The sequence below is a fragment of the Dryocola baronae genome, assembly GCF_051297175.1.
Taxonomy (GTDB): domain Bacteria; phylum Pseudomonadota; class Gammaproteobacteria; order Enterobacterales; family Enterobacteriaceae; genus Dryocola.
Window position 1 is genome coordinate 2520865 of sequence record NZ_JBINNY010000001.1, and the last position, 55543, is coordinate 2576407.

At 58.3% G+C, this 55543-nt stretch carries 55 protein-coding genes and 2 pseudogenes (2 of these 57 running past the window's edge); 22 read left to right on the plus strand and 35 right to left on the minus strand.

Translation table 11 applies throughout. The features are described from left to right. The 3 genes from trpS to ACSPHG_RS11850 form a co-directional block, all read right to left on the minus strand. On the minus strand, positions 1 to 764 hold the 5' portion of the coding sequence (gene trpS, locus ACSPHG_RS11840) for a tryptophan--tRNA ligase (protein ID WP_435953683.1). The gene continues 256 nt to the left of window position 1, outside the view; the window shows 764 of its 1020 coding nt (coding positions 1-764); its start codon is at positions 762 to 764; its stop codon lies off the left edge, out of view. A 174-nt stretch (positions 765 to 938) separates the two neighbouring features. Continuing rightward, positions 939 to 2441 carry an alpha/beta hydrolase gene (locus tag ACSPHG_RS11845; RefSeq protein WP_435953684.1) on the minus strand — a complete coding sequence of 501 codons (1503 nt, stop codon included), beginning with the start codon at positions 2439 to 2441 and terminating at the stop codon, positions 939 to 941. Positions 2442 to 2450: 9 nt separating this feature from the next. Further along, complete coding sequence (locus tag ACSPHG_RS11850; RefSeq protein ID WP_435953685.1) at positions 2451 to 2573, minus strand: hypothetical protein; 123 nt, start codon at positions 2571 to 2573, stop codon at positions 2451 to 2453. A 202-nt stretch (positions 2574 to 2775) separates the two neighbouring features. On the opposite strand from ACSPHG_RS11850, the gene ACSPHG_RS11855 reads away from it, so the two are divergent. The 6 genes from ACSPHG_RS11855 (at position 2776) to ACSPHG_RS11880 (ending at position 9510) form a co-directional block, all read left to right on the plus strand. Continuing rightward, positions 2776 to 4242 carry a GGDEF domain-containing protein gene (locus ACSPHG_RS11855; RefSeq protein WP_435953686.1) on the plus strand — a complete coding sequence of 489 codons (1467 nt, stop codon included), beginning with the start codon at positions 2776 to 2778 and terminating at the stop codon, positions 4240 to 4242. 49 nt (positions 4243 to 4291) lie between these two features. Beyond that, entirely contained in the window at positions 4292 to 5269 is a 978-nt protein-coding gene (locus tag ACSPHG_RS11860; RefSeq protein WP_435953687.1) for a GGDEF domain-containing protein, read from the plus strand. Positions 5270 to 5414: 145 nt separating this feature from the next. Further along, entirely contained in the window at positions 5415 to 6356 is a 942-nt protein-coding gene (locus ACSPHG_RS11865; RefSeq protein WP_435953688.1) for a VirK/YbjX family protein, read from the plus strand. 90 nt (positions 6357 to 6446) lie between these two features. Then, positions 6447 to 6971: a GNAT family N-acetyltransferase gene (locus tag ACSPHG_RS11870; protein WP_435953689.1), complete on the plus strand. Its 525-nt coding sequence runs from the start codon at positions 6447 to 6449 to the stop codon at positions 6969 to 6971. Between the two features lie 115 nt (positions 6972 to 7086). Beyond that, positions 7087 to 8538 (plus strand): tagaturonate reductase, encoded by a 1452-nt coding sequence (locus ACSPHG_RS11875; RefSeq protein ID WP_435953690.1) that lies wholly within the window; start codon positions 7087 to 7089, stop codon positions 8536 to 8538. Positions 8539 to 8586: 48 nt separating this feature from the next. Beyond that, entirely contained in the window at positions 8587 to 9510 is a 924-nt protein-coding gene (locus tag ACSPHG_RS11880) for a zinc-dependent alcohol dehydrogenase family protein (RefSeq protein WP_435953691.1), read from the plus strand. A gap of 107 nt (positions 9511 to 9617) precedes the next feature. Here ACSPHG_RS11880 and dsbG read toward each other — a convergent pair whose 3' ends face one another. From dsbG to acuR, 3 genes are read right to left on the minus strand one after another with little or no spacing between them, the layout of a single operon-like run. Continuing rightward, the gene (gene dsbG / locus ACSPHG_RS11885; protein WP_435953692.1) at positions 9618 to 10382 is read right to left on the minus strand and encodes a thiol:disulfide interchange protein DsbG; all 765 of its coding nucleotides are present in this window, start codon (positions 10380 to 10382) and stop codon (positions 9618 to 9620) included. 17 nt (positions 10383 to 10399) lie between these two features. Further along, the gene (gene acuI / locus ACSPHG_RS11890; RefSeq protein ID WP_435953693.1) at positions 10400 to 11374 is read right to left on the minus strand and encodes an acrylyl-CoA reductase (NADPH); all 975 of its coding nucleotides are present in this window, start codon (positions 11372 to 11374) and stop codon (positions 10400 to 10402) included. Positions 11375 to 11406: 32 nt separating this feature from the next. After that, a complete protein-coding gene (gene acuR, locus ACSPHG_RS11895) occupies positions 11407 to 12048 on the minus strand; it encodes an acrylate utilization transcriptional regulator AcuR (protein WP_435953694.1) in 642 nt (213 codons plus the stop codon). A gap of 136 nt (positions 12049 to 12184) precedes the next feature. Here acuR and ACSPHG_RS11900 point away from each other — a divergent pair, with 136 nt between their 5' ends. From ACSPHG_RS11900 to ACSPHG_RS11910, 3 genes are all read left to right on the plus strand, one after another. Further along, a complete protein-coding gene (locus ACSPHG_RS11900; protein ID WP_435953695.1) occupies positions 12185 to 12661 on the plus strand; it encodes a GNAT family N-acetyltransferase in 477 nt (158 codons plus the stop codon). 70 nt (positions 12662 to 12731) lie between these two features. Continuing rightward, positions 12732 to 13025 carry a VF530 family protein gene (locus ACSPHG_RS11905; RefSeq protein ID WP_435953696.1) on the plus strand — a complete coding sequence of 98 codons (294 nt, stop codon included), beginning with the start codon at positions 12732 to 12734 and terminating at the stop codon, positions 13023 to 13025. Positions 13026 to 13146: 121 nt separating this feature from the next. Next, a complete protein-coding gene (locus tag ACSPHG_RS11910) occupies positions 13147 to 13764 on the plus strand; it encodes a CatB-related O-acetyltransferase (RefSeq protein WP_435953697.1) in 618 nt (205 codons plus the stop codon). 39 nt (positions 13765 to 13803) lie between these two features. Here ACSPHG_RS11910 and nikE read toward each other — a convergent pair whose 3' ends face one another. The 7 genes from nikE to ACSPHG_RS11945 form a co-directional block, all read right to left on the minus strand. Continuing rightward, complete coding sequence (gene nikE, locus ACSPHG_RS11915) at positions 13804 to 14595, minus strand: nickel import ATP-binding protein NikE (protein ID WP_435953699.1); 792 nt, start codon at positions 14593 to 14595, stop codon at positions 13804 to 13806. Then, positions 14592 to 15356 (minus strand): nickel import ATP-binding protein NikD, encoded by a 765-nt coding sequence (gene nikD, locus ACSPHG_RS11920; protein ID WP_435953700.1) that lies wholly within the window; start codon positions 15354 to 15356, stop codon positions 14592 to 14594. Before nikD ends, nikE begins: the two co-directional genes overlap by 4 nt. Beyond that, positions 15356 to 16186, minus strand: coding sequence for a nickel ABC transporter permease subunit NikC (gene nikC / locus ACSPHG_RS11925; RefSeq protein WP_435953701.1), 831 nt, complete (start codon positions 16184 to 16186; stop codon positions 15356 to 15358). The genes nikD and nikC overlap by 1 nt, the downstream gene beginning before the upstream one ends. After that, complete coding sequence (gene nikB, locus ACSPHG_RS11930; protein ID WP_435956002.1) at positions 16183 to 17127, minus strand: nickel ABC transporter permease subunit NikB; 945 nt, start codon at positions 17125 to 17127, stop codon at positions 16183 to 16185. Before nikB ends, nikC begins: the two co-directional genes overlap by 4 nt. Continuing rightward, a complete protein-coding gene (nikA, locus tag ACSPHG_RS11935) occupies positions 17127 to 18707 on the minus strand; it encodes a nickel ABC transporter substrate-binding protein (RefSeq protein WP_435953702.1) in 1581 nt (526 codons plus the stop codon). Before nikA ends, nikB begins: the two co-directional genes overlap by 1 nt. 130 nt (positions 18708 to 18837) lie before the next feature. Further along, a complete protein-coding gene (locus ACSPHG_RS11940) occupies positions 18838 to 20262 on the minus strand; it encodes a surface lipoprotein assembly modifier (RefSeq protein ID WP_435953703.1) in 1425 nt (474 codons plus the stop codon). A 66-nt stretch (positions 20263 to 20328) separates the two neighbouring features. Then, positions 20329 to 21057 (minus strand): Slam-dependent surface lipoprotein, encoded by a 729-nt coding sequence (locus tag ACSPHG_RS11945; RefSeq protein ID WP_435953704.1) that lies wholly within the window; start codon positions 21055 to 21057, stop codon positions 20329 to 20331. Positions 21058 to 21428: 371 nt separating this feature from the next. Here ACSPHG_RS11945 and ACSPHG_RS11950 point away from each other — a divergent pair, with 371 nt between their 5' ends. After that, positions 21429 to 21749 (plus strand): FlxA-like family protein, encoded by a 321-nt coding sequence (locus tag ACSPHG_RS11950; RefSeq protein WP_435953705.1) that lies wholly within the window; start codon positions 21429 to 21431, stop codon positions 21747 to 21749. 204 nt (positions 21750 to 21953) lie between these two features. Here ACSPHG_RS11950 and ACSPHG_RS11955 read toward each other — a convergent pair whose 3' ends face one another. Continuing rightward, entirely contained in the window at positions 21954 to 22433 is a 480-nt protein-coding gene (locus ACSPHG_RS11955) for an oxidoreductase (protein WP_435956003.1), read from the minus strand. 26 nt (positions 22434 to 22459) lie between these two features. Here ACSPHG_RS11955 and ACSPHG_RS11960 point away from each other — a divergent pair, with 26 nt between their 5' ends. After that, positions 22460 to 22687 (plus strand): hypothetical protein, encoded by a 228-nt coding sequence (locus ACSPHG_RS11960; protein ID WP_435953706.1) that lies wholly within the window; start codon positions 22460 to 22462, stop codon positions 22685 to 22687. Between the two features lie 29 nt (positions 22688 to 22716). After that, positions 22717 to 22878 (plus strand): hypothetical protein, encoded by a 162-nt coding sequence (locus tag ACSPHG_RS11965; RefSeq protein ID WP_435953707.1) that lies wholly within the window; start codon positions 22717 to 22719, stop codon positions 22876 to 22878. 225 nt (positions 22879 to 23103) lie between these two features. Here the strand turns inward: ACSPHG_RS11965 and ACSPHG_RS11970 are convergent. Beyond that, positions 23104 to 23466: pseudogene (locus ACSPHG_RS11970) on the minus strand (helix-turn-helix domain-containing protein); the annotation flags it as partial. A gap of 182 nt (positions 23467 to 23648) precedes the next feature. After that, positions 23649 to 24038: a nuclear transport factor 2 family protein gene (locus ACSPHG_RS11975; RefSeq protein WP_435953709.1), complete on the minus strand. Its 390-nt coding sequence runs from the start codon at positions 24036 to 24038 to the stop codon at positions 23649 to 23651. A gap of 158 nt (positions 24039 to 24196) precedes the next feature. On the opposite strand from ACSPHG_RS11975, the gene ACSPHG_RS11980 reads away from it, so the two are divergent. The 3 genes from ACSPHG_RS11980 to ACSPHG_RS11990 all read left to right on the plus strand — a co-directional run bounded on the left by ACSPHG_RS11980 (position 24197) and on the right by ACSPHG_RS11990 (position 28827). Next, on the plus strand, positions 24197 to 25474 hold the full coding sequence (locus ACSPHG_RS11980; protein ID WP_435953710.1) for a glycoside hydrolase family 10-like protein: 1278 nt from the start codon (positions 24197 to 24199) through the stop codon (positions 25472 to 25474). A 112-nt stretch (positions 25475 to 25586) separates the two neighbouring features. Further along, the gene (locus ACSPHG_RS11985) at positions 25587 to 27728 is read left to right on the plus strand and encodes a TonB-dependent siderophore receptor (RefSeq protein ID WP_435953712.1); all 2142 of its coding nucleotides are present in this window, start codon (positions 25587 to 25589) and stop codon (positions 27726 to 27728) included. 1 nt (position 27729) lies between these two features. Beyond that, the gene (locus ACSPHG_RS11990; RefSeq protein ID WP_435953713.1) at positions 27730 to 28827 is read left to right on the plus strand and encodes an ABC transporter substrate-binding protein; all 1098 of its coding nucleotides are present in this window, start codon (positions 27730 to 27732) and stop codon (positions 28825 to 28827) included. Positions 28828 to 28842: 15 nt separating this feature from the next. Here the strand turns inward: ACSPHG_RS11990 and ACSPHG_RS11995 are convergent, their stop codons facing one another. Next, entirely contained in the window at positions 28843 to 29574 is a 732-nt protein-coding gene (locus ACSPHG_RS11995) for a MerR family transcriptional regulator (protein WP_435953715.1), read from the minus strand. 66 nt (positions 29575 to 29640) lie between these two features. Next, a complete protein-coding gene (locus ACSPHG_RS12000; protein WP_435953716.1) occupies positions 29641 to 30885 on the minus strand; it encodes a diguanylate phosphodiesterase in 1245 nt (414 codons plus the stop codon). Positions 30886 to 31231: 346 nt separating this feature from the next. On the opposite strand from ACSPHG_RS12000, the gene ycgZ reads away from it, so the two are divergent. The 3 genes from ycgZ (at position 31232) to ACSPHG_RS12015 (ending at position 32258) form a co-directional block, all read left to right on the plus strand. Further along, entirely contained in the window at positions 31232 to 31471 is a 240-nt protein-coding gene (ycgZ, locus tag ACSPHG_RS12005) for a regulatory protein YcgZ (RefSeq protein WP_435953717.1), read from the plus strand. 158 nt (positions 31472 to 31629) lie between these two features. Continuing rightward, positions 31630 to 31941 carry a hypothetical protein gene (locus ACSPHG_RS12010; RefSeq protein ID WP_435953718.1) on the plus strand — a complete coding sequence of 104 codons (312 nt, stop codon included), beginning with the start codon at positions 31630 to 31632 and terminating at the stop codon, positions 31939 to 31941. 50 nt (positions 31942 to 31991) lie between these two features. Then, positions 31992 to 32258, plus strand: coding sequence for a biofilm development regulator YmgB/AriR family protein (locus tag ACSPHG_RS12015; RefSeq protein WP_435956004.1), 267 nt, complete (start codon positions 31992 to 31994; stop codon positions 32256 to 32258). Positions 32259 to 32449: 191 nt separating this feature from the next. On the opposite strand, the gene ACSPHG_RS12020 is transcribed toward ACSPHG_RS12015, so the two are convergent. From ACSPHG_RS12020 to ACSPHG_RS12060, 9 genes are all read right to left on the minus strand, one after another. After that, positions 32450 to 33754 carry a PQQ-dependent sugar dehydrogenase gene (locus tag ACSPHG_RS12020; RefSeq protein WP_435953719.1) on the minus strand — a complete coding sequence of 435 codons (1305 nt, stop codon included), beginning with the start codon at positions 33752 to 33754 and terminating at the stop codon, positions 32450 to 32452. Further along, positions 33741 to 34193 (minus strand): DUF2231 domain-containing protein, encoded by a 453-nt coding sequence (locus ACSPHG_RS12025; RefSeq protein ID WP_435953720.1) that lies wholly within the window; start codon positions 34191 to 34193, stop codon positions 33741 to 33743. Before ACSPHG_RS12025 ends, ACSPHG_RS12020 begins: the two co-directional genes overlap by 14 nt. 129 nt (positions 34194 to 34322) lie before the next feature. Beyond that, complete coding sequence (locus ACSPHG_RS12030; RefSeq protein ID WP_435953721.1) at positions 34323 to 34721, minus strand: DUF1801 domain-containing protein; 399 nt, start codon at positions 34719 to 34721, stop codon at positions 34323 to 34325. A 62-nt stretch (positions 34722 to 34783) separates the two neighbouring features. Continuing rightward, a complete protein-coding gene (gene pgaD, locus ACSPHG_RS12035) occupies positions 34784 to 35284 on the minus strand; it encodes a poly-beta-1,6-N-acetyl-D-glucosamine biosynthesis protein PgaD (RefSeq protein WP_435953722.1) in 501 nt (166 codons plus the stop codon). Then, positions 35281 to 36615: a poly-beta-1,6-N-acetyl-D-glucosamine synthase gene (gene pgaC, locus ACSPHG_RS12040; RefSeq protein WP_435953723.1), complete on the minus strand. Its 1335-nt coding sequence runs from the start codon at positions 36613 to 36615 to the stop codon at positions 35281 to 35283. The genes pgaD and pgaC overlap by 4 nt, the downstream gene beginning before the upstream one ends. Continuing rightward, positions 36612 to 38627 (minus strand): poly-beta-1,6-N-acetyl-D-glucosamine N-deacetylase PgaB, encoded by a 2016-nt coding sequence (gene pgaB, locus ACSPHG_RS12045; protein WP_435953724.1) that lies wholly within the window; start codon positions 38625 to 38627, stop codon positions 36612 to 36614. The genes pgaC and pgaB overlap by 4 nt, the downstream gene beginning before the upstream one ends. Positions 38628 to 38636: 9 nt before the next feature. Beyond that, positions 38637 to 41099: a poly-beta-1,6 N-acetyl-D-glucosamine export porin PgaA gene (gene pgaA, locus ACSPHG_RS12050; RefSeq protein ID WP_435953725.1), complete on the minus strand. Its 2463-nt coding sequence runs from the start codon at positions 41097 to 41099 to the stop codon at positions 38637 to 38639. A gap of 539 nt (positions 41100 to 41638) precedes the next feature. Next, a complete protein-coding gene (locus ACSPHG_RS12055) occupies positions 41639 to 43204 on the minus strand; it encodes a carboxylesterase/lipase family protein (RefSeq protein ID WP_435953726.1) in 1566 nt (521 codons plus the stop codon). Between the two features lie 27 nt (positions 43205 to 43231). Next, positions 43232 to 43813, minus strand: a complete 582-nt coding sequence (locus ACSPHG_RS12060; protein WP_435953727.1) for a nuclear transport factor 2 family protein — start codon at positions 43811 to 43813, stop codon at positions 43232 to 43234. Between the two features lie 107 nt (positions 43814 to 43920). Here ACSPHG_RS12060 and ACSPHG_RS12065 point away from each other — a divergent pair, with 107 nt between their 5' ends. The 3 genes from ACSPHG_RS12065 (at position 43921) to ACSPHG_RS12075 (ending at position 46786) form a co-directional block, all read left to right on the plus strand. After that, a complete protein-coding gene (locus tag ACSPHG_RS12065) occupies positions 43921 to 44805 on the plus strand; it encodes a LysR substrate-binding domain-containing protein (protein ID WP_435953728.1) in 885 nt (294 codons plus the stop codon). A gap of 115 nt (positions 44806 to 44920) precedes the next feature. Next, positions 44921 to 46132: a tyrosine transporter TyrP gene (gene tyrP / locus ACSPHG_RS12070; RefSeq protein ID WP_435953729.1), complete on the plus strand. Its 1212-nt coding sequence runs from the start codon at positions 44921 to 44923 to the stop codon at positions 46130 to 46132. 75 nt (positions 46133 to 46207) lie between these two features. Further along, entirely contained in the window at positions 46208 to 46786 is a 579-nt protein-coding gene (locus ACSPHG_RS12075; RefSeq protein WP_435953730.1) for a TetR/AcrR family transcriptional regulator, read from the plus strand. Here the strand turns inward: ACSPHG_RS12075 and ACSPHG_RS12080 are convergent. Further along, complete coding sequence (locus tag ACSPHG_RS12080; RefSeq protein WP_435953731.1) at positions 46764 to 47912, minus strand: multidrug effflux MFS transporter; 1149 nt, start codon at positions 47910 to 47912, stop codon at positions 46764 to 46766. The two genes, ACSPHG_RS12075 and ACSPHG_RS12080, sit on opposite strands and share 23 nt — an antisense overlap. A 96-nt stretch (positions 47913 to 48008) precedes the next feature. Between ACSPHG_RS12080 and ACSPHG_RS12085 the strand changes: the two genes are divergently transcribed. Next, a complete protein-coding gene (locus tag ACSPHG_RS12085) occupies positions 48009 to 48896 on the plus strand; it encodes an AraC family transcriptional regulator (protein ID WP_435953732.1) in 888 nt (295 codons plus the stop codon). 15 nt (positions 48897 to 48911) lie between these two features. Here ACSPHG_RS12085 and ACSPHG_RS12090 read toward each other — a convergent pair whose 3' ends face one another. The 7 genes and pseudogenes from ACSPHG_RS12090 to ACSPHG_RS12120 all read right to left on the minus strand — a co-directional run. Then, the gene (locus ACSPHG_RS12090; RefSeq protein WP_435953733.1) at positions 48912 to 49808 is read right to left on the minus strand and encodes an ABC transporter substrate-binding protein; all 897 of its coding nucleotides are present in this window, start codon (positions 49806 to 49808) and stop codon (positions 48912 to 48914) included. 9 nt (positions 49809 to 49817) lie between these two features. Further along, positions 49818 to 50597 carry an amino acid ABC transporter ATP-binding protein gene (locus ACSPHG_RS12095; protein WP_435953734.1) on the minus strand — a complete coding sequence of 260 codons (780 nt, stop codon included), beginning with the start codon at positions 50595 to 50597 and terminating at the stop codon, positions 49818 to 49820. Beyond that, positions 50581 to 51510, minus strand: a complete 930-nt coding sequence (locus ACSPHG_RS12100) for an amino acid ABC transporter permease (RefSeq protein WP_435953735.1) — start codon at positions 51508 to 51510, stop codon at positions 50581 to 50583. The genes ACSPHG_RS12095 and ACSPHG_RS12100 overlap by 17 nt, the downstream gene beginning before the upstream one ends. Before the next feature lie 9 nt (positions 51511 to 51519). After that, positions 51520 to 52026 carry a GNAT family N-acetyltransferase gene (locus ACSPHG_RS12105; RefSeq protein ID WP_435953736.1) on the minus strand — a complete coding sequence of 169 codons (507 nt, stop codon included), beginning with the start codon at positions 52024 to 52026 and terminating at the stop codon, positions 51520 to 51522. A gap of 10 nt (positions 52027 to 52036) precedes the next feature. Continuing rightward, positions 52037 to 54306, minus strand: a pseudogene (locus ACSPHG_RS12110) (NtaA/DmoA family FMN-dependent monooxygenase). A gap of 64 nt (positions 54307 to 54370) precedes the next feature. Next, complete coding sequence (locus ACSPHG_RS12115; protein WP_435953737.1) at positions 54371 to 55492, minus strand: amidohydrolase; 1122 nt, start codon at positions 55490 to 55492, stop codon at positions 54371 to 54373. Positions 55493 to 55502: 10 nt separating this feature from the next. Next, positions 55503 to 55543, minus strand: the 3' end of a protein-coding gene (locus ACSPHG_RS12120) for an MsnO8 family LLM class oxidoreductase (RefSeq protein WP_435953738.1). Its footprint extends 988 nt past the window's final position; only the last 41 of its 1029 coding nucleotides appear in the window; the start codon falls outside the window, past its right edge; the stop codon is at positions 55503 to 55505.

Below are 55543 nucleotides of genomic sequence, written 5' to 3' on the forward strand. Positions count from 1 at the left end.
TGAAAAGCATCGAGATAGATGAAGACCATATTGCCCTCAACCTTGCCGGGATCGCTCACGCGCAGGTGGCTGGGGTCGGTGTACATCGCCGACACGGCCTGCGCGATGGCGTCGGGCGAGGCGGACAGGGCGACGGCGTTGCCGAGCGACTTGGACATTTTTGCGTTGCCGTCCACGCCCGGCAGACGGCTGACCTCGCTAAGCAGGGCTTTACACGGCACCAGCGTTGGCGCGGGCAGCAGGCCGTTCATCTTGTGCACGATTTCATTGGTCTGCTCAATCATCGGCAGCTGGTCGTCGCCCACCGGTACCAGGCCCGCTTTAAACGCCGTAATGTCCGCCGCCTGGCTGATGGGATACACCAGAAAGCCCGCCGGAATGCTGCTGGCAAAGCCTTTCTGGGCAATTTCATTTTTTACGGTCGGGTTACGCTGTACGCGTGACACTGTCACGATATTCATGTACAGCATCGTCAGTTCGGCCAGCGCCGGCAGGGAAGACTGCAGGCAAATCGTGGTTTTGAAAGGATCGATGCCGACGCTGAGATAATCGGCCAACACTTCGAGAATGTTGTCTGCGACCTTTTGGGGATTGCTGCCGTTGTCGGTCAGCCCCTGTAAATCGGCGACCAGAATAAACTGGCGATGCTGTTCCTGAAGGGTAACGCGCTGGCGCAACGAGCCAACGTAATGACCAAGATGCAGCGCGCCGGTTGGGCGGTCGCCGGTGAGGATAGTTTGACGTTCGGGGGTAGGGATATTCATAACAACTCCTGCATAACGAAAGTTTTGCTGGAGCGGACGATGAACAACCGGGTTATCTCAAACTCGCCGCACTCCAGCGGCCAGTTCGAGCTTTTTTAAAACAAAAGTCGGCGCCGCGTCAGAGGACGCGCCACCCGCTAAAAACGTTTGAAGTATTCATCGGAGTGATTTTATTCATGGCGTAACAGTATCACCAGGCCGCGGCGCGGGCAACCGGCAGGCGCTGCGGGGGCGTTTTTCATCCACAAACTGGCGGATCTGCTGCTCCATCCACGGATAGAAAGGGTTGGAGGACTGGCGCATCAGCGTATCGAGACTTTCGTTTAATACCCCTCTTTCCCCGCGCGGGGCCAGCGTCCCCAAATTAATGCCTACCAGCGGTGAAGGTCGCGGGTCGCTGCCGTAAAGCGCGTCGTCCGCCGGGAAAGGCAGCGCCACGTGCGATAGGGAATACATATCCGCCGGCCAGGCAAGGCCCGGCAGGCTGATGTCCGTGCTGCTCTGTCCGGCGGGCGTCGTCTGAATTTCCAGTTCGTTGGTCGCCGCCGAGCGGTTGGTGAGCAGCTTCGTGCAGTAGCTCCGCGCTCCGGCGGGCAGCAGCGTGTTGTGCGCGTTGCGCAGGTTATCGCGCATAAGAAGCCGCCATTTCTCGGCCTGGTTAACGTCGAACAGCACCAGCTCGCTGCCGTTTTCCGGCAAATGGTTGTACAGCTCGGCGACGACCGAGCGGGTGCTTACCGTGGCGTCGGCCACCGACTGAAAGGTGAGAACCGGCGGCAGAAGAGCAAGCCGGTGATCGCTTTGCGCCTGGTGCAGGGCTTTCTGCACGGCGCGGGTCAGCAGCCACGACTGGCGGGCGGCCTTCACCGGGAAAGCGTTGTACTTGTACGGATTGAGTTCCGGCCCGGTGCTTAGCCAGGCGGAGCGCGCAAACGCCGGAAGCAGGGACGGCAGCCCGGCAATACCGGCGTAGCGCGCATAGCCGCTGACGCCGATCATCGGCGAGAGCAGAATGATGCGTTTCGGTACCGGCAGCGAAGCGTTCTTCTCGAGGGAGTCCAGGGCATACCGCATGGCGAGCGCGCCGCCGTTGGAGTAGCCCACCATCAGCAGCGGGGTGTTTGGGGCAAGCTTCATGCCTTCACGAACGGCGAGGTTTGCAGCGGCCTGCCACTGCTGCCAGTCCACCTTCGTGAGGCTTCCCGGCACGGTACCGTGTCCGGGCAGGCGCGGCACCACGGCCAGATAGCCACGGTCACGAAAATCGGCGGCGAGGTGCGACAGGCTATAGGGGGAGTCGGTCAGCCCGTGCAGCAGAACCACCACGCCAACGGGCTTGCCCACGGGCTTAAGAATGTGCGAGCGGTTCCAGTCGTCGGCGTAGGTTTGCGCGTTAAAAGGGCTGTTCTTCGCATAGCGGTTAAAGCCTGACGCCGGGTAATGGGCAATCACCTGCTCCTGCACGGAGGCGAAGATTTGCCGTTCGCGGTCGGTATACGCCTGCCAGTCGGCGCGGTTAAGCTCATCGACCTGCATTTCGGCGGGAACGAAGGTGTGCCAGAGCGCGAGCTCAGGGCCGCGCTGGGTTAACCAGACACGCAGGCTAAGGGCGACGATAAGCAGCACCAGCAGCCCGGCGAGCGCCCATTTCAGCCATGTAAAGGGAAGCCTGAGCAAGGCGGCGGGCTACCCTAAAACCGCTGCGCCCAGCGGGCTTAAAAACAGCATGCCGATGCAGCTAACCGTTACCAACACCAGGCCCATGATCGCGGCGATCATAACGCCTTCAGCCAACGCGGATTTCCTCATTTCTACTCCAGGTGGATACTTACCACACTAACTATAGGCCAGCGACACTAAACCACCTATAAACCGTGCTCCGGGTATATCCTATATTTGCTCGTTATAGCCGAGCATTCAGATCGGAAAAGATGAATTCGTGCTACAATATCAATTAAAATTACTCTCCCGCTGATCGCTATTCCTCCACCGGTATCGTGACTACTTATATATGAATCTTAATCGCATGGCTGGTCACAACAACTTTGCACTCTTTTCGCCCGGCAAAACGCTGAGCAATGCCGTCAGCGTATTCGTTATTACCACGCTGTTTTATTTTTTTGGCGCCTCGCTGCGCCTGGTGGATGAGCTTTCTCTCTTCTGGCCGCTTAATGCGGTGCTGGCCGCCGTTTTTGTTAGGAATCCCTTTTTAAATCAGCCGCTTTACTATTTCCTGTGCTACAGCGCGATGATCCTCTACGACGCCTTTACCACCCAGTGGGGCTGGCAGTCGGTTATTATTAATTTTTCGAACATGGTATTTATTATTACCGTTGCGCGATTATTACTGCGGTATTCACGCAGCAATAATGAAAATAATTGGGCGGTTAACGCGTTTAATATTTTCCACTTCAGCCTGATCGGGGCGATATTTTGTTCGTTATTTGGCACGCTGGGGTCAATAGGTAACGTCAGTGATTATCAGAAAATAGTCCCCCTATATGCCGACTGGGTAAGCGAACAATTTTCAACCGGCGTGCTGATGATCCCCTGCCTGCTGACGGCGAAATGGCCGGACTGGCGCAAAATACCGCCCTTTACGTTCTCAAAGCTCTATCCGCTGCTGGGCATCGTTATTTCCCTTGGCGCGTCCATCCTCATCGGCGGCGCGGGGAGCCTTGCGTTTCCGCTGCCCGCGCTCATCTGGTGCGCGATACGCTATCCGCTGGCGATAACCTCACTCTTGACGCTGCTGACCGGCGGCACGGAGATCGTGCTGGTCGCCAGCTCCATTATCGATATTCATAACGATCAGCCGCTGCTGGTGGATCAGATGTTCTCTGCAAGGCTGGGTATTGCCACCATCGCTATCTGCCCGCTGATCGTTTCGGTCAGCGTTGATGCGATAAATCAGCTCATCAAGCAGACCTCGCTGCGCGCCGATTACGACTACCTGACGGGCGTCCATTCGCGCTCCGGGCTGTTCGAAAAGCTGAAAAAGGGCTGTCCGCAGTTTTCCGGCAAAAGCAGGCCGACGCTGTGCGTGATGCTGCTGGATATCGACTACTTCAAACGCATCAACGATAACTACGGCCACGACTGCGGCGACGTGATCCTGAGCGCCTTTGCCAACAAGCTCAGGCAGGCGGTAGGCGAAAAGGGGCTGGTGGCGCGCATGGGCGGCGAAGAGTTTGTGGTGGTTTGCGCAGCCCAGGATGAACTGGAAGGCTACGAGCTGGCCGAGCGGGTGCGCAAAAGTATTGAAAACAACGCGTTCCGCTATCAGCAGCAGACCCATTTCATCACCGTTAGCATTGGGCTTGCCGCCGCAAACGCGCCGCAGCGCTCGCTTATCGATACGTTTAACGAACTGTTACAGGAAGCGGACAAAAATCTTTATTTGTCCAAGCATAATGGCCGCAACCAGACCAGCACCTCGCCGCTCGGCGATGAAAGGATGGTGGAAGCTTCCTCCTAGTGGGGCTGGCCTGACCGCGACTCAACTCACATATAAAAAAGGTTAGCCGATGAAATTTCCCGGATTTCCTCCCGATGAAGAACGACGATTACGCGCGCTGCGCGCCTCCGGCATTTTAGGCGCCGGGCAGGGCGAACGTTTCGACAGGCTGACTCGCCTGGCGAAGCGCATTTTCGACGTGCCGATTGCCTGGATTAGCCTGGTGGATGAAGACCGCCTGTGGCTTAAGTCTTGCGCGGGGACCACCTTCGACGAGGCCCTGGCCCGCAATACTTCTTTCAGTGCCCATGCGCTGCTTGAACCTGAGCCCACGATTATTCAGGATGCGCTTAACGACCCTCGATTCTTTGATAATCCCCTTGTTACCGGGCACCCGCACATATGCTTTTACGCCGGCTATCCGCTGAAATTACCTGACGGTACCGCGGCGGGTTTGTTTTGCCTGATTGACCACCGGCCGCGCGAGTTTTCGGCCTACGACATGCAGGGGCTTAAAGATCTTGCCGCCATTGCGGAAGATGAGTTTGCCGTGCTGGATGCCGCAAACGCCGATGAGCTGACCGGCCTGTTTAACCGCCGTGGCTTCCGAGCGCTGGCCCAGTATTCGCTGGTGGCAAGCCTGCGCAGGGCGGAGCCGCTGAGCCTCGCCTGTATCGATCTGGATGATTTCAAGCAGATTAACGATACGTGGGGCCAGCCGGCGGGCGATGAAGCGCTGGTCGCCTTTGCAGAACTGCTGAAGGCGTCGTTTCGCGAGACTGATTTGCTCTCCCGCCGGGGCAGCGATGAATTTGTGGTGATATTCCCGGACACGCCCGAGCAGGGGGCTTATATCGCCCTGGAGTACCTCAAAGAGCAGGTCGAGGAATATAATCGCGGATCAGATAAACCCTGGAAGCTGGGGTTCACCGTGGGCATAGCCGAATTTAACGAGCGGGTGCATGAAACCCCCGAAGCGCTGATCGAATATGCCGACAGCGAAATGTGTAAGATGAAAAAGGCGCGTAAAAAAACCGCCCATCGCTAATTTACCCCACGCTTCCCGACGCGCCGAAAACAGCCCGTTTTTACTTTTCGGCGTATCGTTGCATTTCCGTATAAGTTCCCCTTAATACACTGCTCGCTATCTACTCCACGTTTTGTGGGCTGGCGCGGTAAAGTCGAGGGGCAACATGACCGTTTTTGATCAACACGAGACGCTGCAAAGAAATAACGCAGGTCTGACGACTATCATGGCATTAATAAACGGTAACCTGACGCCAGGCGATATTTGGCGGGAAAAGTCCTACCGTGCAAAATTCTGCCTGCGCAGCCTGATTGCCCCTCGCCAGACGCTGCGTTTCTTTAACGCAATGACCCGCAGCCGTTATTTTTCCTCGCTGCTGGCGGCGCAGAAAACCTTACCGAGCAAGATCCATCGCCACTATCTGCACCTCGGCATGAGCGCCCGCAGCCGCGTTGACGCCATCCTCAACCACTATGAATTTATTGATAGCCTGGAAAGCCGGACGCTTGCCATAGCGCTGACGTCCCCGGAGCAAACGCCGCTGTTCAGGCTAGAAGGCAAGAACGAAGAATGCTTTACGGTCAGCGCCAGCACCGCGCTGGGCGCGGAGCGAGAAGGCGAGTGTACCCTTTGGCTGCACGCCGGGTCTACGCAGCTCGCAGCGCTGACTTTCTGCGTGACCGGCCACGCGGACGAACGGCAGATTGTCATCGGCGGGCTGCAGGGCGCGCACCGCAGCGTGTCGCATGAGGTCATTAAAGAGGCGACCAAGGCGTGCTATGGGCTTTTCCCTAAACGTCTGCTGATGGAAACGCTTTGGCAAATGGCGGCGCGCCAGGGAATTAATAAAATTTACGGCGTCAGCGACAGCGGACACGTATTTCGCGGCCTGCGCTATCGCCTGAGTAAAAGCAAGCACTTCCACGCCAGCTATAACGAATTCTGGACGTCAATCAGCGGAGAAAAATATGACGGGCATCTTTTCAGCCTGCCGCTTTCATTACCGCAAAAAGAATTAAGCGACATTGCCAGCAAGAAACGTTCGGAATATCGCAAACGCTATGCGCTGCTCGATTCTCTGAAAGAAAAGGTTAACGCCGTTCGTTAAAATATAAGCAATTCCTATGGCGCGCGATATTGACGCGCCAGGCCGGTTCATCCAGATTATTCAGCACACCCGTGCTATGGAATCAATAAGATGACCGATCTGCCTGTTCGCGCGCTTTCCTCCTCTGAAATAGCCTCCCGCCTCCCTGAACTTAACGAAGTGCTTATCGACTGCGTGGCGGGCGGCGCTTCCGTCAGCTTTATGCATCCTTTATCCGACGAAAAGGCGAGCCGCTTCTGGCAAAACGTTGCCCGCAGCGTGGCCGAAGGCGAACGGGTCGTGCTTGTCGCGGAAGATGAAAATCAGCAGATTCTCGGCACCGTCCAGCTCCTGACCGACCAGCCGGAAAACCAGCCCCACCGCGCGGACGTGGCAAAGCTATTAGTCCACCCGCGGGCGCGCCGCAGGGGTATCGCCCAGCGCCTGATGAACATGCTTGACGACGTGGCGCTGGCGGCGGGCAAAAACGTGCTGGTGCTGGACACCGCAACCGGCAGCGACGCCGAGTTGTTCTACCAAAATATGGGCTGGATAAGGGTCGGCGAACTCCCGAAATACGCGCTTATGCCTGAGGGTTCATTCTGTTCAACGACCTTTTACTACAAGCATCTTTAAATTAATTGGTATAACAACTTTCATTGATCAAAACGGGGTTTCACTGCGGCGAGTTCTGCTAGTTTGAACGGGATATTTCTGGTCGTTCATCCGATTCTCGCCAAGGAACAACATTGTGAAAACGCTTAATCGTCATGATTTTCCCGGAGCCTCTTATCCCGATCGCATCATCCAGTTTGGTGAAGGTAACTTTTTACGCGCCTTTATCGACTGGCAGGTAGATTTACTGAATGAACATACGGATCTTAACGCGGGCGTGGTTATCGTCCGCCCGATCGACAGCGCCTTCCCGCCGTCGTTATCTACCCAGGATGGGCTGTACACCACGGTGATCCGTGGCCTGAACGAGCAGGGCGAAGCCGTCAGCGACGCGCGCCTGATTCGCTCCGTTAACCGCGAAATCAACGTCTATCACGATTACGATGCGTTTTTACAGCTCGCCCACAATCCGGATATCCGCTTTGTGTTCTCCAACACCACCGAAGCGGGCATCAGCTACCACGCCGGCGACAGGTTTGAAGACGCGCCTGCGGTAAGCTACCCGGCAAAACTGACCCGTCTGCTGTTTGAACGCTTCAGCCACTTCGACGGCGCGGCGGATAAAGGCTGGGTCATCGTGCCCTGCGAACTGATCGACTATAACGGCGAGGCGCTACAGGAGCTGGTGCTGCGCTACGCGCAGGAATGGGCGCTGCCAGCGGCCTTTACGCAGTGGCTGCACGATTCGAATACCTTCTGCTCGACGCTGGTTGACCGCATCGTGACCGGCTATCCGCGCGATGAGGCCGCCGCCATCGAAGAACAGCTTGGCTATAAAGACGCCTTCCTCGACACCGCCGAGCACTTCTACCTGTTTGTGATCCAAGGCCCGGCCTGGCTTGCCAACGCGTTGCGCCTGGACAAATACCCGCTCAACGTGCTTATCGTCGACGACATCAAGCCGTACAAAGCGCGCAAGGTCGCCATCCTGAACGGCGCGCACACCGCGCTGGTGCCGGTCGCCTGGCTTGCCGGTCTGAACACCGTGGGTGAAGCGATGAACGACGCGGAAGTGTGTCGCTTCGTCGAAAAGACCATCGCCGACGAGATCATCCCGGTGCTGGATCTGCCGCGCGACGAGCTGCTGTCGTTTGCCGAAGCGGTGACCAGCCGTTTCCAGAACCCGTACATTCAGCACCAGCTGCTGTCCATCGCCCTGAACGGCATGACCAAGTTCCGCACGCGCATTCTGCCGCAGCTGCTGGCCGGGCTTGAGGCAACGGGCAAGCTGCCGCCGCGCCTGACCTTCGCGCTTGCCGCGCTGATCGCTTTCTATAAGGGCGAGCGTAACGGTGAAAGCTATCCGCTGCAGGATGACGAACACTGGCTCGAGCGCTACCGCCAGCTGTGGGCGGACCTCGCCGACAGGCAAATCGACACCCGGCAGCTGGTTCGCACCGTGCTGGGCGACAGCGCCCACTGGGAGCAGGATCTGACGCAGGTGCCGGGCCTGGTGGAACAGGTTGCCGACGAGCTTGAGCGGATTCAGGCTCAGGGGATGCGCGCGGCCGTAGGCCGCTACTGCTAGTTTCGCGTGCTATAGTGCCTGTCATTTCGAATGACAGGCATTTCCTCCATGAATAACACCGCCCTCTGGTTTCGCGATTTTGGCCAGCCCGAACGGGTGCTCTCCCTCGAACATGCGTTACTTCCGCCGCGCCTCCCCGGCACGCTCCGCGTGCAGATGCTCTACGCTCCGGTTAATCCTTCCGATCTGATCCCCATTACCGGCGCCTATCGCCACCGGGTGACGCCGCCGCGCGTGGCCGGTTACGAAGGCGTGGGCGTGGTGAGGGAGGCCGATAGCCCGGCGCTCATCGGCAGGCGCGTTTTGCCGCTGCGCAGGGATGGCACCTGGCAGCGCTGGTTGGACTGCGATCCGCAGCTTGCCGTTCCGGTGCCGGATAGCGTTGCCGACCGGCTCGCCGCGCGCGGCTATATCAATCCGCTGGCGGCATACGTGATGCTGAGCAAATGGCCGGTGCGGGGGAAACGCGTCTTGCTAACGGCCGCTGGCTCATCGTGCGCGGGGCTGCTGGCGCAGTGGGCGAAACGGCAGGGCGCGGCGGCGGTGACGGGCGTGTATCGGACGATGGGGAAGAACAACGTGCCGGATAGTTGCGTTAGCATGCATGATGAGGCGGGGCTGCGGACGGCGGCAAGCAGGGCGGATATCGTCTTTGACGCGGTGGGCGGGAGCCTTGCGACCGCGCTGTTAAAACACCTGCGGCCAGCAGCGGATTTTGTCTCCTACGGCCTGCTGAGCGGCGAGATGTATCAGATGGCGGGCGGCGCGGTGAAGCCGCAGCGCTTCCATCTGCGCGATACGCTGGCCGTCACGCCGACGCAGGCCTGGCAGCGGTGGTTTAGCGAGCTGTGGGAAATGCTTGCGGCAAGCGCGTTGCCCGATGTGGATTTATTCGGGATAGAAGACTGGCAGGAAGCGCTGCGGGCGTTTGCCGCGCCGGGGCGCAGGTGCAAGCCGCTGCTGGTGATGTGATTCACGGTGGATGGCGCTAATCGCTTATCCACCCTACAAAGAATGCAGATGTTGCAGGATGCCCGTAGGGCGGATAAAAGCAGTGCCATCCGCCGCCGTGGTTCACATCAAGGCCTGTCGCCCATAATCACCTGCATCGTTTCTTCGTCCGGCATGCCCTGGTGCTGCTGAAGACGACCGTCTTTATTCAGGTAATAAATGGACGGCGTGGCGTTGCCCCCCAGCTCGTCCATCAGCGCGAGGTTGTTTTTCAGCGCTTCGGCTATTTCCGGCGTGATGGTTTTCGGTGCCTTCAGCGCCATCTTGCCGAGGCTGTTCTCATACTCCGCGAGGGTTTTAGCCGGGTCTTTCGCCATCATGATCGCCGCCGCTTTCTGGCCGCTGTCCGGGCGCAGCATGCCGACCATCAGCACGCGCAGCTGCACCTTGCCGGACGCCAGCCACGGCTGCGCCTTTTGCCAGAACTGCGTGCAGTACGGGCAGTAGGGGTCGGCGAAGGCGTAAACGATATGCGGCGCGTCGGCTTTACCTGCCGCTATCCAGCGTTTTTTCTCAAGCTTCTGCCACATCTCTTTAGCCATCGGGGCGTAGACCCACTTTTCGACCTGCTCATCGCTGAGGTTTTTGCCCGCCGCATCAACCAGATTGCCCATGATGGCGTGTTGCCCGTCCGGGGTAAGAAACACGGTCGTGCCCTGGCCCTGATACTGCATGACGTAGCCCGGCAGAGCGCCCGGCCCCTTGAATTCGCCCTTAAGCTCGAACCCCTGCTTTTGCAGCGCCTCGATGGGCGCGGGGACTTTTGCCCCGGCCGCAAGCGTACTGCCGCTCAGTAGGGCGAGCGTAACCGCGAGGAATGGTGCCGTTTTCATAAACCGTCCTTTGTGCATTAGCGAATTTTAACCAGCGTACGTCCCTGGACTGCGTTATTCAGAAATGCTTCTGCGACTTCCGGCGCTTCTTCCAGCGTGATTTCGGTGGCGGCGGACTCATAGAAGCTGTCCGGCAGCGCGTTTGCCAGGCGTTCCCAGGCCTGAGTGCGGAGAGCGAGCGGGGCGCTGACGGAATCCACGCCCTGCAGGCGCACGTTGCGCAGGATAAACGGCATGACGGTGGTTGGCAGGTCGAAACCGCCCGCCAGGCCACAGGCCGCAACGCAGCCGGAGTAGTTTGTTTGCGCCAGCAGTTTCGCCAGCACGGTGCCGCCAACGGTATCGACCGCGCCCGCCCAGATTTGTTTTTCCAGCGGACGCGTATCCGCAAATTCGCCGCGCGGCACGATGCGCGATGCGCCCAGCTTGCGCAGATAGTCATGGGTGCTTTCACGGCCTGTCACCGCCGCCACCTGATAGCCAAGCGCGCTCAGCAAAGCCACCGCCGTACTGCCCACGCCGCCGCTTGCGCCGGTCACCACCACTTCACCGCTTGCAGGCACCACGCCCGCTTCTTCAAGCGCCAGCACGCAGAGCATCGCCGTCAGGCCTGCGGTTCCCACGATCATCGCCTGACGAGCGGTCAAGCCCGCCGGCAGCGGCACCAGCCAGTCGCCTTTCACCTGAGCCTGTTCCGCAAGGCCGCCCCAGTGGTTTTCACCCACGCCCCAGCCGGTTAATACCACCTCCTGGCCCGCGCTAAAACGCGGATCGTCGCTGCGGTTTACGCGGCCTGCAAAATCAATCCCCGGCACCATCGGGAAGTTACGGATAATTTTGCCTTTGCCGGTAATCGCCAACGCGTCTTTATAGTTCAGGCTCGACCAGTCGATATCGACCCGCACCTCGCCGGGCGCGGCGGCGGGCAGGTCGGTTTGCTGCACGTGGGCCAGGGTTTTGCCGTCAACTTGCTCAAGTACGATCGCTTTCATTTTTTATCCTCGTTAATCGGAAAAGGGAATTATCAGGTGTTCGGGCGCAGGGCGCGTTTGAAAAAGGCCCAGAAGTCATCAAGAGGCTCGGTGCTGTGAAAGAGCTTGGCGCGCATTACCGCGCCTTCCCAGCCCGTCCAGAAGGTCATGGCAAGCTCGGCGGGCGGGCGTGAATCGGTGATTTCCCCCGCGGCTTTGGCTTCCTCCAGGCAGCGGGCGATGCGGGCCTGCCAGTCGGCGAGGATGCTTTTCAGCACGTCGCCAAAGGTGTCCGGCAGCAGCGGGGATTCCTGAAGCAAATTGCCCACCAGGCAGCCGCGCGTGAAGTTAAACCGCGCCATGCCGATGCCCGCCGAGCGGACAAAATCGTCGATGCGCGCAAGGGGTGACAGATCGACCTGCAGCAGGTGCCTGTCGAGCTTCTGGGCAAAGTAGCGCTGATAGGCTTCCAGCACCGCCAGGCCAAAGGCCTCTTTGTTTTTGAAGTAGTGGTAGAACGAGCCTTTCGGCACGCCGATGGTTTTGACAATGTTGTCGATGCCCGCGCCCAGAAAGCCGTTTTCGGTCACCATGACCACGCCCGCGCGGATCAGCGCCTCGCGGGTGTCGGTAAACGCTCGGTCGGTTTTCGGCGGGCGGCCCCGGCGGGGTTTGATCGTGGTGGCGTCTGTCATCAGGATTTAGACCGGGTGGTTTTTAATGCCTGTTACCCTAAGCCTGTTTCACCCCCGAATCAATAACGCGGTGAATGTGTTGCAGAATAGTTTGATTTCGCTCAGTTTAAGGAATACCCAATGAGAGGTGAAAATCATGCAGACCCGGCTGGCATTACCCACAGAGGCGCAGGCGCTGTGGAAGATCCGTAATCTGGCAATAAGGCACGGCTGCCGCGAAAGCTACGACGCGCGGGTGATAGCCGCATGGACGCCCGACGAGATGCCGATAAAGTTTCCGCAGGTGTTAGTGGCTAACCCGTTCTTTGTGGTGGACGACCCCGCCAGCGGCACGCCTGCCTCAACCGGTTTTCTGGATCTCACGTCTGGTTCGGTTGAAACCGTGTTCACGCTGCCGGAATTTCTGGGCCGGGGCATGGCAAGCGCTATCCTGGCGTCTATTAAAGAAGAGGCTAAAAAGCGCGGGTTTACCCAGCTCACGCTTTCCTCCACGCCAAACGCCTGCGCGTTCTATGAAAGAAACGGCTTCAGGGTGATAGCGGAGGCGATGTATCCCTCGTCGCTTGCGGGCACCAGCCTGCGCTGCATGGAAATGGTTTGCGAGCTGGATTAACCCGCTTATTGCACATGGCTTTTAGAGCCAGTATGGTGTGCGCAATTTCTTAAGCATCGCAGGATAAAACATGACTACGCATCCCTCTAAAGATCCCCTCCACGGCGTCACCCTTGAAGCGTTACTGAATGCGCTGGTCGACAGGTACGGGTGGGCTGAACTGGGCAAGCGTATCAACATCAACTGTTTTAAGAGCGATCCGAGCATTAAGTCCAGCCTGAAATTCCTGCGCCGCACGCCGTGGGCGCGTAAGGAAGTCGAAGAACTGTATCTCGATTCCCTTGAGGACGGCGAGGTTGCTAAAGAAGAGATCCCCGCTGACAGCCCGTGGGCTAACTGGCAGGGCAAGAAGAGCAAGGAGTAGGCCATGTGCTTAAACCCGCTGATGCTGCACCCGCGCATCGCAAGACGCGGTAATTATCTGAACGAGTAATTACTGCCACGAATCAATCGTTCCGTGGCTTTGCACTTATTAAGGAAAAGTCATGAAAGAAAAACATTGGTCGCAGGTCGAATATCTGCACCTGACGGTGAGCAATCCGAATATCGTTATCAAAGGCACCCACAGCTACTACAGCGACTGCTGGGACGCGGGCTTTGAAAAGTCCGTCGTGCGTTACCTGATGGGGGACGCGGTAAGCCGGGACTGGGAGCCGCTGGGCCACGTCGATAAGCTGATTATCGGCGACTACGTTTGCATCGCCGCCGAAGCGGTGATCCTGATGGGCGGCAACCATAACCACCGCATCGATTTCATCAGCCTGTATCCGTTCGAGCAGACGCTAAAAAGCAGCTATCTGCCGCGCGGCGATACGGTTCTGCATGACGCCTGCTGGCTGGGAATGCGCTGCATGATTATGCCGGGCGTTACCGTCGGTGAAGGCGCGGTGATTGCCGCAGGCAGCGTGGTCACGAAGGATGTGCCGCCGTACGCCGTGGTTGGCGGCAACCCGGCGCGCATCATCAAGTACCGCTTCCCGGAAGCGCAGAGAGGCCGGATTCTGAAGCTGGACATCTACAATCTTCCCGATGAGGTAAAAGACGAGGCCGTTGCGCTGCTCGGCTCCGCCGATTTGGATGCCCTTGAGGCATTCCTTCGCTAAGCTTCCATGCCTGCCGTCCGGCAGGCATTTTTTTACCCGTTACCGGCGGCGCGAAGGGTAAGCGGGCAGCACCGCCTGTTGCAGAGCGATACCGGCGGGCGTTGAAAAAGTTACACCGTCACAAACGGCCTGCGATTCGACGATCCTCCCGCCGTCCATTATCACCACTCTTTGGCAGAAGCGCTTCACCAGCCGCAGATCGTGGGTGATAAACAGGAACGCGACGTTCAGCTCGTCGCGCAGCTTTTGCAGCAGGGCAATCACCCGCGCCTGGAGCACCAGATCGAGATTCGACACGGACTCATCGAGAACGATAAGACGCGGCTGCACGACCAGCGCGCGCGCAAGGCACACGCGCTGCAGCTGGCCGCCGCTTAGCTGCAGCGGCGACTTTGTGAGGTAGCCTTCGTCCAGCTCCACGTCGCGCAGCGCCTGGCCGATTCGCTCGGTCTGCAGAGCTTCCCCCAGCCCGGTGAGGTGACGCAGCGGCTCGCGGAGAATGGCGTCGACGGTTTTACGCGGGTTCACGGCGCTGACCGCGTCCTGAAACACCATCTGCACGTCCTGGCGAAAGGCCTTAGCCGCTTTGCGCGACAGGCGATGCATATCTTCCCCCTGATACAGCACCTGTCCCCGCGCCGGTTTTTCCAGGCCGGTCAGCAGGCGGGCAAGGGTGCTTTTTCCACAGCCGCTTTTGCCGAGCAGGGCCAGCGTTTCACCGGCCTCGAGCGTTAATGAGATATCGCTCAGCACGGGGCGGACAATCGTTTTGCCGGTCATGCCGCAGGAGGCGTAGTGATGCGAAACGTTTTTTACGTCGAACAGGCTCATTGGCTCAGCTCCAGGCCGTAAAGCGACAGGTGGGCCGCAACCAGGCCGCGTGCAACGGGATGGCACGGACGGTAAAAGAGATCGTCAACCGACCCGCGCTCGATGATTTTCCCCTCGTGCATCACCGCCACCTCGTCGGCAAGCCTTGCCACCACGCCCATATCATGGGTGACCAGCAGCATGCCGGGCGCGCGCCGGGCGATGATTTGCTCCAGCAGGTCGAGGACGAGGGCCTGGCTCGGCATGTCGAGATCGGTCGTTGGCTCGTCGGCAAATATCCACGGGGCGTCACCGAGCAGCGCAAGGGCGATCATCACCCGTTGGAGCATGCCGCCGCTCATCTCAAACGGATACAGGCCCAGCACGCGCTGCGCGTCTTCCAGGCCGACGTCGTGCAGCGCGGCAATAATCTGCGCGTCGTTCACCCTTTTACCGATTGCTTTGCAGGTTTCCAGCGCGTGGCTGCGCATGGAGTGCAGCGGATTAAACGCGCTGCGCGGGTTCTGCATGATGGTGGCAACCTTGCGCCCGCGCAGCTCTGCGCCCGTCATCCTCACCCCGTCCAGCTCAACGTGGCCGCTGACGCGCCGCACGCCGGGCGGCAATACGTCTAACGCCGCGCTGCAGGTCATGGATTTGCCGCTCCCGCTGCTGCCGACTAAAGCCAGCACGCGGCCGCGTTGCAGCGTCAGCGACACATCATCTACCAGCGGGCTGTCCGCGCGAACGCTGAGGTTTTGAATTGAAAACCGGCTGCTCATCAGTGTCCGTGCTCCTTCACAAGCGTAGGGTCGAGATGGTCGCGCAGCGCGTCGCCCACCAGGTTAAAGGCCATCACGCTGACAAACAGCGCAAGGCCCGGCCACAGCATCTGCAATGGCTGCGTCCAGATGTACTGGCGCGCGTCGTTAATCATGATCCCCCATTCGGGCGTTGGCGCCGCCACGCCCAGTCCCAGGAAGGACATTCCGGCGATGTGCAGCATCATGTGGCCGATATCGAGCGTCGCCAGCACCAGCAGGGAGGGAAACACGGCACCGGCAATATGCTCGCAGAAAATGCGCACGCGCCCGGCACCGGCAAGCTTCGCCGCCAGCACAAACTCGCGGTGGCGCAGCTGGATGACAAAGCTGCGCACGATACGCGCGTACCACGCCCAGTGGGAGAGCGCGATGGCGATGATGACGTTGGTCATGCCGCTGCCCAGCACCGCCACCATAAAGAAGGAGAGAATCAGCGTCGGGAAGGTCATAAACAGCTCGGTCACGCGCATCAGAAAGCGGTCGATGCGCCCGCCCAATAACCCCGCCGCGCCGCCGACGATAAGCCCGGTCAGCATGACGAGGACGAGGCACAGCGTCACCGCGCCGAGCGAGACCCGCGTGGCGGCGAGCAGACGGCTGAATATATCGCGCCCCAGATGATCGGTGCCCAGCAGGTGCAGCGCGTCGGGCGGCTGGAGGCGCTGGGGCAGATCGATAACCGTAGGGTCGAACGGCAGCCACCAGTGGCCGGTCAGCGTGATGAACAACAGCAAAGCGATAACGGCCAGCGCCAGGCGCACCGGCAGGCTTAATCCTGTGAGATTCATTGCGTCGTTCCCTCATGGCCACGCACCCGGGGGTCGAGCCAGGCGTTAAGAATGTCGACCACCAGATTGCAGAGCACAAACACGCCGACCATCAGCAGCGTGAAGCATTGAATGACCGGGTAGTCGCGGTTGAAGATGGCGGTCACCGCATAGCGGCCCACGCCCGGCCAGGCAAAAATGCTTTCGATGATCAGCGTGCCGCCGATAAGCTCGCCGATGTGCATGCCAAGGGCGGTAGTCAGCGGAACGGCGGCGTTATACAGCACGTGACGGCGCTCGGTCTGCCCGGCGTTCAGCCCGCGCAACCGCGCCCACGTCACGTGGCGCTGCCCGGCAACCTCGAGCATGCTGGCGCGCAGCAGGCGGGCGTTAATCGCAAGGGACATCAGGGCGATAGAAACGGCGGGCATCAGCATATAGCGCCAGCCGCCGTAGCCCATAGCGGGTAGCCAGTTCAGGTGCACGGAAAACAGCATCACCATTAAAAACGCCAGCCAGAAGTTGGGCATCGACACGCCGATAAACGCGAACAGCCGAACCAGATTGTCGGGCAGGCCGTTACGATGGCGCGCGGCCCACACCCCCAGCGGCACGGAAACGGCGATAATCATCACCAGCGCCAGCCCGGCCAGCCGCAGCGTGGCGGGCAGGAAATGCAGAAGGTCGTCCAGCACCGGGCGCTGCGTGGCGTAAGAAACGCCGAAGTCCAGGCGAACGGCGTTAGCCAGCCAGCGCCAGTACTGGAGCGGAAGCGGATCGTTAAGGCCGAGCAGTTCCCGCGTCGAAGCAAGCATTTCCGGGGTAGGCGGTACGCCCGACAGGCGCAGGTAATCCATCGCCGGATCGCCGACGCCGAGGTGCAGAAACAGGAAGAACAGCAGCGAGGCGGCGAGCAGCATCGGGATAAGCAGCGCAAGCCGGTGCAGGATGTAGCGCCACATCATGGCTGCGCTACCGGGTGAATCCGCTCGAAGGGGATTTCAGAGGCCATTGGCGCAAAGGGTATTTCGCCAAGGCCGGGGCGGGAAACCGTCATCAGCGAAACGTAGCTCAGCGGCAGGTAGACCGCGTCGTTGTGTAGACGGGTAAGAATATCTTTATAGAGTGCCCGGCGCGCCGTTTCATCCTGCGCCGCCAGCACCTGGCCTATTTCCTCGTCAATCCGCTTTTTATCCGCCAGGCCAAGCTGCGCCTGATAGTCGGCGTGGGACGGCACGCGCATCGAGCTCATAAAAGCGTGGGGATCGTAGGGCGCGCCCCACGTCCGGTTGAAGATCATGCCAAAACGCCCGTCGCGCTGGCGGGCATAAATACTGCTTTCCTCTTCCCCGACGAGCTGCACGTCCACGCCCGCCTGGCGCAGATTGGCCTGAATAATTTCCGCCATCGATTTGCTCTGCGCGTCCGTGCCGATGTAGGCCAGCTCAACGTGCAGCGGCTGGCCGTTCTTTTCACGGATTTTCCTGCCCGCGGGCAGCTGCCAGCCGGCTTTTTCAAGCAGGTCGTTGGCACGCTTAGGATCGTAGGCGCGCGGCTTGAGGCCGATATCGGCGTAGGGCACGGAAGGGGCAAACAGGGTATCGGCCACCTGCTGCGTGCCGTAGAGCGCGGTGGCGATCATGGTTTTTTTATCGACCGCGTAGTTCAGCGCCTCGCGCACCGCCAGCTCGTTCGTCGGCGCACGCGTGGAGTTAAGCGCCAGCATCACCGTTTCAACCGGGGCGGAAAGCTGGCTGCGGTACTGCGGGTTTTGGCTAAAACGCTGGAAGGTATCGAGCGGCAGCAGGCCTTCGTCACCGTAGAGCAAATCGACGTCGCCCGTTTCAAAGGCCACGGCGCGGCCGTGCGGGTCGGGAATAATCTTCACGACAATCTTCTCAAGCGCCGGTTTCGGCCCCCAGTAGCGGTCGTTACGCACCAGAACATCGTCCTGATTCATGCGCGACGACTGCAATACCCAAGGGCCGGTGCCGACGGGCTTAAGAATGCCGTCTTTGGTGCCGCCGTTCTTAAACTGCGAAGGGGCGATAAAGCGGAACGGGCGAGGCAGGGCAAGCTCCTGCAAAAAGGGGTAATAGGCGCTCTTGAGCGTGATTTGCAGAGTGTGGTCGTCCGGCGCCTGCACGTCATCAATTTGATTCACCAGCTCAAGCCAGCTGTGGCGCTCACGGTTTGCCAGCACGGCGTTAAAGTTTGCCCGCGCGGCCCCGGCGTTGAACGGCTCGCCGTTAGAAAACACGACGTCATCGCGCAGGGTAAACCGCCAGGTTTTGCCGTCCTTCGAGTGCGTCCAGCTTTTGGCAAGCCAGGGTATGACGCTGCCGTCGGCCTGATACTTCACCAGCGGCTCATACACCATGCTTTGGGCATACATTTGATTCGGCGTGTAAAGATGGGGATTTATCGGGCCGGTATTTACCGGCCAGGCGGTGGTTAAGGTGGCCGGGACGGGAGAGGAGAAGGCCGCAAGCGGAGAGGCAATAAAAAGCGCGGCAATAATTACCCTAAAAAACAATAACATGATGAAATGAAAAGCCTGAATAAAATTGTGTGACGATTATAGTAAGGGAGCATCCTCAGGGATTGATGTGGCTCAAGTTAAGCCCGATGGCTCGGGCCAATCATTCATCGCAGTTATATTTAGGGGCGGTTCAGAAACGCTTGTCGAAGGTCAGAAACACGCTGCGCTGGTCGTAGCTGTAGAAATCGATATTGCTGTCGAGCTGCTTATAGATGAAGTTGATTTTCGGCATCACGTCGAAGAAATAGATCTCGCGGTGCCAGAGCGACGCTATCCACGTCGTTTCATCGTCTCTACGCTTCACCTGGAAAATATCGTTTTTCTCGTCGTAGCTTTTATGGGTGCGGGCAACCATGGCGGCCAGCGAAACGCCGTACGGCAGGGCAGATTCAAAGCCTAAACGCCCGCCGATGCGCCGGTTCGTTTCGCTCCGGGCCTGGGTTTGCTGCTCGCCAAGGTCTGCGCCAACAAAAACGGAAAGCCGGGAGTTGACCGCGTGGGCGAGGGTAGTTGAGGCCAGCGTGTTGTGCCCGCGCAGATATTTGTACGCCTCGTCGTCATAATTCACCTGCTGATATTCCAGCGCGTTGCTGGTCTGCCAGTCCGCAGCCAGCAAATAGCTGTACTCGCCGCGAATACCCGCGCCCGACGTATAGGCCTCCGTGCCGTACCAGCGCTTTTCATAGAAGGGCAATATTGCCAGCTGCTGCTGGTGGTCCTGCCACAGATAGCCCAGATAGGCGCGGGTGGTAATGTCGTCGTAATCGTGGTTATTCCAGTAGGATTTACCGTTGACCGTAGCCTTAAAGCGCAGGCCGTGGTTGTCTTTAATATTGATATCACGCTGGGCGGTGCCGCCAAAATAGAAGCCTTCGCCGCGTTTTGGGTAAGCGTCCTTATTGCGGATAAACACCTTGTCGCCGATATAAATGTATTTATCACTCGAGGCGTTATTGATATTGCTGTCGTTGAGATAGCTCAGGTTAACGCTGCCGGTCCAGCCGCCGCGCGCGTTCATTAAATCCAGATATCTGTCGATATTATGCTGCACTTCCGGCGGCGGGTTTTCACTGCGCGCCTTCTCGAAGTTATAGCGCGAGGCCTCATACTGCCGGTCTTCGTACAGCGCCCGCGCCAGATCCAGCCGCACGCGCACAAAGTCAGGGTTATCGGCCAGCAGTTTTCTGTAGGCCGAAATGGCCTGCCGATAGTCGCCCCGGCTACGTGCAAGCCCGGCGTTCGCGTAAAGCACAAGCGTGGCGTCGGTTTTCCCGCTCGCCTCGTAAACCGGCAGAATTTCACCGACCAGCGGCCAGTTTTCGTCTTCTACCGCCTGGTTGAGCAACGCCTCGGCAAGCTGGGGATCTTTGGCCAGCATGTCGTTGGTGATGCGTTTATCCTGCTCGCCGGAACGCGCGGGCTGCCTGCTGGTGGGCTCAATGCTGTTTAACCCCGGAGCCGCCGGGATAATGTTGGTTTCAGGCGGTACCGCAAGCGCCGAAAAGGCGGCAGCGCAAAGCAAGAATGCTGTGGTAGAAGGGCGCAAAAATTCCATTTATCAGTCTTATTATGTTGAATCGCTATCTCTTATAGGGCCACCGGTAAGGGTGGCTCCGGCGGCCTACTGCTGTGCCGTCGCGCCGAAGGAGGCGCTTTTTGACGTGTCGGCAAACTCGGCGATGCCGCCCAGCTCCTGAGCGGCAGGGCCGTTAAAGTGGCCGACGAAGGTGCCGTCCTGGCCGCCGGACTGCGCCGCGCCCGTGAAGCCGCCGTCGACGATTTTACCCTGCATGGCGATGGCGGAGCCGAACTTGTCCGAGCCGTCGATATTGCCGTTAATCGACTTAGCGCCAAAGTCGACGTTGAAGCTGGCGGCGCTGCGTTCCATGCCGCGCATGCCTTCGCCAACGTAGGTCGCCGTGCCCTGGGTTGGCACGTTGGCCGTCGCGGTTGGCTCGCCGGTGTAGAACACCGCGCGATCGTCGTTATCCGGGGAAACCCAGGTGCCGTAGGTGGTGTAGCTCATTTTGCCGCAGCACCAGGAGGTGGAGCCTTTGCCCAGGATCCAGTTGGTCTGCCCGGTGACGATAATCCCGCTCTGGCGCAGCTTGTACTCGGTGCCCATCGGGTTGACGTAGGTGTAGCCGGAGATCGTGCCCATGGTCGCTTTACTTGCCGGCGGGCTTACTTCTGCGGTCGGCGGCGTCACCGTTCCGTTATCGCCGCCCGTTGACGGCGCAGGCGTTGAAGGCTGTGAAGGGGAGTCGTTTCCGCCGCCACCGCCACCACCACCGCCGCAGGCGACCAGAAACAGGGATGTAGCCAGAAGGGTAATTTTTGGATTAACCATAGAAAAACTTCCTTTGTTTTTAATTATCAGAGCAGAATGCAAGGAAATGTAAAATTACTTTGTGGTTTGTAACATTTAAAAATAGGGAGTTATCTAAGATAATTCTGTATGGGGTTGGGGCAAATAGGGGGCACGGCGGTGTTCTAAATAAAGATTCCACCGGGAATGAATAGCAGATTTGTTTTTAGGAATAGCGAAAACAGGCGGTTATAACACGCAGGGTATCAACGGATATTCTGCGCGTTTTACTTCTGTGCTTTCGAACAGCTACCAATATTGGTAGCGCTTTATTTCGCGCGCAGAAAGCGATTTATGCTTTTGTGAGTAGAACCGATGGATAAGGAGAGGTTCTATTAATCAAGGAGATAAATATGATTCTGGATGCAGCAGCATTTACACAGGCCACAACGGCAGCCACGCAAAAATCGGGCGCGGGGGACGATATCGCCGCGCAAATAAAAGAGGTCACGCAGGAGATTTCAGACCTCGTGAAATACATAAAAGACAATGCTGCGGGCATGTCGAAAGAGGAACAAAAGCTGCTTAAGGATAAGCTTGAAATGCTTCAGCAAAGGCTGACTGAGCTGATGCGCAAGCAGGCGGAAGAGGCGCAGAACAAGCACAAAGGCGACGCGAATAAGGTGCAGGACGTTAAGGCGACCCGGCAGACATACATTGACGTTTATGCCTGAGCGGCAGAAGCTGCCGCCTGTGGAATATCGGTTCGTGATTCGCTGATACTCAGGTGAAATAAAGGGAGCATCCTGTGCTCCCTTGCATATTTCTTATTTTCTATCTACTTATACGCCCGTCAGGAAAAAATCTAAGCCACATATCCCGGCTAAAATAAGGGGGGTAAGAGACATAGCGCTAAATTTCGGGCTAATGAGATAAATCTACCGAACGTTGAACCAGCCGGTAGTTGCTTCAATTACGCGCCATAGTTTATCGGGTATGGCAAGTTGCTCCACGTCAGACGCGCTAATGTCGACCGCGATTTCACCTTCCGCTTTACCCTGCACAAACTTAACCCAGTCCGGGTTCATAACGATTCCCTGACCTACTGCCGCCAGGGATACGCCCGTTTTAACCGCTTCCTCGGCCTGCTTTGGCGTGCGGAGCTGTCCAGCAACTATCAGAGGGATGCGCCCGGCAAGACGATCGCGAGCGAGTTCGATGACCTTGGGTCCATTTGGCGCATTAACGGGCCGGGCTTCAAGCGCGTTAGCGAGCGATACGTGAAGATAATCAATGCCCTCATCGATAAGGCGGTCGACCAACTGCAGAGAATCATCGATGCGCAACCCATCGTCATAATGCTCATCCATTGAAATGCGGTATCCCAGCAGGAAGGGACTCGTCGCATGCTCAGCGATGGTAAGACGATAACACCATTGCCATCATGCGCAGTGGCATCGAAACCTTTGAAACGTTGCCCGTCCCCGCTGAGTACGCCTGTCTCCCTGTTTCCCACCTTGATGCAAGCTCGCAGGACGTGGCTTATCTCTACGCCGCCTATGCCCGGGATAAGGCGACAGGTTCAGAAGAGGCGACAACCTTCGAAGATGCATTACGTCAGCATAAGCTGATTGATAGGATCACCGCATCGTCAGCGCGTTTCTTCAGCTAAGTCCCGTCAAAGAAATTAAGGAAATCAAGATGAAAGCCTATGTACTGGGTGATATGAACGGCCTCGACAGCTGGAAAATGGTTGAACGCGAAACGCCACAACCTGGTTACGCATTCGATGAGGCAAAAACAGCGCTGGCTGACCTGGTAAAGGGGCAGCACGTAGGCAAACTGGTCATCAGAGTTTCATAGCCTGATAAACATAGCGGCTTCCTGCTAATAAGCAGCAGGAAGCACTCCGGCCTGACGGGCTGGATCACCCCATCGGCGAAGGTTCGACCTGTACCAGCTGCGCCATTTCCAGTGCCCGCCCAAGACGTTTGTTGTCCACAATGGCAACCTGGTCGATTTTAGAAAGCTTGTCATAGGTGGAATAGGGAAGGGATACGCCATTAAGCCGGAGCTCTTTATGCCCATCTTACGCGGCACCCACAGAGTGGCCTGAGTCATCAGCTTACGCACAGTTTCTTTCGAAAGATGAACGCCGTGAACTTCAGGCAGTTTTTCACAGGCCAGTGTCGGGCCGAAATCGTTATAGCGTTCAATAATATTCAGCGCGTGTGCGGCCAGTCCCTGGGGCAACTGGTTGTTGCTGGATTTACCGCGACGACGGCTGGTCATGCCAAGCGGTCCATTTTCACGATAACGCGCAAGCAGACGGCGGCACTGACGATCGGAGATGCCGAGCCTCCGAGCTGCCGTCCGCGTTATCAGACGCCGGTCGATGACACCCTGAATTATCTTGAGCCGATAAACTTCATCCAATGTGAAAATCAGCATCCCTGGACGGCGAGTCTACGTGAGGGACATCTTTGCCCAAGGCAGACATCTCAATCTAGCCTCTGTAACTTAGGTGCGCATAATGTATATTATGTTAAATTGAATATCCCAACACAAACCTAATCACTGTCCTCAGGCTAATGCCGTCCCTCCCTCCCATCTCCATGACTTTTAACGCGTTCTCATTTACCACCAACCGGCGTCCCTTGATGAAACCTCAGTTGCCAACATCCACTGCTCGCTGATTTTTGCCAGATTGACGAACGCAGCGTTCTTTTACGCATATCCCCCGCGTCGTCGCGCTGCACCGTTTTGTACGTCAGCAGCATCGTGTTTTCAGAAAGCACGACCAACTGAAAATCTGCGGCTTCAATGTCGAGATCGTTTTCTTCTTCCGCCAAATCTGCCAGGGTTTGGGCTTTGTCGTAGCGTTGGCCAGAACGCCCGATCTCTTCGAATTCTTCGTGCAGCAAAGTTTCTACCTGCTGCACGTTGTTGCGCGTCGCTCTTTTATGCAGTCTGCTTTCCAGACTGCAAACCAGCGCCAGCAGCTCATCTTTCGCTTCTGTCATAAATAACCCCATGCCAAATAATGAATTCAACTATAGCAATTGAACCGCCGGACGAATCAGACGAAAATGTCGCACACTTAAGCGTCTTACGGAAATTGGAGTTCATCATCAGCCGCTCTCGTCGCTTTCTCTTTGCAGCCAAACTGAAAAAGTCCGGCATGTTTGTTGCCTCGGTGCTTTTGCTTGCCAGCTGCTCCTCTAAGCCGCCCGTGTCTTTGGTCACCCCACTCCCCCACGGCGTGAAAAAACCTTTGCCGGGTCACGAACGGCAGGAGGAAATGCGCGGCGTCTGGCTTGCGACCGTTTCCCGTCTCGACTGGCCGCCGGTATCGTCCGTTAACGGTGTTTTGAGCAATTCTGCGCGCATCAGCCAGCAGCAGCAGGCGCTGACGGCAAAGCTGGATAAGCTAAAAAGCCTCGGCATTAATACCGTTTTCTTCCAGGTTAAGCCGGACGGTACCGCGCTTTGGGCGTCCAAAATACTGCCGTGGTCAGATATGCTTACCGGCAAAATCGGCGAGGATCCGGGCTACGATCCGCTGCAGTTTATGATTGATGAGTCGCACAAGCGCGGCATAAAGGTTCACGCCTGGTTTAACCCTTATCGTATCTCCGTTAACACCAAATCATCTACCGTTGCGGAGCTAAACCGCACGCTGTCGCTCACGCCGCCAAGCGTGTTTGTGCTGCACCGCGACTGGGTACGCACCTCCGGCGACCGCTATGTATTAGACCCCGGCATTCCCGAAGTGCGTGACTGGATAACCAGCATCGTGTCGGAAGTGGTCACTAACTACCAAATCGACGGCGTGCAGTTTGACGATTATTTCTATACCGAATCCCCGGGCTTAACGCTCAACGACAGCCAGACGTACAAAACGTACGGCCAGGGCTTTAGCACCAAAGCGGACTGGCGGCGGCACAACACCCAGCAGCTTATCGCGCAGGTTTCCCATACTATCAAACAGTTAAAGCCTGACGTTGAGTTTGGCGTTAGCCCGGCTGGCGTCTGGCGTAACCGTTCTCACGATGCGGCGGGTTCCGATACGCGCGGCGCGGCGGCCTACGATGAGTCATATGCCGACACCCGCCGCTGGGTGCAGGAAGGTCTTTTGGACTACATCGCCCCGCAAATTTACTGGCCCTTCTCTCGCGACGCGGCCCGCTACGACGTGCTGGCAAAATGGTGGGCCGACGTAGTTAAGCCGACGAATACGCGGCTTTATATTGGCGTTGCGCTCTACAAGGTGGGTATGCCTTCGAAGAACGAGCCGGACTGGATGGTCAGCGGCGGCGTGCCGGAGCTGAAAAAACAGATCGACCTGAACGAGTCTCTACCGCAGATCGGCGGCACCATTTTATTCCGCGAAAACTTCCTGAACGAGCCGCAGACGCAGAGCGCGGTGAACTATATCAGGAGCAGATGGGGTAGCTAATCCCTTAATAAGACGGATCTTTTGTAAGTAATGTTAACATTGTAAATGCAAATAATTGTCATTATCATCGCTGATTCAATTATAAAATGCATTATTGCAGACAGTGATTATCATGACAGGTTATTCATTTGGCACCCCTTCCGTTCGCAGGGCGCGGCTTAATTCTCAGATTTTGATCCTTTCTACGTTCGTTTTCGGCGGCCACGCCTGGGCCGCCGAATCGACAAAGGAAGACACGCTCACCGTTACCGCCACCACGAATCCAGACGGCTCGTCGACCCGCTACGGTCAGGACGAAGCCTCGGTTGCGAGTCGTACCAGCACGCCGCGCGCTGAAACGCCCCAGTCGATAAGCGTCGTGACCTCACAGGTTATCGATGACTACGCCGTTTCCAGTCTTAATGACGCGATGAAGTTTGTCAGCGGCGTGACGCAGGGCAATACCTTAGGCGGCATCGAGGACGGCTTTGTAAAGCGCGGGTTCGGCTCCAACAGCGACGGCTCGGTGTTTATCGACGGCGTGCGCAGCAACCAGGGGCTGGCGATGGATGCCAGCATCGATCGCGTCGAGGTGCTAAAAGGCTCCGCCTCCCTGCTCTATGGGATCTTAAATCCGGGCGGCGTCATCAATCTGGTGACTAAAAAGCCGCAGTACGACTGGAACACGCGCGTTAGCGGCGTCAGCAGCAGCAACGGCGGTGGTTCAGGAACGATCGATGTGACCGGCCCGCTCGGCAACGGTTTTGCGTTCCGCCTGGTAGCCGAACGCCAGCGCGAGGACTACTGGCGCAACTTTGGCGTCGATGAGCACACGCTGATTGCCCCTTCCCTAAGCTGGTACGGCGAAAAAGCCTCTTTTAATATCGCCTACGTCGAAAACAAATACGACATTCCTTACGATCGCGGCACCGCATTTATCGACGGCAAGCCGCTCGATATCCCTTACAACCGCCGCATTGACGACGGCGCAAACCACGCCTGGGGCAAAAACAAACGCCTGTCGGTCAACTACGGCTATAGGCTTGACGACACCTGGGAAACCACTCTCAGCTACGCGTGGATGCAGCGCCGCTACGACAGCAACGAAGTCCGCGCCACCGCCGTCGACACCACGACCGGGATTGTGTCGCGCCGGGCCGACGCCAACCGTGGGTTCAACCACCAAACCGATTACGTTTCCTGGGACGTCAGCGGCAGCCCGCAGATTTTCGGCATGACGCACGATCTCACGCTCGGGGCCGACTATGAGCAAAACGAAACCTACAAGGCGTACTCTTATCGCGGCAAAGTCTCTAAAACCTTCAATATGTACAACCCGGTTTATGGCGAAGAGCCGATAACCGACGGCAGCACCTACAGCGATAAAAACAGCAACCTGCGCACCAACCTCTACAGCCGTTCGCTGTTTGCCAAAGACAGCATTCATCTAAACGAACAATGGATTGCCGTGCTGGGCGGGCGGTTCCAGCGCTATACCCAAACAAGCAGCGCCGGTTGGGTGAATCCGCAAACTACGCTTAACGATCGCGGCGACGCCTTCCTTCCGCAGGCCGGGCTGGTCTACAAAATCCTGCCGGAAGTCTCGCTTTACGGCAGCTACAGCAGGTCGTTCACGCCGTCGACGCAGACCGACGATAACGGCGACGTCGCCTCCACCGAAAAAGGCACCACCTATGAAATAGGTGCCAAATGGCAGATGACGCCGCAGCTGACCGGCACGCTGGCCGTCTACCGAATCGACGAAGACGATATGTCGGTGTTCATCAACGGCGTGACGCGCAACATTCCGCAAGCGCGCTCCACCGGCGCGGAGCTGGAGCTGAGCGGCGAAGTCACCCCGGACTGGAACGTCGTCGCCAACTACAGCTACGACAAAACCGAAATCGTCAAAGATGACGTCAGCAGCGCCAACGTCGGCAACCGCCTGGTCAACGCCCCGGCCAATATGGGCAGCCTGTACCTCAGCCATACGATGCGCTTCTCATGGCTGCCGGGCGAACTGCGCCTGGGCGGCGGCGGCCGCTATGTCGGTACCCGCGCGGGCGATCCGGAAAACAGCTTCCGCATGCCGAGCTACACCGTCGCCGACGCGTTTATCGCATGGGACAGCAGCCTCGTTGGCAAAAATACCCAGCTCAAGCTGAACGTGAAGAACCTGTTCGATAAGGAGTATTACGAATCCAGCGCCGGGAACCTGCGCGTGATCGAAGGCGAGCCGCGCACCCTGTACCTGTCGGCCGCGGTGGACTTCTGAGATGAAAAAACTGTGGCTAGCAGCCGCCCTGCTCGCGTTCAGCGCGGGCGGCCAGGCAAAAACGATTGTCGATATTCTCAATCGTCAGGTTGAGGTTCCCGACAACCCGCAGCGGCTCATCGTCGGCGAAAGCCGCATGATTTATACCCTTGCGCTGGTTGAAGACGGCAATCCGGCAAAGCGCGTGGTTGGCTGGCCCGCGGACCTAAAGCGCCTCGACCCGCAAACCTGGGATCGTTACAGCGCCGCGTATCCGTCAATCAACGATATCACCGTCATCGGCAACAATAACTTCTCGCAGATTAGCCTCGAGAAGGTCATCGCGCTGCGGCCCGACCTGGTGATTTTGCCGGTGTACGCCAAAAAGCAGAGCGACGGCGACGGTTTCCTGGCGCAGCTTACGCAGGCAAAGATCCCGGTTATCTACGTGGATTTTCGCGTCGACCAGCTTAACCACACGGTGCCGAGCCTGCACATCCTCGGCGAAGCGCTCAACGACGGGCCGAAGGCGGAGCGGTTCATCACGTTCTATCAGCAGCATATGGCGAAAATCGAAACGCGCCTGGCGCGGGCGAAACCGACAAGGCCGACGGTAATGCTGCAGCTGCATCTTGGCGATAAGCAGGACTGTTGCACGACGGTCGGGCGCGGCAACTTAGCGGATCTGCTGGACTTCGCGGGCGGCGATAACATTGCCGCGCGCCGCTTCACCGGCGTTTACGGCAAGCTTTCGCCTGAAGCGCTGCTCACCGCCAACCCGGCTATCTACATCGCAACCGGCATGGGCGGGCCGCAGCAGCCGGAGCGTTTGCAGCTGGGTTCGCAGATTCGCGCCGAGCAGGCAAAGTTGAGCTTTGCGGGCGTTGTTAGCCGGGAAAAGGTGGTTTCAGGGCTTGCTGCGGTGCAAAAGGGAAACGCGTGGGCGGTGTGGCATAACTTCTACATGAGCCCGTGGCACCTGCTGGACGTGGAGTTTTTTGCGAAAACCTTCCACCCCGCGCTGTTTGCCGACGTCGACCCGCAGCAAACGCTGGATGAAATGAACCGTGAATTTTTAAGCGTGAAGGAAACGGGAACCTACTGGACGCGCCTGAAGTAAAACGGCGCAGTGCCGTCAGGTGCTGTGAACGGCGATGGTAAAGCCCTGCTCCTGCCAGTGGTCAAGCTGCTCCTGCTGGCGGCGGGTCAGGGCTTTTCCCGTCCAGACGAAAATCTGCTGACCGGGGAAAAGCTCCGGGCGCGGCGATTCCAGCGGTTCGGCCAGCACGTCAATGCGCCAGCCGCGCTGCGAAAGACGCCAGGCCTCAAGCCACAGGCGGGTGCGGTCATCGCTGTCCCAGCCGATAAGCAGGCCGTCTTTGCCCTCTTTCTTGCGCGATTCGGCAAGGCACGTCACGGAATAGTCGATCAGCACGCCGTCGAGCATGCTGCACATGGTGCGGGCGGTGTTTTGATCGAGGCTCAGGCGCTGGCGCACCGGCACATAGATATGATCGATAAGGGAGTCAGCGGGGAAATCACGGCCTAGCGCGATGATTTTTGCGCGCAGCTTCGCGGGGTGTACGGCGCGCAGCACGGTCATCATCTCTTCCTGAAGCGCCGCCCAGCCGTCGTGAGCCGCCAGCCTGCTGCCTTCGAGCAGCGCCTTAACCTTGCTTACCGGCACGCCGCTTTTCATCCAGCGCTTGATTTCTTCAATGCGCTGAATATCCTCTTCATCAAACTGACGATGCCCGCCTTCGCTGCGCTGGGGTTTGAGCAGGCCATAGCGGCGCTGCCATGCGCGCAGCGTAACGGGGTTGATTCCGCATCGTTCGGCGACGTCGCCGATACTGTAAAAAGCCATTCATTCCCTCACGCTGAAATCCGGACATCCGTGTCCAAACTAACCAATCCCGGCAGCTTGTACAAACTATTTTAAACTGTACAACTCAGAATATAGCGCCGATTTTCGCTCAGGCCACGTCACCGTGGGGATGCTGGCGAAGGACGGACTGGCAAATAAATGTCCCTGGAACTGTGAAATCCCTGCCGACTCAAGCCACATCCACTCTTCGGCTTTTTCAACGCCCACTGCCGACACCGTAATCTCAAGCGAGGTGCAGCATTTGATGATCGCCTGGATAATGGCCTGGCGCGGGCCGCTCTTGTGCACGTCCTGAATCAGGGCGCGGTTGATCTTGATGCGGTCCGGCTGAAACTGCGAAAGCAGCAGCAGCCCGGCAAAGCCCGCGCCGAAATGGTCGATAGCGACGCTGATGCCCGCCGCCTTCAGCTGGCGAATTGCGCCGGTAAACTCGTCGATGCGCGAGATAACCTCGCTTTCGGTGAACTCGACGATCACCTGCTCCGGCACCAGGCCATTGACCTCAATTTCCTGCAGCAGGAAGCTAACCGCGTTCGGCACTTCGACCAGCGTCATCGGCAGCAGGTTCACCGACAGCGTCTGTTCCCTCAGGTTGAGCGCGCCGGCCATGGCAAAGGCGACCTTCTTGCTTTGCAAATCCGCCTCGTAAATCTCATTGCCCTGAAGCCCGTCGAAATAGCTTTGCGGCGAGCTGCCGTCAACGGTGCGCAGCAGCGCCTCGTGGGAAACGACCTCACGGGCAAAGGGATCGACGATCGGCTGAAACGCGAAGCTACAGGCCGCCGCCGCGCCTTGTACAACTTTTTCCGTGCCCGCAAAACTCTCGTCGGCAATAAAGTCCCACGAGTCGCCCGGCGGGATCTCAAAGTAGTTTTCTTTTTCCGTGGACTCAACGAACGTCCGGAAGAAGCGCAGCGCGCGGTCATTATAGATTAGCTGATATTTCGACGTGCCTTTATCCAGCACGGTTTGCAGCACTTCGTCGCGGTCATGCTCTCTTAAATCAAAGAGTTCCATGCCCGTTTTGCCGAAGCGGCGGGCTGGCGCATGGTCGCACAGCAGTTCCACAAGGTTGTAGTGACGGGGGTCGGCGCAGATCCCCCGATAGATACTCTGTACACCCTCCTCTGGCCCTTCGAGCAGTTGGAAAAAGTGCGTGCCGTTGAACAGCAAAATGCCCGTTACGTCGGCCTGTTCATTCTTTTTACTGGCGACGGCGACCATTTCTTCAAGCGATTTAACCGGGACTTCTTCGCACATGTGGCTGCGATAAATGATGGTTGTGAGCATGATTTTTCCGAGGATGAGCGTCTAAGCGGCAACCTTAGCAGATACAAGGCTTTTCGTCGTTAGAAACCACACCAAAAGTTAACAAATATTCTACATAGCAATGACTTAGCGGCATTTTCGGCGGCTAAAGTTGTGCAGAATCGCTAAGAATTAACCGCCTATGTTGTACAAAAACCTCTCCTGAATTAACAATTAATTAGCTTGGTAACTATCTGATATACAACAACAAGCACGAATAGCTTAAGAATTAAGACTATTTACGTACAACTTTCCATGTACAAGTTTTAAATATTTGTATAACTTTACTCACACTTTCACTGATTAATGCACTTTACAGGAGTAACAAATGCGCCAGAACGGTTACATTCCCGATACTGCCAACGCCATCACCCGCTACTTCAATAAAGCGGCGCTTCCGTCCCAGCAGGAAACCCTGGGGCAGATCGTTGTGGAAATTCTTAGCGATGGCCGCAGCCTGAACCGTAAAGCAATTTGCACTAAACTACTAAACCGCGTGGAAAAGGCTGCCGACGAAGAAGAAGAGAGCCACTATCACACGCTAATCGGCCTTCTTTTTGACCGCTAATAACACGGACCCACAGCATACAAATTAAAGGTTTTTTAAGTCGATTCTGGCAGGCGATGTTTTCAGGCTTCACAACCTTGAGCTGACCTTCCCTCCCAGAGAACTGACTTCATGCCGCTTTGCCGATTTCTGGATCGCGGCTATCAGAGATGCAGTTTATGAATAGAAGTGAATATGAATTACTGACAGATGTACTTATTGGAGAAGCCGTCCTTTCGCTGCTCCACGAGAATGGCCCGATTAGCACTCAGGCCCTTATCGTGAGGCTGCAAGTCATGGAGGCTAAGGAAACGGATCCCGAACGACGCGCGGCGCTGGCCACGGTTATTGCTGATATCAGCAGCAATAAAATGGCCACCAAACGGCGTTCTGCGGCAGAAAGAACAGATTGGGACAGGGATCGTCAGAAAAAAGGTAACGTTTATCCCTTGTTTGGCGAAAACCAACGGTCGGACAGTAAAAAACACTGACGACCTCCCATTACTAATAACTTTAACGGTGAGAGCAAATGACCCAGATGATGCTTCATAAAACAGATATTCACACGTATCTGCCCGACACGGCACTGTCTGCATATTTTCGTCATGCTGGCGACATGCTGGCCGACGAGTACGCCCTTCTTGGGGCAGTAACCCGCAGTATCTTAGCTTCTGATGGGTATATCACCCATAAAGCTATTATTCGCCAGCTCATCGTTGCGCTTGAATCCACTGACGACGTGGTGACAATCGACATTATTCGTAAAACTCTGGAAATCGTTGTAGACCACACCACGGACGACATTTAATTTTTGATTCGCACAGCAAAAGGGGTTTGGTGCCGCAAGGCCCAAACCCCAATTTATTGAATATAAAGAAGAAATTTAAAAATCGAAGCGCTACGTAAAATCTGACATTTCGCCAGAGTATTGCTACAGCAGAATTTACACAGCGACAGCAAAAAAATCGGTGGACGGCCTGCGCCTGTCCACCTTTATTTTTATTTCGCGGAACTGATTCGCCAGATGCTGTTCCCCGCATCGTCAGCAATGACCACCCCGCCTTGCTTATCCATCGCGAGCCCCACCGGTAAACCTCGCACCTGCTTCTGGTCGTCGGTCAGGAATCCGGTCACCACCGGCTGCGGCAAACCGACCGGCTGGCCGTTTTCAAATTTCACCCACATTACCCGGTAGCCATTCAGCGGCTTTCTGTTCCAGCTGCCGTGTTCGCTGACAAACGCGCCGTCCTTATACTGCGGCATGTTATCGCCGGTATAAAACAGCAGGCCCAGCGGCGCGACGTGGGAACTCAGGGCGTAATCAGGCTTGATGGCCTTCGCAACCAGATCCGGGCGCGGCGGCTTAACCCGCTCGTCCACGTGCTGCCCGTAGTAGCTGTACGGCCAGCCGTAGAAGCCCTTTTCCTGCACCGAGGTCATATAGTCCGGCACCAGATCGGAGCCAATTTCGTCACGTTCGTTCACTACGGCCCACAGTTTGCCGCTTTTCGGCTCCCACTGTAGCCCGGTCGGGTTTCGCAGCCCGCTGGCGTAAACCCTGCTTGCGCCGCTCGCCGCGTCCACCTCCAGCACGGCGGCCCGCTGGAATTCAGCGCCGATGCCGTTCTCGGTGATGTTGCTGTTTGAGCCAACGCCCACGTACAGCCTGCTGCCGTCCGGGCTTGCAAGCAGCGATTTCGTCCAGTGGTGGTTAATAGGCCCGCCCGGCAATTGCGTGACAACGTCACCTGGCGTGACAATCTCCGTCTGCCCTTCCTGATACGGGTATTTCACCAGGCTATCGGCGTTCGCCACCCACAGCGTGTTGCCGATAAGCTGAATCCCGAAAGGCGAATTAAGACGGTCGATGAAAATGTGCTTTTCCCACTTGCCGTTCACGTTGCGCAGCAGGGTGATGCGGTTGCCGCCTTCACCGCCCTTGCCGGAGGATTTCTGCACCAGGCCCATAATGATTTCCTTCGGGCGTGCGGGGGCAGATTTTGCCGGGCCGTTGGCTTCGGCGACCAGAATATCGTTGTTCGGCAGCACGTAAAGCTGGCGAGGATGCTTCAGCCCGTCGGCGATTTTTTCGATCTTCAGCCCCTGCGCCACCTTGGGCATTTCACCCTCTTTCCACGTCGCCGCCTCGGGGACTTTCATCGGCGGCAGGAGAAAGTTCTGCGCCTTGGGCAGCTCGGGGTTGGCGCCCATTTGCTTTTGCGGGTCGAGCTGGGCCTTGTCGTCACAGCCGCTCAACAGCCCGGCGACGATAACGGCCAGTAATGCTTGCTTATGGATTTTCATGCAGGCGGCTCCCTGTTACCACGCGCTCGCGCAGGGCAAGCTGAACGTTGCCCAGCAGTAAAAGAACCACGACCAGCGTGGACAGAATCACCCCGGCGGGTACGACGGCATAGGCATCGCGGCTATGGATAAAGGCGTTAAACACCGCCAGCACGATGGCCAGCAGGCTCAGCCAGAAGTGCGTTTTTACCACCGGATGATAGAGGCGACGCGGGCCGCTCCAGACAAATATCATATTGATAATTCTGGGAATGATTGCCAGAAGCAGGCCGATCGCGATCAGCCAGTTGGCGGCATCTGTCCACATCAGGTTGAAGGTTTTGATGTACAAAATGTCGAAAATCCAGGCGGCGACAAAAAAGCCCGTCGGCAGGGGGTTTAGCAGTTCGTACAGCGCCACGACCGATGCCGGGCGCCCAGTCGTAAGATGCGTATGCATGTCCGTCTCCTTTACTCTTCCAGATAAGCGGGCTAATTTCAGCGCGTTGCCTTGCCTGTAAAGATTAGTAAACCTGAAGGATTGCGACGGGTTAATTACGCTCAATTTGCGCAGGAGGTAAAAACCTGGCTAGGTTTTGCCTTTCGTGGCGGAAGATTTCTGCTGCTGTTTCCGGCGGTTAAATTCGATCGCGGCGCGGATTAACGCCTTAAGCTGCGCCGCGTTAACCTTATCTTCTTCAAGATAATCAATCGCGCGCCACACCTTACCGCCCAGGCCGTTGTTAAACAGCCCGGCCGGGTCAGCGAGCGCCGCGCCGTGCGAAAACGTCACCTTAACCTTCTCTTTGTGCGCGTTGGCGACGGCAATAATGCCTGCGCAGTACCAGGTCGGGCTGCCCTTCCACTTCCACTCCTCGGTAATTTCCGGGTCGGCGGCCAAAAAACACTCCCGCACCTCGGAAAGCGTTTTGCCGCGCCAGCCTGTCGTTTGCGCGATAAGCTGGTCAATCTGTTGCGATGGCGTCATCTCTCGGCCCCCTGTACGTTACCCCACTAGATTTTAGTCCGCCAAAACGGGCCGCGCTTGATTTACGCCCCGACCTTCACCGGCGGCGCGGCGACCGCATAATGCCCGCTTGCGCTATTCACCGGCGGCCCAAGCAGGTTATCCATAATCCCCTTCACCACCTCGACGCGCGCGATCTCGCCGTTTTCATGGTGAAACACCGTCAGCACGCGGCCTTTATTCAGCTCATGGGCGACAAGCGGCGTGATGTGCATGCTTTCAGCAAGCTCTGACTCCGCCAGCCCCGGCCTGCGGCTGCGCCGCTCGCTGCGAAACCGATACTGGTTATATTTGGCCCAGCCGATCAGCGCCAGGCCGTTTACCAGCGCTATAATCAGGTACAGGCTGACGGTGTTGAGCGTGGTGAAAAAGGGCCGAATCCCCATAAACGGCGAATGCGCCAGGGCGTTTATCAGCCCGTTATAAATCAGCCAGGTGAAGCCCACCCATGCCCCTAACGTCAGCACGGTATCCATCAGCCTCGGGAACAGGCGCTGCTCGGTGTAAACCAGCGGTTGATTCATGGTTCTATCCTCCCAATTCCACGGTCAGGGCTAACCCAACGCGCCCTGCCGCGCTTGCGCTTGAGCATGACTTTCGGAAACGACACCAGGGTGGTGAACAGGCTGAGCATCCAGTACACCACCGGGAACCAGATAATCCAGAACAGCGAGGCGGAAATCCCCTTCTCATAGCGCCTCTCGATAAGCAGGCTGACCAGAAATTGCAGCAGGCAGACCACGCCGAGCATCAGCCCGGTAAACGCCGGTGGGAAAAGGTGCTGGACGTGCAGGCTATCCGGCAGCGGCACCACAAAGCCAATCAGGAACAGCAGGATACTCACCGCATAGGCAAACGCCCACGCGGTCGACAGGCAAAACTCGATAAACAGCGGCCACATGCGGCGATACTCCCAGGCCCACAGCCGCCGCATGTTAACGATAAACACCTCCGCGCCGCCCTGCGCCCAGCGCAGCCGCTGTTTCCACAGACCCTTAAGCGTTTCCGGCATCAGGATCCAGCACAGCGCGCGCGGCTCGAAGAATACCGACCAGTGGCGCAGCTGAAGCTTCCAGCTGATGTCGATATCCTCGGTGATCATATCAGGGCTCCAGTAGCCCACCTCGGCCAGCGCGCGGCGGCGGAAGGCGGCGACCACGCCGGACACGGCAAATACCTGCCCGTAAATGCGCTGGGTGCGCTTGATAAGTCCGATAATTGACGAAAACTCCCCGACCTGAACGCGGCCAATCAGCGTTGAACGGGTGCGGATGCGCGGGTTGCCGGTAACCGCGCCAACGCGCGGGTAGCGTAACAGCGGCGCGACCAGATAGGCCGCCGCATCCCGTGCCAGCAGCGCGTCGCCGTCGATACAGACCAGGAAATCGCTGCGCGCCGCCGCCGTGCCCGTTTTCAGCGCCACGGCTTTCCCCTGGTTTTCCGCCAGGTGAATCACCCGCAGGCGCGGATATTCGTTGGCGAGCTGGTCGAGCACCTCTGCGGTGTTGTCCTTCGAGCCGTCGTTGATGGCGATCACCTCGATGTTCTGATAGCGCTGGGCGAGCGCCGCCTCGATGGTTTCACGGGCGTTTACCCCCTCGTTGTAGCAGGGAATCAGAATTGAAATCAGCGGGTTGCCCTCAAGCTCCGGCGGCGGGGTATCTTCGCCCCAGGGCCAGTGGCGCTCGCGGTAGAACCAGAAGTACAGCCCTCCGCCGATCCACAGCGCCGACATAAACAGCGGCCAGAAAAAGACAAAGTTGAGCATCACTTCGCCGGTAAACACGGCGGCTACGCCCAGCGGAAGGCTGAACATCAGGCAAAGGATGAGGAAAGCGACGATGCGATCGGTCATTTTTGCGGATACCAGTATGAGGAGAACACCGGACGAATCTCCGACATCTCAGGTTTATCGTTAATGAAATCATCCGGGTAGTAGCCGTAGTTCACCGCGCCGCTCATCTTCAGCTGGCGCATCCAATCGGCTAACTGTTTGCCGCTGATCTCGCTTTGTGCCTCCGGCTTACGCCAGTCCCGCGCCTGTAGCTCAAACACGGTTTTGTCGAGCGCGCCGGGGTGTTTCGCAACCGTAGTCACCATGTTGTCCAGCCAGGCGTTGGCCCGGTCGGCGGAAACCTTCTCCATCAGCGGCATCGCCATCGGTGCCGTCCAGTCGTAGGTGCCAAGGAAGTCGCCGAGGTTTTGCGCAAACCACGCCTCGCTTTCCGGCTGAATCACCGGCAGGGCGTAGATATTGCGCGCGGTTTTCACCTGCGGGCCGCGAATGCTGCGAACCGCATCCGTCAGCTGAAGGGTGAAGTCGATGAGCGCCCTGCTCTTAAAGCGCGTCCAGCGTTCGAACGTCTGCGGGTCCTTACGAATCTGGCCGATGTCGCCGGGAAAACCCGCCGCGCGATAGGCGGCAAGGGCATCCGGCGAGGCGTCTTCAAAGTCCGTCAGGAAGGCATCGTCGTGGAACAGAATCCCTCTGAAGGCGGTATTTTTGGCGAGGTCCTCATAGATTTCGGTGATGCGCCTGCGGGCCTCCTGGCTCCAGGGCGACAGCCGCACGTACTGGTGGGTATCCACGGCGCTTTTGCCGGTGTCCGGGTCCCACTTCGTCACGCGCGGTATGGAATCATCAAGATCGAAGGCCAGCACCGGCATCCATGCAAAGACGTCCACGTTGGCGCGGCTTTGCAGCTGCCAGGAGACAAAGTTGAACAGGTCGGCGCGCATCGGCAGCCAGCGGTTGGGGAAATAAAGCTCGTGAATGTTGCCGTCGCCTTTCGGGTCGGCGTAGGCCTGCAGGAAAACGTGCGAAATGCGCATGTCGTAAACGCGCTGGATCAGCTTGTCGATATTTTTGGTCTGCTGCACCGGATTCGGATCGTAAACGTAATCCAGATCGACGTGCATCACGCGCATGGTTCGCGGCTCGCGCACCTGGGCGACCTGTGCGGCAAAGCGCTTAAGCGACGGGTTATCGGAGATCAAAATGCGCGGCACGTCGTCAAGGTTCGCCGCGTTCGCCAGCCCCTCGTTGAGGGTAAACGCCATGCGATAGCCGTGCTCCTTGGCAAGCTGGAGCGTAATGCCGCTTGCCGCGCCGTACGGCCAGACCCAGGCGCGAGGCGGTTTGCCGGTGACCTCGGTGATTTTTTGCGTAATGCGGGTTACGTCTTTATTGATGCGCTGATAAAACTGCTCGTCGGTTTCGTACCTGCCGGTCGCCTTGTCGTACTCGCGGTTTGCGACGGCGGGCAGCTTGCTCCCCTGCGGGTTGCCGACCGCCCCGTAATGGGATGCCCAGGTGTGCGCGCCAATTTCAACCAGCGGCTCCTGGCCCATTTTGCGCACCATCTCCCAGGTGGCAAACTTGTCGCGCGCCGTCATCAGGCCGCCGAAGTCCACCTTTTGCCCCGGCGGTGCGTCCACCCAGCTGCCAACCGGTGCCCAAAGCGCGGGCCACTGATAGGCTCTCAGCAGCGGCCACACGCGCGTGTAAAAGCTGCTGTAACCGTCGTCGAAGGTCAGCAGAATCGCCTTTTCCGGCAGCACGCTTTTGCCGTCGTGGGCGTCCAGAACCTGCTGCACCGACACCGGGTGATAGCCGTTGTCGCGCAGCCAGGCCATCTGATCGCTAAGCGCGCTGGTGCGCACCGACAGATAGCGCTGGTCGGCACCGTCGTCCTCGACGTCGTGATAGCCGATCACCAAAAAGCTGTTTTTCGGCCAGGCGTTGTCCGCCGTCAGCGGTGCTCTATCCGCTGGGGAAATATAGCGCGGCGTCTGCGCGTCCCCGCAGGCGGTGATCAGTATCCATCCGGCGATTAAAATTGCGGCTCGCAGCCATCTTTTAAACATATGCTGTCCTTAAAACCTGACGTTCAAATCAAAAGCGAGGGAGATATTCCGCTCACGCTTGCCGTCGTACGGGCGTTTGTCCCAGGTCAGCATCGCCCCGGCGTCCACGACGTTATTCCACTGAATTCTCTGGCCGTACCCCAGCTGCGTGATTGCGCCACGGTCCTGTTTTTTCTGCCAGTAGCTGCCAAGCCCGGCGGTCATCTGCTGCGACCACACGGTGTCGTAATGGCGGTACAGCACGTGCTCGGCGCTTAGCCCAGGCACCACGGAGAAGTCACGCTTTGGGTTGTAATACGGCACGTTTTCCTTGCTGTTGGTGCTGCCGCTGATGCCGGGCGTGAAGTCCAGCGTAAAGCGTGGCGTGGTCAGCAGGCGCTCTTTGCCGCTCAGGCCGTATTCGATGCGGTCGTTTCCGTCGGAGAAGTGCGAGGCGGCGAAGGTCAGCTGATATTCCCGCCGCTCGTTTTGATACCAGCGGATATAGCCGTTGCCGCCGTTGGAGCTGACGCCGTTGCGCAGGGCGCGCAGCGGGGTTTCCTGAGAAAGACGTTCGGCAGATCCGCCAATGCGCCAGTTATCGTTGAAGTCGTGCCACGCGGACAGGCGGCCACCGATTTTTTGCCCGTCGCCGTAGTTCTGCCCGGTGATTTCCATTTCGGCCCAGTAGTTGCGCGACGTCCATTCGGCCCCGGCCGCCAGATCGCGGCTGATCCCCTTGCCCTCTTCAAATTCGCCGGTGGCAAAATTAAAGCCGGTGAACAGCCGCCAGTTGTCGTTTATCGGCGGGCTGTAAATCGCCGAGTTGAGCGTGAAGTCGTGCTTGCCGCTGATCGGGCTGTCGGAGGCGATGCCCTGTGAACCGCTGATGCGCAGCTCGGACTTTTTGTGCACGTCGCGAATACGGGCCAGGCGCAGCGTCGAGGTATCGTCCGGGCTGCGGGCAATCACGTCGTCGGTCAGCTCGTCGGCCTGTCGCCACTCCTGCAAATCAAGGGCGACATACGCCTGCTGGCGCTCAAGCTCCAGGTTGCTCGGCTCGATGACCTCGGCGACCTTCAGCTCCTGTTCCGCCCTGCGCGGCAGGCCGCGCGCCTCCAAAACGGACGCATAGCTAATTCCCAGCCCCTGGTTCCCCGAGCCGGTTCGCGCCAGGCGTCCGGACTGCTTTTCCGCGGCGGGCAAATCGTTGGTGGCGACCAGGTATTGGGTGCGCATCGTCTGCGCCAGCAGCCAGGTATCGTTCGGCTGCGGCGTGGGCGAACCGTAGACTTTGCGCAGGTACGGGCTGTTTTTGATGAGGTCATCAACCTGACGCTTCGCCGCGTCGTAGTTTTCGTTATCCAGATGGGCGTAGAACAGATCCTGCTGGTCTTCCGAAGAGAGCGGCGTCGTCGCCACCGGCCCGTTCGGATAGTAGATGCTCATCAGCATATCTTCCGCTTTGTCGGGCTGTTCCTCGTTGAGCCAGGCCGTTGCCACCCAGCGCTTCGCATAGGCAGGCACCGCCCCGCCGTCGGCCTTTAGCGATTCATATTCCGCGATGGCCTCCGCGTTGCGTTTGCGGACAACCAGCGCGCCGATGCGGTCAATTCTGGCGCGGCGCACGTCGGCCTGCGCGTCCGGGTTATTCTTCCAGGCCGCCAGCAGCTGGTCGTAACGCGCCAGGGCTTTATCGGCGACGATAAAACGCTCTTCTTCATTACGCGCGGGGGTATAGGCGGCGCGAACCGTTTCGGCGGCGGCATCAAGCTCGAGGCGGCGCTTCATCGGGTCGGTTTCGGCGAGGTTCTCCGACATCTCCAGCGCCGGGCCTGCGACCCGGTTGGCCGACAGCGCGGAAAGAAGCGTGTCCCTGGAGCTTTTGTGCTGCGGGTCTTCCGTTTCCGCCTCGCTTGCCGCTAGCAGCGCATCCCAGTTTTTGCCCTGCGAATGGTAAACGTAGGCGACAAGCGCATCGCGGTCGGGGCCTGGCGCGCTTTGCGCCCATTTGTTGGCCTCGGTCAACGCCTGTTCGTTTCGCTTCGCGTCGGCGAGCGTCATGATCCAGCCGGTGCGGGCATCGGCATTGTCAGGCTCTGCACGCAGCGCGCCTTCCCACACCGCCAATGAATCATTCCACTTTTTCTGGTTTCGGTACGCGCGGGCGACGGCTATCTGCCCGCGCGCCGGAATCGCTACCTCGTTGTGATAGCGCTGCCAGACGCGAATAATCTCGTCGTTGTTGTCCGCCCAGCTTGCGACCTGCAGCCAGTCGGCAATCTGGTTGGCGCTGAGCGCGGCCTGTTTTTCCTGCGCCTGAAGATAGTTAAGCAGCGGTGCCCTGTTACCGGCCCGCGCCTCCATCACTAAATCATCGTAGTCCGGCGCGGCGGCGTGCACCTGCAGCGGAAATAGCACGCAGGCGGTAAATAAACAGGTGCCCGATTTTAAATATCTTATCGAATTGGCATGACGACGAATGCTGAACATAGCTGCCCTTATATCCTTATGCCAGAATAGATTTAAGCATTAACAGTGATTTGTTGCCGCCAGATGACGACACGCACAGCCGAAGCACGTATCGCTACGTGCATTACAAATAAAATATCAAATTAGTACTTTCGTATTATTGCGGGAACTTACATTCTCTACGTTATAAACATTGAGATAACAATATACTTAAAAAGTTAACACCACCTTTGTATATTGGCTAGACGTAAATAGCACCCAGAGGAGTAAAAAGAGTTTTTGAGCGTATTTTTCTAATACTCTTAGGATTGCATGCTGCAAGAGAGCGACTGGCCATAGGAAAGGCCTTGCGAAGCGAGACCAAAAGGGAGCAGGAAATATCAATAAATCTATAATTCTATGATGCAAAAGGCTTTATAAGCACCCTCAGATGCAGGCCTGTCCGTTAGTTATTAAAAAGATGATATAGAATGTATTTCCTAAAAATAAGAGAGGCCATGCCTCCCTTATTTATGTGGATATTTTTAATTATCTGATTATGTTTTTAACGGGGAAAGACTTTACTTCGACTCCGTCCGCCAGCGCCAGGGCAGCACGCCTCCTTCACGGAAGCTCGATATAAACCTGAACCTTTCCCGCTGAGCAACCTTCTGTGCCGCAACGGAATTCCCCAATTCTTGAATCATCCCCTCTTGGTTATAAACAGGCCATGTCGGCAATTTTGCGTCATTAGGATTTCCGCTTCTCGCGAAGTTTGACCAATAGGTCATAATTAAATCCGCAAACTTAATATCTGCCTGCGCGGGTGGAACGTTGTTTCCAATAATATGCTGCGGCGTCAGGGTGCCAAATACGAAAGGCACGTCGGTGATATGTGAAGCAATGGGAACGTAGGGCGAGGTATAGGTGAACGCATAGCCGTAGACGGGCTGGCCGGTTCTCTTTTGCATTTCAAGCCAGTACCAGGTTTGTTCGCTGATGGTAAAATCTGAGGTCAGGCTTTCTGCCGATGCGCTGGCTTCGCCGTCCGTAGCCGCGGGATAAAGCGCCAGAAACTCGGAAAGCCTCTCTTTTCCAAACATAAGAGCCGCCGCCGCGCGAAACGCTTCCGCGCTGGCATGGGGTAATGAATAGGCGCGGAAGGTGTAATATTCGGCCGCCATCCACCCGGCAAGCAGCGGAATTTGCATCTGCTCACCCCGTGCGAAGCGCGCGGCGGGAACGTCCGGCACGACGTAACCATCGATATTCGGTGAAAATGCGCTGACGGTTGGGTTGCGGTTAAAATTCCACAGCGCGGCACTATTCAACGTTTCCGCAGGCATAGCCCGCAGGTCGGCAATCGAGCCGGCCCCCATTTTTTGCTGAAAGGCGATCCCCCGCGCCCGTGACTCGGCGAAACTTTCCAGCGGGCCGTACTTTCCGTCCCAAAAGGCACCGCTCTGGCCGATTGCCTTATGGAATAGCCCGTGGGCGAGCGGCGAGGCCATAAGAATGCCAACCGCCATCGCTCCTGCCGATTCGCCAAACAGCGTCACGTTCTCAGCATCCCCACCAAAGCAGGCGATGTTGTCCCGCACCCAGCGCAGTGCCGCAAGTTGATCCTGGAGACCGTAGTTGCCCGACGCGCCCTCGCCGTCTAGTTCCGGATGCGCCAGAAAGCCCAGCACGCCCAGGCGATAGTTCACGCTGACCAGCACAACGCCTTTTTGAGCCAGCCGCGCCCCGTCCGTCGTTGCGTCGCTTCCCGCGCCAAACTGGAAGCCGCCGCCGTGCAGCCAGACCATCACCGGCAGCTTTTCTGCAACGCTTTCAGCTGCCGTCCAGACGTTTAGCGTAAGGCAGTCTTCGCTGCGGGGCGTTCCCGGCACCGGATCGTTTTCCAGCGCTGACAGACAGCGGTTGCCAAAATTCCGGACATCGCGCACGCCGCTCCACGGCCTGGCGGGCTGCGGCGCTCGCCATCGCAGGTCGCCCACCGGCGGTTCGGCATAAGGGATACCCTTAAAGACCAGCACCCCGTCCTCGTTACGCTTCACACCCCGGACGGTGCCACCCCGCGTCACGACTTCTTCCCTTAAAACCTCATCGGCGATCGGCGGCCCGCCCGTTTGCGATCTTTTCATAAAATCCCTTTTAGTTAACGGTCAGTATTAAAGCCCCAGCCACGCCTGCCCTTCGGCCTTCATGCGCTGTTCCAGCTCGCTGCCGCGCGTGGCAAATACGCGCTTAACCGGGAAGCCGCTTTTTTCGAGGATATAGGCCAGCGCCGCATATTCACGCGGGTATTTCATCACCTGCGCCTTATCTATTTCGACCGGGCCTAGCGGGAAGGTAAATAGCCCCATGTCATAAACGGTCTGACGTCTGAACAGCCTCCACTCGCCGTCGCGCTTTTCGGCCATATCGTAAAAGCGGTTGTGGCATTCGCAGCCGAGATTGAGCTTCACGTTCTCGGCAATAATCATCGCGTTGGTTTCAAGAATCGCCTTCGTGCCGCTGGCGTTAAAGGTGACCACCGGCGCGGTAATGACGTGTTTTGTGCGCACGTCTGACCCGCCCATGCGCATTGAACCGTCCACAAAGTCGCTTGCCAGCCCTTCAAACCAGGTGACTTCAATGGTGCCATCAGGGTGGAAAAGATTGCGCAGCGCGTCCCACTGGCTAAGGTCGCGGTGGATCCAGCCGAGCATCAGGTCGTTGAGCTGCTGGCGGTCTGCGAGTTGATGTTGCATGGTGTCACTCCTGTTTTTTGATGTGCTTCAGTTTGATTCGCCATGCAGGTAAACTCAAATAGATAGATATGACCGATCCATCATATTTAATGATTAATAGAGGAAGTATGGAATTACGCCACCTGCGCTACTTTTTGGCCGTTGCCGAGGAGCAGCATTTCGGCCGCGCGGCCGAGCGCCTGCACATCGTTCAGCCTGCCTTAAGCATGCAGATTAAAGCGCTGGAAGAGGAGCTGGGCGGGCCTTTGTTTACCCGCTCCAGCCGCCGCGTTGAGCTGACCGAAGCGGGCCTGCTGCTGCAAACCGAAGCGAGGCGCACTCTGGAACAGGTTGAACACGCGCGGCTGACCGTGGAAAGAGCATTGCGCGGTGAAACGGGCCGGGTGAGGATTGGCTTCGCCGGGAATGCGGTGTTCAGCGGCAGGCTGATCGACGACATGCGGCTTTTTCGCGAGACATACCCGGATGCGGAGCTGATAGTCCAGGAAATGGCCCCGCACCTGCAAAACGACGCCATTCTCAGCGGGCTGTTGGACGTCGGCTATATGCCGGACTACCGCGCCGCGCACAGCGCCGCGCTTAACTATGAATGCGTCGGCGAGTGGGAAAGGGTTGTTGCCATGTCCGATGCGCACCCTCTTTCCCACCGCGAAACGCTGAGCGTCGATCTGCTCGCAGGCGAACCGCTGATCTTCTACTCCACCAACGATAACGACACCTTTTTAGCCGAAACCCTGCACCGGCTGCTCGGGCATGAGCCGAAGATTACCCATCGTATTTCCAGCACGCTCAGCGTTCTGGCGATGGCGGCCGCCGGGCTTGGCCTGGCGCTGGTTCCCGCACCGCTCGCTCAGGTATCAATCCCCGGCGTGGTCTATCGCAGGCTGGAGTCGTCAGAGCTTGCCGCTAACCTGATGCTGGTCAGTCGTAAAGAGGAAAGCGGCGGCGGCGTGCAGGCATATCTGGCGCTCGCAAGGCAAATTAACGGATGAGTCTCTTGTAAATTTTTCATTACAGCCAGCGTAACTCTGATTTGACGCCCTCAGCGTTTTCCCTTACCCTGCGCGGCACAATGTCGCTTATAAAAACGTAAAATCAGAGGGAAGCGTGAAGAATCGCACTCTTGGCAGTATCTTTATCGTGGCTGGCACCACCATTGGCGCAGGAATGCTGGCGATGCCGCTGGCCTCTGCGGGCGTGGGCTTTGGCGTAACCCTGCTTCTGCTGCTCGGCCTGTGGGGGCTGATGTGCTACACCGCGCTGCTGCTGGTTGAGGTTTACCAGCACGTCTCGGCGGACACTGGCCTTGGCACTCTCGCCCGCCGCTATCTTGGCCGCCCCGGCCAGTGGCTGACCGGCTTTAGCATGCTGTTTTTGATGTACGCGCTGACCGCCGCCTACATCAGCGGCGCGGGTGAACTGCTCGCCGCCAGCCTCAGCCAGTGGCTGTCCACCAACATTTCCGCGACGACCGGCGTTTTGCTGTTTACGCTGGTTGCCGGTGGCGTGGTTTGCGTCGGCACGCACATGGTGGATATGTTCAACCGCGTGCTGTTCAGCGCCAAAATCATTCTGCTGGTCGTGATGCTGGCGCTGATGATGCCGCACATTCACCACACGAATTTACTCACCCTACCGATTGAAAAAGGCCTCGCCCTGTCCGCCATTCCGGTGATTTTTACCTCCTTTGGCTTCCACGGCAGCGTGCCGAGCATCGTCAGCTACCTGAACGGCGACCTGCGCAAGCTGCGCTGGGTGTTTATCACCGGCAGCGCGATCCCGCTGGTGGCGTACATTTTCTGGCAGCTGGCAACGCTTGGCGCCATTGATTCCGGCGTGTTCGGCACGCTGATGGCGGAACATTCTGGCCTAAATGGGCTGCTGCAGGCCGTACGCCAGGTGGTGGCAACGCCGCACGTTGAGCTGGCGGTTCACCTGTTTGCCGATCTGGCGCTGGCGACCTCGTTCCTGGGCGTTTCCCTCGGCCTGTTTGATTACCTGGGCGATCTGTTCCAGCGCAACCGCAGGGCTTCGGGCCGCGCGCAAACCGGGCTGATGACGTTTATTCCGCCGCTGGTGTTCGCGCTGTTTTACCCGCAGGGCTTCGTGATGGCGCTGGGCTATGCGGGCGTTGCTCTCGCGATTCTGGCGCTGATTATCCCTTCGCTGCTGGTGTGGAAAAGCCGTCAGGATCATCAAACCCCAGGCTACCGGGTCGCGGGCGGCAGGCCGCTGCTGCTGCTGGTCTTCGCCTGCGGTATCGGGGTGATTATCATCCAGGCGCTGATTGCCACCGGCCTTTTGCCGGAAGTGGGTTAACATCTGCCGCAATGCCTGCTACCGTTGGGCGCTCGCTCAGCGGTTCGGCAACCCCGGCATAAAAAAGGCAACGACATGAAAGAGAAAGCGACGGAGCTGAAGGAAAAAATTCTGGATGCCGCCATCAGCCTGTTTACCGAAAAAGGCGTCGAAAAAGTGACCACGCGCGAGCTGACCGAACGGGTCGGCATCGCGCGCAGCCACATCTATCACTACTTCCCGGACTGGCAGACGCTGTGCCTCGAGGCTTTCTCCAAATTCATGTACGCCGAGCTTGCAACCTTCACGCAAAAGGCAACCGCGCTGCCGCCCGAACAGGGCCTGAACGTGCTGATTGAAGATTATCTGCCTGACCGCGCGGACGCGGTATGGGAGCTGTACGGTTCGCTGTGGCGGCTCGCGGTACACAACAAGGTTTACGCGGACTTCGCCCTGCTGCTGACCGAAAAATGGGACGCGCTGCTGGCGGGCATTATCGAAGCGGGCATCAGCAGCGGCGTCTTCCGGCAAACCGACGTCAGGCGCGTAACCCGCCAGCTTGGCGCACTGCTCAACGGCTATTCAGACCAGCTGATCATCGACAGCGCCCCGCTCGCCCGCAAACAGGCTATCGACGATATTCAGGGCTTTATCAGCCAGGTTCTGCTGGCCTGACCGCACGCCGTAGCGTCAACAGCAGCGCAACCGCGCTGCTCCCCGTCGCCACCCATCCCAGATGCTGCAGCCAGCCTGCGAATACCAGCCCGCTGCCCAGCAGGACGTAATAAAACAGTCCCAAAATTGCCCCCGCCGTGCCCCTGAGTTCGGCGTAATCCACCAGCGCGGCAGAGAGAATATTCGGGATGGCGATGCCAAAGCCCATCACGATAAGCATTTCGGCCAGCACAAAGGACGCGGTTTGCAAGTGCAAAAGAAGCGTCACGGCGATGCCACCGAACAGCGACATCGCTACCGCCAGCCGTATAAGCCTTTCGCTGGACACGCCGCGCTTAAGCAGCGATTTGTTCAGCCACGCTCCGCCCCCTGCGCCCAGCGCCAGGATCGCCCCGCTGTAGCCGAAGATTTCCGGCGCGTATCCCAGCTGCTGAAAGGCAAAAGGCGCAAGCTGGTAATAGCTAAAAAGATTCAGGTTGAACAGGGCCACCAGCAAAGCGGTGCGCCAGATATGGCGGTCTTTTAGCATGGCCCCCAGCGTTTTGAGCATGGACACCGGCGCAACGGTTCGCGGGCGGGACTCGGGTAATCTTAGCGCCGCCCAGCCCAGCAGCAGCGCCGCCAGAAGCGCAAGTCCCGCAAACACGCCCCGGTAGCCGAAGAAATAAATGCATGCCGACCCGGCCAGCATGCCGATTAACGGACTTACGGCGAGCGCAACGCCCATCACCGAAAACACCTGCGCAAGCCTTTGGCCGCTAAAGGTATCCCGCAGGATCGTCTGTGTGCATACCGATCCCACCGCCGCCCCAAAGGCCGCGAGCATCCTCGCCACCAGCAGCAGGTGAAAATTTTCCGACGTCAGCGCAAGGAGCGAAGCCACTCCATAGATAAGCAGCCCCAGCAGCACGGCGGGCCTTCTCCCGCAGATATCACAAAGCCGCCCCCAAACCACCACGCCCAGCGCGAAGGCGAAGAAGTACAGCGAAAGCGTCTGCCCGGCCTGTTCCGCGCTCACCCGATAGGCAATGGCAATATCCGGCAGCGCGGGGCTATAGATAGTTTCAACGATCTGCGGAAACATCATTAGGGCGGTCAGCAGCGCAAGCCCGATCTTAATATTCACTCTTTTGTCCTCGTGTTTTTGAGGCGCAAAAGTAGCACGGCAAACTCTGTCCCATTACAATCATCAGGACATTCAATAGCGCATATCGGACAACCTATGGCATGGATAAAAGCAGACGCAGATTTTAACCCCGACCGCATGCACCTGCCGCTGGTCGGCATTGCCGCCGAGCTTGCCGAACACGACTCGGGCACGCACCGGCACGCGATGGGCCAGCTGCTGTTTAGCGAAAGCGGCTGCGTGCGGATTACGCTTGCGGAAAAGCTGTGCATGCTGCCGCCTACGCGCATCGCGTGGATCCCACCGCATACGCCGCACCGGGCAGAGATGAAAGACGTGGTGGGGTATCGCTCAATCTATTTGAACGCGCAATACGTGGAGCTGCTGCCGAAGGACGTCGCGGTGCTGAACGCCAACCCCCTGCTTAACGCCGTGCTGGAACGCATCGCGCTGTCGGATTTCAATACCGACTGGCGGCATGGGGCTGGTTCAAACCTGCTTGCGGTTTGCCTCGACGAGCTTCACGCCGCCTGTCAGGAGCCGATGATCCTGCGGCTGCCCACGGACAGGCGTTTAAGCCACTTTACCGGCGACGCGCTGCCCCCGCTGCTTAACGAGCTGGCGGGAAAAGTTGGCGCAAGTGAAAAGACCATCAGCAGGATCTTTATTCAGCAAACGGGCCTGAGCTACCAGCAGTGGCGGCAGCAGTGGCGTTTTCTGAAGGCCATCGAGCTGCTGGCGACCGGCCAAAGCCTGTCGTTTACCGCAGGCGAGCTGGGCTTTGCCAGCGACAGCGCGTTTATCGCCTTCTTTAAGAAGCTGTCCGGGGTGACGCCGCGAATTTATATCTCAGGAGCCAAACATCTTGAGAATCACCTAATCGTCACCGCTGAACAATATCAGGCCATTGACCAGGCTCTGGACGTCCCGCTGTCCAATAACAAAGGCCTCCGAGATCTGATGAGCGATAAATATTCCTGGTGAAGGGTTTTGCGCTCCCTAAGGATAGGTAATCCCCGGTGGATTCACCTCTGAAGCCGCAACCTCTTCGCCCTTTTCTCCCCAGCGCGCCAGCACCTGTTGATACTCGCCGCTTTTTGCCGCGCCGTCTAACGCGGCCTGCAGCGCATAGACCAGCCCGTTGCCCTTTTTGGTCGTTGTGGCAACGAAGGCTTTCTTCGGCCCTAAGCCAACAACGCGGGTTTTCCCGGTCAGCGCTGCCTTATAAGCCGACACGCTTTGCGGGCCGAAAAACACGTCTGCCCGGCCTGACTGAATATAGAGATTGCCGGAGGCATCGTCCGTCAGGTAAATCGGCAGTGCGGGTTTGCGCCCCGCCCGCTGGTTTTGTTCATTCCAGCCGAGCAGGATTTTCTCCTGGTTAGTGCCCGAGCCGACGATAACCCGCAGCCCCGCTACGTCTTCCGGCCCGCTAATCGATTTAATCTCGCTCCCGGCCTTGACGGAAAACGCCAGCGAATCCACGCGATAGGTCGCAAAGTCGAACTTCTCTTTACGCTGCTCGGTCACCGCAATATTGACCAGCGCCACGTCGTAGCGCCCGGAGGTAATGCCGAGCGGCCAGTCCTCCCACGCGGTCGGCACCAGCTTTAGCTTAAGGCCGAGGCTATCGGCCAGCAGGCGGGCGATATCCGGGTCGCTGCCGATCCGCGTTCTGTTGTCGCTTGCCAGCATCGCCAGCGGCGGCGAATTGAGCGCCGAAATTGCCACCGTCAGCGTGCCCGGTTCGACGAACCTAAACGCGGGCGGGATTTTACCGATGGCCTGCGGATTCTTCGCCGTGTGGATCGGCTGCTCGTTGGCCTGCAAATCAATGCCGTCCCGTGCGAACGTCGCGGCGCTGAACAGCATCAGCGCCAGTGCTCCTGATTTCATCTGCGCTCCTTACAGCACTTTGGATAAAAACTGTCGGGTACGGCCGTGCTGCGGCCGGTTGAGCACCTCGTCGCTGCTGCCCTGCTCGACGATTTTGCCGTCGACCATAAACACCACCTTGTCGGCCACCTCGCGGGCAAAGCCGATCTCGTGGGTGACGACGACGAGCGTCGTGCCGGAGCGGGCGAGCTTCTTGATGACGTCGAGAACTTCGCCCACCAGCTCCGGGTCAAGCGCCGACGTCGGCTCGTCAAACAGCATCACGCGCGGGCGCAGCGCCAGGGCGCGGGCTATGGCGATGCGCTGCTGCTGCCCGCCGGAAAGATGGCGCGACCAGGCGTCCGCCTTGTTGCGCAGCCCAACCACGTCAAGCAGCTCATAGGCCCGCTCGATAGCCGCTTTGCGGTTGAGCTGTTTATGGGCGATGGGCGCCTCAATCAGGTTTTCCAGCACCGTCAGATGCGGGAACAGGTTGAAGTTCTGGAACACGTAGCCGACGTTAACGCGCTGGCGCAGGATCTCCTTCTCCTTGAGCTCATAGAGCCGGTCGCCCTGCAGACGGTAGCCGATATAGTCGCCGTCAATCTGAATAAAGCCCTCGTCGACGCGCTCAAGATGGTTGATGGCGCGCAGCAGGGTAGATTTCCCGGAACCGGACGGCCCGAGGATCACCGTCACCGAGCCGGGCGGCAGCTCGAGGGAAACGTTATCCAGCGCCTTGTGGCGGCCAAAGTATTTGCTGACGCCGGTAATGGAAATATGGCCGGGTCTTTCAACGGACGGGTGCATGAACGGCCTCCTGAGCCTGTAACGCAGGCTGGGCTGACGAAAGGGTGCGGGCGCTGCTTTGCGGGTTGATAGCCGAGCGGCGTTCGCTGCGGGCAAGCCAGCGTTCAACAACGTGCTGAATCAGCGACAGGACGCTGGTGATCGCCAGATACCACACCGCCCCCACCATCAGCAGCGGGATCACTTCCTGGGTGCGGTTGTAGATCATCTGGATGGTGTAGAACAGCTCCGGCATCGCCAGCACGTAAACCATCGCCGTACCCTTGGCGAGGCTGATAATTTCGTTGAAGCCCGCCGGTAAAATAGTGCGCAGCGCCTGCGGCAATATAATGCGCACGGTGCGCCGCCAGGCCGGTAGGCCTAACGCAGCCGCCGCCTCGTACTGCCCGTGGTCTACGCCCAGAAAGCCGCCGCGAATAATCTCTGCGGTATAGGCGCTCTGCACCAGCGTAAGCCCAACCACCGCCGTTGAAAACTGCCCGAGCACGTTGATGGTTTCATAGCTGCCCCAGCTGATATCGGTAAACGGAATGCCGAGCGACAGCGTGTCGTACAGGTACGAGAAGTTGTAGAGAATAATCAGCACCACGATCAGCGGCAGCGAGCGGAACAGCCAGATATAGCCCCACGCCAGCGAATTAAGCAGCCAGGACGACGACAGCCGCGCCAGCGCCAGCATGCCGCCGAGCACCACGCTCAGCACGGTGCCGATAAGCGTCAGCAGCAGGGTCTGCGCCAGCCCTTCCAGAATCACCGGGTCAAAGAACCAGCGCGCGAACACGCCCCATTCCCAGCGCGGGTTAAAGGCAACCGACTGAATAACGATCGCCAGCACGAACAGCGCCACCAGCGCGCCAACGGTGCGTAGCGGGTAGCGTGCCGGAACAACTTTGATGGTTGAGGGAGTCGTCATGTTATGTCCTCACGCGGTTTTGCGCTGGTCGTTCGCGAGCTGCTTGATGAAGCGCAGGCGGCCGTCATACGGCTCGACGCTGTACTCCTCCGGATCGCGGTGTATATCAAACTGCGGCGCGTAGCCCTGGCTGAGATAAAGCTTCACCGCCTCCGGCTGGCGGAACCCGGTGGTCAGATAAACGTTGCCGTAGCCCGCCAGCAGCGCCCTTCTTTCCAGCTCCTGGACGATGCGCCCGGCCAGCCCCTGCTTGCGCAAGGCGGCATGCGTCCAGATGCGCTTAAGCTCGGCGGTCTCTTCGTCAAACGGCTTGTAGGCACCGGTTGCGATAATCTCGCCGTCGCGCTCCAGCACGATAAACAGGCCCTGCGGCGGCAGATACCATTCGGTAAGCTCAACCTCCGCATCGCGGGAAAAGTAGTCCCCGTAGCGCGCCGCATACTCGCCAAACAGGCCGCTGATTATCGGCGCAAGCTCCGGCGCTTCCGGGGAAACATCACGAAATCGTTCGTTCATCGCGTTCTCCTTAGTCCCCAAGCCCGGCGGGGTTGATTTCAGAGGCGGGAATTTGCTCGACGCTTTCTCCCCAGCGGCTCAGCACCCTGCCGTAGTCGCCGTTCTTGATTACGCCGTTTAGCGCCGTTTGAACCGGCGCAACGAGGCCGCCGCCCTTTTTCAGCGTCACGGCGATGTGCGCCGCCTTCGGCCAGCCGCCGTCCACGCTGCCGACCAGACGGGTTTTACCGGTCAGCGCCGCTTTCCACGCGCCGATGACGTTCGGGCCAAAGAAGGCATCGGCGCGCCCGGACTGAATCGCCAGCGTCTGGGCGGCATCATCTTTGGTATAAACCGGAATGAACGGCTTGAGGCCCTTCTTCTGGTTTTCCGCGTTCCACGCCAGCAGGATGGATTCCTGGTTGGTGCCGGAGCCAACGATAATGCGCAGCCCGGCGATATCCTCGGCCTTCTCAATGGCCTTAATCGGGCTGGTCGACTTCACGTAAAAACCGAGGGAGTCCTTGCGGTAGGTGGCGAAGTCGAACTTCTCTTTGCGCTCTTTGGTGACGGTGATGTTGCTGATGGCCGCGTCGTACTTGCCGGAGGTGACGCCGAGCGGCCAGTCTTCCCACGAGGTTGGCACCACGTTCAGCTCGAGGCCGAGGCTGTCGGCAACCAGGCGGGCGATGTCCACCTCGCTGCCGAGCAGCGTTTTGTTATCGTCGGCGAAGACGGTGAGCGGCGGCGAGTTCAGCGCGGCAACCGCCACGGTAAATTTCCCCGGCACGGCAAAGCGATAGTCTTTTGGCAGCGCCGCAATGGCCTGCGGATTCTTCGCGGTATTAAGCGGATTTTTGTTGGCTTCAAGGCTTACGCCCGCGCCGTTGATCGTGACGTCCTGCGCCAGCACGGCGGCGGGTGCAAAGGCCAGAGCGATGGCCAACAGTAGCGATGTTTTCTGCATAGCGGGTTCTCTTTAAATTATCGTTGTGTGTACTGATTCACCGGGGCGGACAGGCCCAGGCTTTCGCGCAGCGTAGTGCCGGGATATTCACGGCGGAACAGCCCGCGTGCCTGGAGCACAGGAACCACTTCATCCACAAAGCGCGGGAAGGTATCCGGCGTGCCGCCCTGAATAATGAAGCCGTCGGCGGCGTAGGTTTCAAACCACCGCTGAAGCCCGTCGGCAACCTCCTGCGCCGTTCCGGCAAAGCGCGGGCGCGGCGAGGCGGCTTCCAGCGCCACCTGGCGCAGGGTCAGACCGCGCTCGCGGGCGTTGCGTTTGATTTCGTCGGTGGTGCTGCGAAAGCTGTTCTGGCCTAAATCGCCGATGTCGGGGAACGGCGCGTCAAGCGCGTACTGGCTAAAGTCGTGGTGTTCAAAGTAGCGGCCCAGGTAGTTAAGCGCATCCTCAACGGAGACCAGCGCGGCGGTGGTCTGATACTGGTTTTCCACGTCCTCAGCGTCTTTGCCCACGATGACGCTCACGCCCTGGAAAATATGCAGCTCGTCGGCCCGGCGGCCGTGGTTTGCCAGCTGGCTTTTTACATCGCGATAAAAGTGCTGCGCTTCTTCCAGCGTTTCGTGATGGGTAAATATCGCGTCAGCGTGGCGCGCCGCTAATTTCTTACCGTCGTCCGACGCGCCGGCCTGAAAGATAATCGGCCTACTCTGCGGCGTTCTGCCGATATTTAACGGCCCGGCGACCTTAAAGAAATCGCCGTGGTGATTCAGGGCGTGCAGTTTATTTGCGTCAAAGAACCGGCCGCTTTCCTTATCGCGAATAAAGGCGTCCTCTTCCCAGGAATCCCACAGGCCTTTCACAACGTCGAGATATTCATCCGCAATGCGATAGCGCAGCGCGTGTTCCGGGTGCTTATCGCGAGAGAAGTTTTTCGCCGAGCCTTCCAGCGGCGACGTCACCACGTTCCAGCCCGCGCGGCCGTGGCTCAAGTGGTCGAGGCTTGCGAACTGGCGCGCCACGGTGAAAGGCTCGCTGTAAGAGGTGGACAGCGTGCCGACCAGGCCTAAGCGGCTGGTAATGCTCGCCAGCGCCGATAATAACGTCAGCGGCTCGAAGCGATTAAGAAAATGCGGAATGGATTTCTCGTTAATATAGAGGCCGTCGGCGACAAACAGAAAGTCGAGCTTGCCCTCTTCGGCCTTTCTGGCGGTCTCTTTGACAAACTCAAAATTAATACTCGCGTCGGCCACGGCGGCGGGATGTCGCCATGCGGACATATTTCCGGATGCGCCGTGTAATATAGTGCCAAGCCGCAGCTGTCGTTGTTCAGACATTTTATTTCCTCATCTTCAGGGCGCACGATGCCCGGGGCGTTATTCCCCAGGGGTCACGATTGGGTTAGTTTTCCAGTAAGGCCTGTTCGGCGAGCGAGGCGAAATAGCGCGCCGCGCCTTCAATCAGCGCTTCGTCAGGATTAAACGCCGGGTGGTGTAAGCCATATACGCTCGCGCTGCCGATGCTGACAAACGCGCCGGGAACGGTTTTGAGATACACCGCGAAATCCTCGCCGCCCATGTGCACGTCGGCGGTTTGGGTGTGATAGCCGACGTCGCGCGCAACGCGGGTGGCGAACGCCGCCCATTTCTCATCGTTCACCAGGGTGGTTGGCCCGGCAAACCATTCCACGTCGATCTGCGCGCCGAACGCGGCGGCAAAACCGTCCGCCAGTTCGCGAATGCGCTTTTCCACCCGCCGCTGCACGTCCGGCTGATGGGTGCGCACCGTACCCTCCAGCTCCACCGTTTCCGGCAGCACGTTCCAGGTATTGCCGCCCTGGATGCGCGTCACGCTGACCACCACCGAATCCAGCGTGTTGATATTGCGGCTGGCGACGGACTGTAGGGCGCTCACCAGCTGGCTTGCCAGCACGATGGCGTCGTTGCCCTCGTGCGGGCGCGCCGCGTGTGCGCCTTTTCCCCTGATGCGGATAATGAAGCGATCGACGTTGGCGTAAAACGCCCCGCCTCGGGTGGCGAACGATCCCACGGGCAGCCCCGGCTCGTTATGCATGCCAAAAATGGCGCTTACGCCCTCCAGCGCTCCGGCTTTAATCACCGCCTTCGCCCCGGTGAAGTTCTCTTCCGCCGGTTGAAAAATGATGCGCACCCTGCCCGGCAGCTGCTTTTCGTGATCCTTGAGCAGCAGCGCGGCACCCAGCATGACGCTGCTGTGAACGTCGTGCCCGCAGGCGTGCATTACGCCCGGACGCGTTGAGCTAAACGCCACGCCGCTGGCCTCGTCAATGGGCAGCGCGTCGATGTCCGCCCGCAGCGCAATCACCTTATCGCCTTTACCCACTTCGGCCACCACGCCCGTGTGCAGCGGATAAGGCAGCAGGCGCAGGCCCGCGTCCTCCAGCCAGTGACGAATACGCGCGGTGGTTTCCACTTCCTGCCCGGAAAGCTCCGGGTGCTGATGCAGCTCGCGCCGCCAGTCAATCAATCGTTCTGCCAGTGCCATTCGCGTCCCCTTACCAGGCTTCATGTTCGGCGACAAACTCGGCGACGGCAG

Bases quoted from the DNA above. Each gene is read 5' to 3' on its own strand.
- nikA (WP_435953702.1), bottom strand. From the start codon at position 18,707: ATGTTATTGTTTTTTAGGGTAATTATTGCCGCGCTTTTTATTGCCTCT.
- pgaD (WP_435953722.1), bottom strand. From the start codon at position 35,284: ATGAATCAACCGCTGGTTTACACCGAGCAGCGCCTGTTCCCGAGGCTG.
- acuR (WP_435953694.1), bottom strand. From the start codon at position 12,048: ATGACAGACGCCACCACGATCAAACCCCGCCGGGGCCGCCCGCCGAAA.
- ACSPHG_RS11985 (WP_435953712.1), top strand. From the start codon at position 25,587: ATGACAGGTTATTCATTTGGCACCCCTTCCGTTCGCAGGGCGCGGCTT.
- ACSPHG_RS12085 (WP_435953732.1), top strand. From the start codon at position 48,009: ATGGCATGGATAAAAGCAGACGCAGATTTTAACCCCGACCGCATGCAC.
- ACSPHG_RS11905 (WP_435953696.1), top strand. From the start codon at position 12,732: ATGACTACGCATCCCTCTAAAGATCCCCTCCACGGCGTCACCCTTGAA.
- acuI (WP_435953693.1), bottom strand. From the start codon at position 11,374: ATGAAAGCGATCGTACTTGAGCAAGTTGACGGCAAAACCCTGGCCCAC.
- dsbG (WP_435953692.1), bottom strand. From the start codon at position 10,382: ATGAAAACGGCACCATTCCTCGCGGTTACGCTCGCCCTACTGAGCGGC.
- ACSPHG_RS11990 (WP_435953713.1), top strand. From the start codon at position 27,730: ATGAAAAAACTGTGGCTAGCAGCCGCCCTGCTCGCGTTCAGCGCGGGC.
- ACSPHG_RS12055 (WP_435953726.1), bottom strand. From the start codon at position 43,204: ATGAAAAGATCGCAAACGGGCGGGCCGCCGATCGCCGATGAGGTTTTA.
- ACSPHG_RS12030 (WP_435953721.1), bottom strand. From the start codon at position 34,721: ATGACGCCATCGCAACAGATTGACCAGCTTATCGCGCAAACGACAGGC.
- ACSPHG_RS11980 (WP_435953710.1), top strand. From the start codon at position 24,197: ATGTTTGTTGCCTCGGTGCTTTTGCTTGCCAGCTGCTCCTCTAAGCCG.
- pgaA (WP_435953725.1), bottom strand. From the start codon at position 41,099: ATGTTCAGCATTCGTCGTCATGCCAATTCGATAAGATATTTAAAATCG.
- ACSPHG_RS11945 (WP_435953704.1), bottom strand. From the start codon at position 21,057: ATGGTTAATCCAAAAATTACCCTTCTGGCTACATCCCTGTTTCTGGTC.
- ACSPHG_RS12020 (WP_435953719.1), bottom strand. From the start codon at position 33,754: ATGAAAATCCATAAGCAAGCATTACTGGCCGTTATCGTCGCCGGGCTG.
- nikE (WP_435953699.1), bottom strand. From the start codon at position 14,595: ATGAGCCTGTTCGACGTAAAAAACGTTTCGCATCACTACGCCTCCTGC.
- ACSPHG_RS11850 (WP_435953685.1), bottom strand. From the start codon at position 2,573: ATGAGGAAATCCGCGTTGGCTGAAGGCGTTATGATCGCCGCGATCATG.
- ACSPHG_RS11910 (WP_435953697.1), top strand. From the start codon at position 13,147: ATGAAAGAAAAACATTGGTCGCAGGTCGAATATCTGCACCTGACGGTG.
- ACSPHG_RS11940 (WP_435953703.1), bottom strand. From the start codon at position 20,262: ATGGAATTTTTGCGCCCTTCTACCACAGCATTCTTGCTTTGCGCTGCC.
- ycgZ (WP_435953717.1), top strand. From the start codon at position 31,232: ATGCGCCAGAACGGTTACATTCCCGATACTGCCAACGCCATCACCCGC.
- ACSPHG_RS11950 (WP_435953705.1), top strand. From the start codon at position 21,429: ATGATTCTGGATGCAGCAGCATTTACACAGGCCACAACGGCAGCCACG.
- ACSPHG_RS12090 (WP_435953733.1), bottom strand. From the start codon at position 49,808: ATGAAATCAGGAGCACTGGCGCTGATGCTGTTCAGCGCCGCGACGTTC.
- pgaB (WP_435953724.1), bottom strand. From the start codon at position 38,627: ATGTTTAAAAGATGGCTGCGAGCCGCAATTTTAATCGCCGGATGGATA.
- nikC (WP_435953701.1), bottom strand. From the start codon at position 16,186: ATGAATCTCACAGGATTAAGCCTGCCGGTGCGCCTGGCGCTGGCCGTT.
- ACSPHG_RS11870 (WP_435953689.1), top strand. From the start codon at position 6,447: ATGACCGATCTGCCTGTTCGCGCGCTTTCCTCCTCTGAAATAGCCTCC.
- ACSPHG_RS11975 (WP_435953709.1), bottom strand. From the start codon at position 24,038: ATGACAGAAGCGAAAGATGAGCTGCTGGCGCTGGTTTGCAGTCTGGAA.
- ACSPHG_RS11960 (WP_435953706.1), top strand. From the start codon at position 22,460: ATGCGCAGTGGCATCGAAACCTTTGAAACGTTGCCCGTCCCCGCTGAG.
- ACSPHG_RS12095 (WP_435953734.1), bottom strand. From the start codon at position 50,597: ATGCACCCGTCCGTTGAAAGACCCGGCCATATTTCCATTACCGGCGTC.
- ACSPHG_RS12010 (WP_435953718.1), top strand. From the start codon at position 31,630: ATGAATAGAAGTGAATATGAATTACTGACAGATGTACTTATTGGAGAA.
- nikB (WP_435956002.1), bottom strand. From the start codon at position 17,127: ATGTGGCGCTACATCCTGCACCGGCTTGCGCTGCTTATCCCGATGCTG.
- ACSPHG_RS11995 (WP_435953715.1), bottom strand. From the start codon at position 29,574: ATGGCTTTTTACAGTATCGGCGACGTCGCCGAACGATGCGGAATCAAC.
- ACSPHG_RS12025 (WP_435953720.1), bottom strand. From the start codon at position 34,193: ATGCATACGCATCTTACGACTGGGCGCCCGGCATCGGTCGTGGCGCTG.
- ACSPHG_RS12015 (WP_435956004.1), top strand. From the start codon at position 31,992: ATGCTTCATAAAACAGATATTCACACGTATCTGCCCGACACGGCACTG.
- ACSPHG_RS12100 (WP_435953735.1), bottom strand. From the start codon at position 51,510: ATGACGACTCCCTCAACCATCAAAGTTGTTCCGGCACGCTACCCGCTA.
- ACSPHG_RS11865 (WP_435953688.1), top strand. From the start codon at position 5,415: ATGACCGTTTTTGATCAACACGAGACGCTGCAAAGAAATAACGCAGGT.
- ACSPHG_RS12115 (WP_435953737.1), bottom strand. From the start codon at position 55,492: ATGGCACTGGCAGAACGATTGATTGACTGGCGGCGCGAGCTGCATCAG.
- pgaC (WP_435953723.1), bottom strand. From the start codon at position 36,615: ATGACCGATCGCATCGTCGCTTTCCTCATCCTTTGCCTGATGTTCAGC.
- ACSPHG_RS12060 (WP_435953727.1), bottom strand. From the start codon at position 43,813: ATGCAACATCAACTCGCAGACCGCCAGCAGCTCAACGACCTGATGCTC.
- ACSPHG_RS12065 (WP_435953728.1), top strand. From the start codon at position 43,921: ATGGAATTACGCCACCTGCGCTACTTTTTGGCCGTTGCCGAGGAGCAG.
- nikD (WP_435953700.1), bottom strand. From the start codon at position 15,356: ATGAGCAGCCGGTTTTCAATTCAAAACCTCAGCGTTCGCGCGGACAGC.
- ACSPHG_RS11880 (WP_435953691.1), top strand. From the start codon at position 8,587: ATGAATAACACCGCCCTCTGGTTTCGCGATTTTGGCCAGCCCGAACGG.
- ACSPHG_RS12075 (WP_435953730.1), top strand. From the start codon at position 46,208: ATGAAAGAGAAAGCGACGGAGCTGAAGGAAAAAATTCTGGATGCCGCC.
- ACSPHG_RS11900 (WP_435953695.1), top strand. From the start codon at position 12,185: ATGCAGACCCGGCTGGCATTACCCACAGAGGCGCAGGCGCTGTGGAAG.
- ACSPHG_RS12105 (WP_435953736.1), bottom strand. From the start codon at position 52,026: ATGAACGAACGATTTCGTGATGTTTCCCCGGAAGCGCCGGAGCTTGCG.
- ACSPHG_RS11860 (WP_435953687.1), top strand. From the start codon at position 4,292: ATGAAATTTCCCGGATTTCCTCCCGATGAAGAACGACGATTACGCGCG.
- ACSPHG_RS12000 (WP_435953716.1), bottom strand. From the start codon at position 30,885: ATGCTCACAACCATCATTTATCGCAGCCACATGTGCGAAGAAGTCCCG.
- ACSPHG_RS11965 (WP_435953707.1), top strand. From the start codon at position 22,717: ATGAAAGCCTATGTACTGGGTGATATGAACGGCCTCGACAGCTGGAAA.
- ACSPHG_RS11855 (WP_435953686.1), top strand. From the start codon at position 2,776: ATGAATCTTAATCGCATGGCTGGTCACAACAACTTTGCACTCTTTTCG.